At 73.3% G+C, this 56,025-nt stretch carries 46 protein-coding genes (1 of these 46 running past the window's edge); 20 read left to right on the top strand and 26 right to left on the bottom strand.

Translation table 11 applies throughout. The annotated features are described in order from the left end of the window. Nucleotides 1-449 (top strand): phosphopantetheine-binding protein (locus tag IEZ10_RS38525; RefSeq protein WP_229811865.1); only part of this gene is annotated, 449 nt, incomplete at its 5' end. 250 nt (nucleotides 450-699) lie between these two features. Here IEZ10_RS38525 and IEZ10_RS32205 read toward each other — a convergent pair. Next, complete coding sequence (locus tag IEZ10_RS32205) at nucleotides 700-1,215, bottom strand: YbhB/YbcL family Raf kinase inhibitor-like protein (RefSeq protein WP_229811864.1); 516 nt, start codon at nucleotides 1,213-1,215, stop codon at nucleotides 700-702. 272 nt (nucleotides 1,216-1,487) lie between these two features. Here IEZ10_RS32205 and IEZ10_RS32200 point away from each other — a divergent pair, with 272 nt between their 5' ends. From IEZ10_RS32200 to IEZ10_RS32185, 4 genes are all read left to right on the top strand, one after another. After that, complete coding sequence (locus tag IEZ10_RS32200) at nucleotides 1,488-1,688, top strand: MbtH family protein (RefSeq protein ID WP_189250287.1); 201 nt, start codon at nucleotides 1,488-1,490, stop codon at nucleotides 1,686-1,688. A 212-nt stretch (nucleotides 1,689-1,900) separates the two neighbouring features. Beyond that, nucleotides 1,901-6,877 (top strand): non-ribosomal peptide synthetase, encoded by a 4,977-nt coding sequence (locus IEZ10_RS32195; RefSeq protein ID WP_189250286.1) that lies wholly within the window; start codon nucleotides 1,901-1,903, stop codon nucleotides 6,875-6,877. A gap of 32 nt (nucleotides 6,878-6,909) precedes the next feature. Then, nucleotides 6,910-12,336, top strand: coding sequence for a non-ribosomal peptide synthetase/MFS transporter (locus IEZ10_RS32190; RefSeq protein ID WP_189250285.1), 5,427 nt, complete (start codon nucleotides 6,910-6,912; stop codon nucleotides 12,334-12,336). Next, nucleotides 12,333-13,421 (top strand): TauD/TfdA family dioxygenase, encoded by a 1,089-nt coding sequence (locus IEZ10_RS32185; protein ID WP_189250284.1) that lies wholly within the window; start codon nucleotides 12,333-12,335, stop codon nucleotides 13,419-13,421. Before IEZ10_RS32190 ends, IEZ10_RS32185 begins: the two co-directional genes overlap by 4 nt. Before the next feature lie 190 nt (nucleotides 13,422-13,611). On the opposite strand, the gene IEZ10_RS32180 is transcribed toward IEZ10_RS32185, so the two are convergent. After that, nucleotides 13,612-14,025: a pyridoxamine 5'-phosphate oxidase family protein gene (locus tag IEZ10_RS32180; protein WP_189250283.1), complete on the bottom strand. Its 414-nt coding sequence runs from the start codon at nucleotides 14,023-14,025 to the stop codon at nucleotides 13,612-13,614. A 97-nt stretch (nucleotides 14,026-14,122) separates the two neighbouring features. Between IEZ10_RS32180 and IEZ10_RS32175 the strand changes: the two genes are divergently transcribed. Then, entirely contained in the window at nucleotides 14,123-14,476 is a 354-nt protein-coding gene (locus IEZ10_RS32175) for a VOC family protein (RefSeq protein ID WP_229811863.1), read from the top strand. A gap of 40 nt (nucleotides 14,477-14,516) precedes the next feature. Then, the gene (locus tag IEZ10_RS32170) at nucleotides 14,517-15,479 is read left to right on the top strand and encodes a helix-turn-helix transcriptional regulator (protein ID WP_189250281.1); all 963 of its coding nucleotides are present in this window, start codon (nucleotides 14,517-14,519) and stop codon (nucleotides 15,477-15,479) included. 67 nt (nucleotides 15,480-15,546) lie between these two features. On the opposite strand, the gene IEZ10_RS32165 is transcribed toward IEZ10_RS32170, so the two are convergent. Next, complete coding sequence (locus IEZ10_RS32165) at nucleotides 15,547-15,945, bottom strand: PPOX class F420-dependent oxidoreductase (protein ID WP_189250280.1); 399 nt, start codon at nucleotides 15,943-15,945, stop codon at nucleotides 15,547-15,549. A 273-nt stretch (nucleotides 15,946-16,218) separates the two neighbouring features. Between IEZ10_RS32165 and hypF the strand changes: the two genes are divergently transcribed. Next, nucleotides 16,219-18,627 (top strand): carbamoyltransferase HypF, encoded by a 2,409-nt coding sequence (gene hypF, locus IEZ10_RS32160; protein ID WP_189250279.1) that lies wholly within the window; start codon nucleotides 16,219-16,221, stop codon nucleotides 18,625-18,627. Nucleotides 18,628-18,920: 293 nt separating this feature from the next. Here hypF and IEZ10_RS32155 read toward each other — a convergent pair whose 3' ends face one another. After that, nucleotides 18,921-19,877, bottom strand: a complete 957-nt coding sequence (locus tag IEZ10_RS32155; RefSeq protein WP_189250298.1) for an oxidoreductase — start codon at nucleotides 19,875-19,877, stop codon at nucleotides 18,921-18,923. Between the two features lie 103 nt (nucleotides 19,878-19,980). On the opposite strand from IEZ10_RS32155, the gene IEZ10_RS32150 reads away from it, so the two are divergent. Beyond that, nucleotides 19,981-20,595, top strand: a complete 615-nt coding sequence (locus IEZ10_RS32150) for a TetR/AcrR family transcriptional regulator (protein ID WP_189250278.1) — start codon at nucleotides 19,981-19,983, stop codon at nucleotides 20,593-20,595. A 1-nt stretch (nucleotide 20,596) separates the two neighbouring features. Here IEZ10_RS32150 and IEZ10_RS32145 read toward each other — a convergent pair whose 3' ends face one another. From IEZ10_RS32145 to IEZ10_RS32135, 3 genes are all read right to left on the bottom strand, one after another. Then, a complete protein-coding gene (locus IEZ10_RS32145; RefSeq protein WP_189250277.1) occupies nucleotides 20,597-21,781 on the bottom strand; it encodes an acyl-CoA dehydrogenase family protein in 1,185 nt (394 codons plus the stop codon). A 30-nt stretch (nucleotides 21,782-21,811) separates the two neighbouring features. Beyond that, a complete protein-coding gene (locus IEZ10_RS32140; RefSeq protein WP_189250276.1) occupies nucleotides 21,812-23,224 on the bottom strand; it encodes a CaiB/BaiF CoA transferase family protein in 1,413 nt (470 codons plus the stop codon). A 133-nt stretch (nucleotides 23,225-23,357) separates the two neighbouring features. Then, on the bottom strand, nucleotides 23,358-24,323 hold the full coding sequence (locus IEZ10_RS32135; RefSeq protein ID WP_189250275.1) for a LysR family transcriptional regulator: 966 nt from the start codon (nucleotides 24,321-24,323) through the stop codon (nucleotides 23,358-23,360). Between the two features lie 217 nt (nucleotides 24,324-24,540). On the opposite strand from IEZ10_RS32135, the gene IEZ10_RS32130 reads away from it, so the two are divergent. Then, entirely contained in the window at nucleotides 24,541-25,791 is a 1,251-nt protein-coding gene (locus IEZ10_RS32130; RefSeq protein WP_189250274.1) for a serine hydrolase domain-containing protein, read from the top strand. Nucleotides 25,792-25,862: 71 nt separating this feature from the next. Here the strand turns inward: IEZ10_RS32130 and IEZ10_RS32125 are convergent, their stop codons facing one another. Beyond that, nucleotides 25,863-26,768: a Sco1979 family transcriptional regulator gene (locus IEZ10_RS32125; RefSeq protein WP_189250273.1), complete on the bottom strand. Its 906-nt coding sequence runs from the start codon at nucleotides 26,766-26,768 to the stop codon at nucleotides 25,863-25,865. 108 nt (nucleotides 26,769-26,876) lie between these two features. Continuing rightward, nucleotides 26,877-27,122 carry a DUF397 domain-containing protein gene (locus IEZ10_RS32120; protein WP_179828352.1) on the bottom strand — a complete coding sequence of 82 codons (246 nt, stop codon included), beginning with the start codon at nucleotides 27,120-27,122 and terminating at the stop codon, nucleotides 26,877-26,879. A 158-nt stretch (nucleotides 27,123-27,280) separates the two neighbouring features. Here IEZ10_RS32120 and IEZ10_RS32115 point away from each other — a divergent pair, with 158 nt between their 5' ends. After that, nucleotides 27,281-27,856, top strand: coding sequence for an ATP-binding protein (locus IEZ10_RS32115; RefSeq protein ID WP_189250272.1), 576 nt, complete (start codon nucleotides 27,281-27,283; stop codon nucleotides 27,854-27,856). A 104-nt stretch (nucleotides 27,857-27,960) separates the two neighbouring features. Then, nucleotides 27,961-28,779 (top strand): SAM-dependent methyltransferase, encoded by an 819-nt coding sequence (locus IEZ10_RS32110; protein ID WP_189250271.1) that lies wholly within the window; start codon nucleotides 27,961-27,963, stop codon nucleotides 28,777-28,779. A gap of 150 nt (nucleotides 28,780-28,929) precedes the next feature. On the opposite strand, the gene IEZ10_RS32105 is transcribed toward IEZ10_RS32110, so the two are convergent. The 3 genes from IEZ10_RS32105 to IEZ10_RS32095 all read right to left on the bottom strand — a co-directional run bounded on the left by IEZ10_RS32105 (nucleotide 28,930) and on the right by IEZ10_RS32095 (nucleotide 32,461). Further along, nucleotides 28,930-30,564 (bottom strand): RecQ family ATP-dependent DNA helicase, encoded by a 1,635-nt coding sequence (locus IEZ10_RS32105; RefSeq protein ID WP_189250270.1) that lies wholly within the window; start codon nucleotides 30,562-30,564, stop codon nucleotides 28,930-28,932. A gap of 175 nt (nucleotides 30,565-30,739) precedes the next feature. Then, nucleotides 30,740-31,423: a fasciclin domain-containing protein gene (locus IEZ10_RS32100; protein WP_189250269.1), complete on the bottom strand. Its 684-nt coding sequence runs from the start codon at nucleotides 31,421-31,423 to the stop codon at nucleotides 30,740-30,742. A 402-nt stretch (nucleotides 31,424-31,825) separates the two neighbouring features. Next, nucleotides 31,826-32,461: a hypothetical protein gene (locus IEZ10_RS32095; protein WP_229811862.1), complete on the bottom strand. Its 636-nt coding sequence runs from the start codon at nucleotides 32,459-32,461 to the stop codon at nucleotides 31,826-31,828. A gap of 18 nt (nucleotides 32,462-32,479) precedes the next feature. Between IEZ10_RS32095 and IEZ10_RS32090 the strand changes: the two genes are divergently transcribed. Further along, a complete protein-coding gene (locus tag IEZ10_RS32090) occupies nucleotides 32,480-32,683 on the top strand; it encodes a hypothetical protein (RefSeq protein WP_189250268.1) in 204 nt (67 codons plus the stop codon). Here IEZ10_RS32090 and IEZ10_RS32085 read toward each other — a convergent pair. Continuing rightward, nucleotides 32,659-33,318, bottom strand: a complete 660-nt coding sequence (locus IEZ10_RS32085; protein WP_189250267.1) for a VC0807 family protein — start codon at nucleotides 33,316-33,318, stop codon at nucleotides 32,659-32,661. The genes IEZ10_RS32090 and IEZ10_RS32085 overlap by 25 nt on opposite strands. 181 nt (nucleotides 33,319-33,499) lie before the next feature. On the opposite strand from IEZ10_RS32085, the gene pgm reads away from it, so the two are divergent. Beyond that, complete coding sequence (pgm, locus tag IEZ10_RS32080) at nucleotides 33,500-35,137, top strand: phosphoglucomutase (alpha-D-glucose-1,6-bisphosphate-dependent) (protein WP_189250266.1); 1,638 nt, start codon at nucleotides 33,500-33,502, stop codon at nucleotides 35,135-35,137. Nucleotides 35,138-35,298: 161 nt separating this feature from the next. On the opposite strand, the gene IEZ10_RS32075 is transcribed toward pgm, so the two are convergent. The 5 genes from IEZ10_RS32075 to IEZ10_RS32055 form a co-directional block, all read right to left on the bottom strand. Further along, on the bottom strand, nucleotides 35,299-35,955 hold the full coding sequence (locus IEZ10_RS32075) for an HNH endonuclease family protein (protein ID WP_189250265.1): 657 nt from the start codon (nucleotides 35,953-35,955) through the stop codon (nucleotides 35,299-35,301). A gap of 75 nt (nucleotides 35,956-36,030) precedes the next feature. Continuing rightward, nucleotides 36,031-36,906, bottom strand: coding sequence for a diacylglycerol/lipid kinase family protein (locus IEZ10_RS32070; RefSeq protein ID WP_189250264.1), 876 nt, complete (start codon nucleotides 36,904-36,906; stop codon nucleotides 36,031-36,033). A 74-nt stretch (nucleotides 36,907-36,980) separates the two neighbouring features. Beyond that, nucleotides 36,981-37,484 (bottom strand): hypothetical protein, encoded by a 504-nt coding sequence (locus IEZ10_RS32065; RefSeq protein WP_189250263.1) that lies wholly within the window; start codon nucleotides 37,482-37,484, stop codon nucleotides 36,981-36,983. A gap of 106 nt (nucleotides 37,485-37,590) precedes the next feature. Next, nucleotides 37,591-38,484 (bottom strand): TIGR03620 family F420-dependent LLM class oxidoreductase, encoded by an 894-nt coding sequence (locus IEZ10_RS32060; RefSeq protein WP_189250262.1) that lies wholly within the window; start codon nucleotides 38,482-38,484, stop codon nucleotides 37,591-37,593. Between the two features lie 89 nt (nucleotides 38,485-38,573). Beyond that, nucleotides 38,574-39,284, bottom strand: coding sequence for an NADPH-dependent FMN reductase (locus tag IEZ10_RS32055; protein ID WP_189250261.1), 711 nt, complete (start codon nucleotides 39,282-39,284; stop codon nucleotides 38,574-38,576). 430 nt (nucleotides 39,285-39,714) lie between these two features. On the opposite strand from IEZ10_RS32055, the gene IEZ10_RS32050 reads away from it, so the two are divergent. Beyond that, nucleotides 39,715-40,935, top strand: a complete 1,221-nt coding sequence (locus tag IEZ10_RS32050; RefSeq protein ID WP_189250260.1) for a collagen-binding domain-containing protein — start codon at nucleotides 39,715-39,717, stop codon at nucleotides 40,933-40,935. Here the strand turns inward: IEZ10_RS32050 and IEZ10_RS32045 are convergent. Then, nucleotides 40,850-41,992 (bottom strand): anhydro-N-acetylmuramic acid kinase, encoded by a 1,143-nt coding sequence (locus IEZ10_RS32045; protein WP_189250259.1) that lies wholly within the window; start codon nucleotides 41,990-41,992, stop codon nucleotides 40,850-40,852. The two genes, IEZ10_RS32050 and IEZ10_RS32045, sit on opposite strands and share 86 nt — an antisense overlap. A 68-nt stretch (nucleotides 41,993-42,060) precedes the next feature. Here IEZ10_RS32045 and IEZ10_RS32040 point away from each other — a divergent pair, with 68 nt between their 5' ends. From IEZ10_RS32040 to IEZ10_RS32030, 3 genes are all read left to right on the top strand, one after another. After that, on the top strand, nucleotides 42,061-43,083 hold the full coding sequence (locus tag IEZ10_RS32040) for an N-acetylglucosamine kinase (RefSeq protein WP_189250258.1): 1,023 nt from the start codon (nucleotides 42,061-42,063) through the stop codon (nucleotides 43,081-43,083). An 83-nt stretch (nucleotides 43,084-43,166) separates the two neighbouring features. Continuing rightward, a complete protein-coding gene (locus IEZ10_RS32035; protein ID WP_189250257.1) occupies nucleotides 43,167-44,342 on the top strand; it encodes a UDP-N-acetylglucosamine--N-acetylmuramyl-(pentapeptide) pyrophosphoryl-undecaprenol N-acetylglucosamine transferase in 1,176 nt (391 codons plus the stop codon). Between the two features lie 215 nt (nucleotides 44,343-44,557). After that, nucleotides 44,558-45,289 (top strand): hypothetical protein, encoded by a 732-nt coding sequence (locus tag IEZ10_RS32030; protein WP_189250256.1) that lies wholly within the window; start codon nucleotides 44,558-44,560, stop codon nucleotides 45,287-45,289. A 207-nt stretch (nucleotides 45,290-45,496) separates the two neighbouring features. Here the strand turns inward: IEZ10_RS32030 and IEZ10_RS32025 are convergent, their stop codons facing one another. Then, nucleotides 45,497-47,053, bottom strand: a complete 1,557-nt coding sequence (locus tag IEZ10_RS32025; RefSeq protein ID WP_189250255.1) for a glycoside hydrolase family 10-like protein — start codon at nucleotides 47,051-47,053, stop codon at nucleotides 45,497-45,499. Between the two features lie 246 nt (nucleotides 47,054-47,299). Between IEZ10_RS32025 and IEZ10_RS32020 the strand changes: the two genes are divergently transcribed. Together IEZ10_RS32020 and IEZ10_RS32015 are read left to right on the top strand one after the other, a co-directional pair. Further along, nucleotides 47,300-48,886 carry a glycoside hydrolase family 3 protein gene (locus IEZ10_RS32020; protein WP_229811861.1) on the top strand — a complete coding sequence of 529 codons (1,587 nt, stop codon included), beginning with the start codon at nucleotides 47,300-47,302 and terminating at the stop codon, nucleotides 48,884-48,886. A 77-nt stretch (nucleotides 48,887-48,963) separates the two neighbouring features. Beyond that, a complete protein-coding gene (locus IEZ10_RS32015) occupies nucleotides 48,964-49,857 on the top strand; it encodes a MurR/RpiR family transcriptional regulator (protein ID WP_179828319.1) in 894 nt (297 codons plus the stop codon). Between the two features lie 70 nt (nucleotides 49,858-49,927). On the opposite strand, the gene IEZ10_RS32010 is transcribed toward IEZ10_RS32015, so the two are convergent. The 6 genes in view from IEZ10_RS32010 to IEZ10_RS31985 are tightly spaced (each overlapping or abutting the next) and all read right to left on the bottom strand, a layout consistent with a single transcriptional unit that may run on beyond the window. Further along, a complete protein-coding gene (locus IEZ10_RS32010; RefSeq protein WP_189250254.1) occupies nucleotides 49,928-50,917 on the bottom strand; it encodes an ABC transporter ATP-binding protein in 990 nt (329 codons plus the stop codon). Then, a complete protein-coding gene (locus IEZ10_RS32005) occupies nucleotides 50,914-51,897 on the bottom strand; it encodes an ABC transporter ATP-binding protein (RefSeq protein ID WP_189250253.1) in 984 nt (327 codons plus the stop codon). The genes IEZ10_RS32010 and IEZ10_RS32005 overlap by 4 nt, the downstream gene beginning before the upstream one ends. Beyond that, nucleotides 51,894-52,724, bottom strand: a complete 831-nt coding sequence (locus IEZ10_RS32000) for an ABC transporter permease (protein WP_189250252.1) — start codon at nucleotides 52,722-52,724, stop codon at nucleotides 51,894-51,896. The genes IEZ10_RS32005 and IEZ10_RS32000 overlap by 4 nt, the downstream gene beginning before the upstream one ends. Beyond that, complete coding sequence (locus tag IEZ10_RS31995; RefSeq protein WP_189250251.1) at nucleotides 52,721-53,701, bottom strand: ABC transporter permease; 981 nt, start codon at nucleotides 53,699-53,701, stop codon at nucleotides 52,721-52,723. Before IEZ10_RS31995 ends, IEZ10_RS32000 begins: the two co-directional genes overlap by 4 nt. After that, nucleotides 53,698-55,338: an ABC transporter substrate-binding protein gene (locus IEZ10_RS31990; protein WP_229811860.1), complete on the bottom strand. Its 1,641-nt coding sequence runs from the start codon at nucleotides 55,336-55,338 to the stop codon at nucleotides 53,698-53,700. Before IEZ10_RS31990 ends, IEZ10_RS31995 begins: the two co-directional genes overlap by 4 nt. Further along, nucleotides 55,335-56,025, bottom strand: partial view of a PIG-L deacetylase family protein gene (locus IEZ10_RS31985; RefSeq protein WP_189250249.1) — the 3' portion only. 20 nt of this gene lie beyond the right edge of the window; the window shows 691 of its 711 coding nt (coding positions 21-711); its start codon lies off the right edge, out of view; the stop codon is at nucleotides 55,335-55,337. Before IEZ10_RS31985 ends, IEZ10_RS31990 begins: the two co-directional genes overlap by 4 nt.

Below are 56,025 nucleotides of genomic sequence, written 5' to 3'. Positions count from 1 at the left end.
CCGCGGGATCCGACCGCGAGGGCAAGCTCGCCGACCTGGTGCGGCGCTTCGCCGAGGACAACCTGCCCGCCTACATGGTCCCGGCGGCCTTCACCGTCATGGACGCCCTGCCGCTCAACCACAGCGGCAAGGTCGACCGCCGCGCCCTGCCCGCCCCCATATGGCAGGACACCACCGCCACCGCCTTCGTCCCGCCCCGCACCGACGCCGAACACCTCGTCGCCGACGTCTGGACCGACGTCCTGGGCACCGCCCGCGTCGGCGTCCACGACGACTTCTTCGCCCTCGGCGGCAACTCCCTGCTCGCCATCAGGGTCCGGTCGCGCATCAGGTCCGCGGTGGATCTGGAGATCCCGATCAACGTGATCTTCGCCAACCCCACCGTCGAGAAGCTGGCCGACGCCGTGGAGGCACTGCTGATCGCCGACATCGAGGCCGGAGGACACTAGGACCTGTTTCGTGGATCCTCGCCACGGCGAGGGTCCACGGGGCAGAATCCCGAACCCGCCGCCCGGCCGCCGCGCCATGCCGATTCGGTATGCCGCGGCGGCCGGGCGGGCCGTACCGGGTGCCCGAAGGACATCGGATGGCCGGAGAGGAGCGGTGTCCGGAGGAGACGGGGGTGCCGGAAAAGCGTTCGGGCCCCTCACCCGCCGGTGAACCGGGACGGGTGAGGGGCCCGAGGCGCCGAACGGCCGGTCAGGCCTCGGAGTCCGGCACGCCGTACTCCGCGATGAGCACCGCGCGGGCCAGGGCGTAGTGGTTGATCGTGCCGCTGAAGACGGCGGCCGTCTGGTCGGGGGTGACCTCGATGCTCTCCACCCCGAGGGCGTGCACGGCGAAGACGTAGCGGTGGGCCGGGCCGGGGGGCGGAGCGGCTCCGCCGAAGTCGAAGGTGCCGTAGTCGTTGCGGCCGTGCAGGGCGCCCTTGGGCAGCCCTTCCATGTCGCCGCTGCCCGCGCCGCGCGGCAGCTCGGTCACGTCGGCCGGGATGTCGGCGAGCACCCAGTGCCACCAGCCGCTGCCGGTGGGGGCGTCCGGGTCGAAGCAGGTGACCGCGTAGCTCTTCGTCCCGGCCGGCGCGCCGGACCAGCGCAGGTGCGGGGAGACGTTGCCGGCTTCGTAGACGTGCGCGTCGGGCAGGACCCCGTCGTGCACCAGGTCGTCGCTGACGACCGTGAAAGCCGGCACCTGCCGCAGATAGTCGTATGGCATGGGCGCGCGACCGGCCATCATTCCCCCGTCTCCACTCCGTACTCCTGGCTGACGGGATACTTGTCACTTTCCTCTGCAGTGTCAAGGGTTGACATCACTTTCCCATTCGGAGTCAAGGGTTGACATTACTCCGCATACATAGGGGATACTCCCCCTTCGGGGTGTTAGTGACTTAGACGGTGGGATCGGTCGCTTTCCGGTGATATGCGGTAACCCTGCGTTCCGGTTGACAAAGACGTCCACGAGACCGTTTCCGAAAGCACGGAGTTTCCATGAGCAATCCGTTCGACGATGAGAACGGCAGTTACCTCGTCCTGGTGAACGGCGAGGGACAGTACTCCCTCTGGCCGACCTCCGCCGAAGTTCCCGGCGGATGGGACATCGCGCACGAAACGGACAGCCGGCAGGGCTGCCTGGACTTCATCAACGCGAACTGGGCCGACATGCGGCCGCGCAGCCTGAAGGCGTCCTAGAAAGGGCACCAAAACCCCCAAAAAGGGCATCAGTGCCCTTTTTGGGGTGCCGAGTTCCTTCTCTCCGGGCGACCACCACCGCGAGCCGCGTTCGGAAGCGGATATTCCGCGCGGCTGAGCCGTGGCTGAACAGCGCCTGTGTCATCGGTTCGGCTTTTCGCCTCATCGTGCCCTGGGGCCCCTGTGCCCCGTGCCCTGAACCTGGAGATTCCGTGAACCCGATTTCTTTGCGGCGGAACCTTGCCGTGCTGTTCGAGGCGCGGGTGGCGGCGGCTCCGCATGCCGAGGCGGTGGTCTGCGGCGAGGTCCGCCTGACCGCGGCCGAGCTCAACGGCCGGGCCAACGCCCTGGCCCGCCGCCTGACCGCCGCCGGCGTCGGGCCGGAGTCGCCGGTCGCGGTGCTCATGGAGCGCTCGGCCGACGTGGCGGTGGCGCTGCTGGCCGTCGTCAAGGCCGGCGGCGCCTACGTCCCGCTGCACCCGGCCTATCCGGTCGCCCGCATGCGGGCGATCCTTGACCAGGCGGGCGCGCGGATCGTGCTGACCGACGCGGCGCACGCCGGCCACGAGCCGGCCGGGAACGTCACCTCCCTGGTCGTGGGCGACGACACCGACCCGAAGAACCCGGGCCTGGACATCGCCGCCGACCGGCTGGCGTACGTGATGTTCACCTCCGGCTCCACCGGCGTCCCCAAGGGCGTGGGCGTCACCCACCGCAACATCGCCGCCCTCGCCGCCGACCACCGCTGGCGGGAGCACGACCGCGTGCTGTCGCACTCCTCGTTCGCCTTCGACGCCTCCACCTACGAGCTGTGGGTGCCGCTGCTGAACGGCGGCACCGTGGTCATGGCGCCGCCCGGCGCCGTCGACGCCGCGACGGTGGCCCGGATACTGGACGGCGAGCGGGTCACCGCGGCGTTCCTGACGACCGGCCTGTTCAACGTGCTCGCCGAGGAGGCGCCGGAGCTGCTGGCGCGGATCCCCTCGCTGTGGACCGGGGGCGAGGCCGCCCACCCCGCCGCGATGGAGCGGATCGTCCTCGCCGGCGGCGCCGCGCACAACGTCTACGGACCCACCGAGAACACGACGTTCTCGGTCTCCCACCGGGTGGAGAAGCCGCCGTCGGGCGCCGTCCCCATCGGCCGCCCGCTGGACGCCGTCGGCGTCCATGTCCTGGACGAGAACCTGCGGCCCGCCGACGAGGGCGAGCTGTACCTCACCGGGGAGCAGCTGGCGCGCGGCTACCTGGGCCGGCCGGACCTGACCGCCGAACGCTTCGTCGCCTGCCCGTACGGAGAGCCGGGCACGCGGATGTACCGCACCGGGGACCTGGTGCGCCGCCTGCCCGGCGGCGACCTCGAGTTCGTCGGGCGCGCCGACGGCCAAGTGAAGATCCGCGGCTTCCGCATCGAGCTGGGCGAGATCGAGGCGACCCTCGCGCGGCACCCCGAGGTGGCCCAGGTCGCCGTCCTGGCCCGGGAGGACCGTCCCGGCGACAAGCGATTGGTCGCCTACCTCGTCCCGCGTGCCGCGGACGCCGGACCGGGCGGGGACGCCGATGAGCTCGCCGACCGGGTACGGCGGGCGGCCGGGGAGACGCTGCCCGCCTACATGGTGCCGTCGGCCTTCGTCGTGCTGGCGGCGCTGCCGCTCAACCACAACGGCAAGGTCGACCGCCGCGCCCTGCCCGCCCCGGAGACCACGACCTCCGGCGCGGCCCCGCGCACCCCCGTCGAGGAACGGCTCTGCGCGCTGTTCGCCGAACTCCTCGCCGTACCCGGCGTCGGCGTCGACGACGACTTCTTCGCCCTCGGCGGCCACTCCCTGCTCGCCATGCGCGCCGTCACCGCCATCCGCGCCGCCTTCTCCACCGAACTCCAGGTCCGCGAGATCTTCGAGGCGCCGACCGTCGCCGCGCTCGCCGACCGGATCGAGCGGGCCGGCGGTGAGGACGGCGGCCGGCCCAGGCCGGTCCTGGCCCGAGGCGGGGAGTCCGGACGCCCGGAGCCGTCGTTCGCCCAGTCGCGTCTGTGGATCTCCGACCGGCTCGCCGAGAGCGCGAGCCTCTACACGATCCCGCTGGTGCTGCGGCTGTCGGGCCGGCTGGACCGGGAGGCGCTGCGCGCCGCGGTCGCCGACGTGGCCCTGCGCCACGAGACGCTGCGCACCGTCTTTCCCGCTCGGGACGGCCGTCCCGAGCCTCGGGTGCTGGAGAGCGTGCCGGACCTGACCGTCACCGGGATCATCGACGGCTCGGAGCTGGACACCGCGATCCGGCGGACGGCGCTGCGGCCGTTCGACCTGGCGTCGGAGCCGCCGATGCGGGCGGAGCTGTTCGCGCTGCCGCCGGTCGACGGGCGGGACGAGCACGTACTGGCCCTGCTGTTCCACCACATCGCGATCGACGGGTGGTCCCTCGGCCCGCTGGAGCGTGATCTGGCGACGGCCTACGCCGCCCGGGTGCGCGGCGAGGAACCCGGCTGGCAGCCGCTGCCGGTCCGCTACAGCGACTACGCCCGCTGGCAGCGCGAGCTGCTCGGCGACCCCGCCGACCCCGGCAGCCTGATGGGCGAGCAGACCGCCCACTGGCGCGCCGCGCTGGCCGGGCTGCCGGACGAGATCGCGCTGCCCGCCGACCGGCCCCGGCCGACGGTGCCCGGGCACCTGGGCGAGTCGGTGTCCTTCTCGCTCCCGGCCGGCCTGCGCCGGCGGCTGCTGGCGGTGGCCCAGGCCGATCAGGCGACGCTGTTCATGACGTTGCAGGCCGGGCTGGCGGCGCTGCTGACCCGGCTGGGCGCCGGCGCCGACGTGCCGATCGGCGCCCCCGTGGCCGGCCGCACCGACGAGGCGCTGACCGACCTGGTCGGCTTCTTCGCCAACACGCTGGTGCTGCGCACCGACACCTCGGGGAACCCCACCTTCCGCGAGCTGCTGGCCCGGGTCCGCGAGACCGACCTGGCCGCCTTCGCCAACCAGGACGTGCCGTTCGAGAACCTGGTCGAGGCGATCAACCCGCCGCGGGTGCCGGGCCGTACTCCGCTGTTCCAGGTGATGCTCGGCCTGGTGAACACCTCCCCCGCCGAGAGCGGGGTCGCGGGGCTGACGATGGCGCTGGACCCGGCGTACTCGCTGTACGGGTTCGGCGGCGCCAAGTGCGACCTGCTGTTCGGTTTCACCGACGGCCACTCCGCCGACGGCACCGCTGCCGGGCTGGAGGGTGTGCTGCAGTACGCCACCGACCTGTTCGACCGGGAAACGGCCGAGACGATCGCGGCGCGGCTGGTGCGGCTGCTGGAGGCCGTCGCCGCCGACCCCGACACCCCGATCGGCGCGGTGGACCTCCTCGACCCCGCCGAACGCCGCACCCTCCTCAGGGAGTGGAACGACACCGCCGCCCCCACCCCGCCCGGCAACCTGGCCGAGCTGTTCGAGGCGCGGGTGGCGGCCGATCCGCACGCCGAGGCGGTGGTCTGCGGCGAGGTCCGCCTGACCGCGGCCGAGCTCAACGGCCGGGCCAACGCCCTGGCCCGCCGCCTGACCGCCGCCGGCGTCGGGCCGGAGTCGCCGGTCGCGGTGCTCATGGAGCGCTCGGCCGACGTGGTGGTGGCGCTGCTGGCCGTGACCAAGGCCGGCGGCGCCTACGTGCCGCTGCACCCCGGCCTGCCGGTGAGCCGGATGCGCTGGATCGTCGAGCGGACCGGCGCGCGGGTGGTGCTGACCGACGCCGCCTACGCCAAGCACGAGCTGGCCGAGCATGCCCGGGCCGTGGAGGGCGTCCAGGCGATGACGGCCACCGAGGAGAGCGATCCGGAGAACCTCGGGCTGGAGATCGCCGCGGACCGGCTGGTCTACGCGATGTTCACCTCCGGCTCCACCGGCACCCCCAAGGGCGTCGCCGTCACCCACCGCAACATCCGCTCCTTCGCCACCGACCGGCTCTGGCACGGCCCCGCCCACCGGCGGGTCCTGTTCCACACCGCCTCCTCCTTCGACGTGTCCATGTACGAACTCTGGGTCCCCCTCCTGAACGGCGGCACCATCGTCGTGGCACCCCCCGGCGTCGTCGACGCCGCCACCCTCACCTGGGCCCTCGACACCGAACACGTCACCGCGATCTTCCTGTCCACCGGCCTGTTCAACGTCCTGGCACCCGACCACCCCGCCCTGCTCGCCCGCATCCCCGAACTGTGGATCGCCGGCGAAGCCGCCTCCCCCACCGCCGTCGAACACGTCCTGACCGCCGGCGCCACCACCGTGCACAACGGCTACGGCCCCACCGAGACCACCGTCTACGCCACCGCCCACCCCATCACCACCCCCGGCCCCGTCATCCCCATCGGCCGCCCCCTGGACAACACCCGCGCCTACGTCCTGGACGACCACCTGGCCCCCGTACCACCCGGCGTCCCCGGCGAGCTCTACCTCACCGGCGACCACCTCGCCCGCGGCTACCTGCACCGCCCCGACCTCACCGCCGAACGCTTCGTCGCCTGCCCCCACGGCCGGCCCGGCGAACGGATGTACCGCACCGGCGACCTCGTCCGATGGCTGCCCGACGGAACCCTCGACTACCTCGGCCGCGTCGACGACCAGGTCAAGATCCGCGGCATCCGCATCGAACTCGGGGAGATCAACGCCGTGCTGGGCCGGCATCCCGAGCTCAGGCAGGCGGTGACCGTGGTGCGCGAGGACCAGCCCGGTGACCGGCGGCTGGCCGCCTACCTCGTCCCGCGCGCCGCGGGATCCGACCGCGAGGGCAAGCTCGCCGACCTGGTGCGGCGCTTCGCCGAGGACAACCTGCCCGCCTACATGGTCCCGGCGGCCTTCACCGTCATGGACACCCTGCCGCTCAACCACAGCGGCAAGGTCGACCGCCGCGCCCTGCCCACCCCCATATGGCAGGACACCACCGCCACCGCCACCGCCTTCGTCCCACCCCGCACCGACGCCGAACACCTCGTCGCCGACGTCTGGACCGACGTCCTCGGCACCACCCGCGTCGGCGTCCACGACGACTTCTTCGCCCTCGGCGGCAACTCCCTGCTCGCCATCAGGGTGGCCGCCAGGATCCGGGCCGCCGTGGACCTGGAGATCCCGATCAACGTGATCTTCGCCAACCCCACCGTCGAGAAGCTGGCCGACGCCGTGGAGGCACTGCTGATCGCCGATATCGAAGGACAGGGCGCCTGAGCGCCGCTGTCCCGCAAGGAAGGAAACCGTAGATGACCGACCAGCTGTCGGAACGCGCCGTCACGCTCTCGGCCGACAAGCGCGCCCTGCTGGCGCAGCGATTACGAGGACGGGCGGCGACCGTCACGGTCCGGCCCCGGTCCCCCGAGACCGAGCCGCCGCCGTCCAGCGGGCAGGAACGCCTGTGGTTCATGGAGCAGCTCGCCCCGGGCAACACCGCGTACACGATGCCGCTGACGCTGCGGCTGACCGGTGAACTGGACACCGCGCTGCTGGAGGCCGCGCTGACCGCGCTGGTCGCCCGGCACGAGGCGCTGCGGATGCGCTTCCCCAGCCAGGACGGGCGGCCCAGGGTCGTCATCGACGAGCCCGGCCCCGCCACGCTGAAGGTCGTGGCGGCGGACGACGCCGCCCGCGCGGCCGAGATCGTCGGTGAGGAGGTCAGGCGGCCGTTCGACCTGGCCGCCGACGCGCTGCTGCGGGCGACGCTGGTCCGCATCGCGCCGGACGACCACGTGCTGCTGCTCGCCGTGCACCACGTCGTCAGCGACGGCCGGTCGCTGGAGATCATGGCCGACGAGCTGTTCGCCCTGTACGCCGGGCTGCGCGACGGCACCCCGGTGGAGCTGCCGCAGCCGCAGGCGCAGTTCGGCGACTTCGCCGTGTGGGAGCGGGAGCGGCTGGGCGGGCCCGAGGTCGAGCCCGACGTCGCGTTCTGGCGCGAGCAGCTCACCGGGATGCCCGACCTGGAACTGCCCACCGACCACCCGCGCCCGGCCGAACAGCGCTTCGAGGGCGCGCTGTCCGCCTTCACCTGGGACGCGGAGCTGACCGAGGCGGTCCGGGAGCTCGGCAGGGCGCACGGCGCCACGCTCTACATGACGCTGCTCGCCGCCTACCAGGCGGTCCTCGCCCGGCTCGCCGGCCAGGACGACTTCGGCGTCGGCTCGCCGGTGGCCGGACGGCCCTACCGGGAGCTGGAGGGCGTCGTCGGCTCCTTCGTCAACATGGTGACGCTGCGCGGCCGTACCGGGGACGACCCGACGGTCGCCGAGCACCTGCTGCGCACCCGGGAGACCGTGCTGGGCGCGCTCGGCCACCAGGACTACCCCTTCCACCAGCTGGTCAACGACCTGCGGGTGGAGCGCGACCCCAGCCGGTCGGCGATCTTCCAGGTGACCTTCGCGCTGAACAACCGGGCGGAGCCGGCCCGCGGCGTCACCGGGCTGGAGATCGCGCCGTTCGAGTTCCCGCTCACCATCACCCAGTTCGACCTCGCGCTGTACGTCACCGAGGCCGACGAGGGGCTGGAGGGGTTCTTCACCTACCGCACCGACCTGTTCGAGGCCGCGTCCGTCGAGCGCGTCGAGCGCGCGATGCGGCGCTTCCTGGAGCAGGCCGTCGCCGACCACGGGCGCCGCCTGTCGGAGGTGTCGCTGCTCGGCGACGCCGAGCGTGAGGCGCTGCTCGGCGAGTGGGCCGGCACCCGAACCTGGGAGCCGTCGTACCGCACGCTCGGCGAGATGGCCGAGGCCCAGGCGGAGCGGACCCCGGACGTCCGCGCCCTGGTGGCCGGAGACCGGTCGCTCACCTTCGCCGAGCTGCACGGCCGGGCGAACCGGCTGGCCAGGCGGCTGCGCGGGATGGGCGTCGGCCCCGACGCCCGCGTCGCGATCTGCCTGGAGGGCAACGTGGACGCCGCCGTGGCGATCCTCGCGGTGCTCAAGGCGGGCGGCGCCTACCTGCCGCTGGACCCCGAGCAGCCGACCGACCGGCTGGAGTTCCTGCTCTCCGACTCCTCGGCGGTCCTGCTGGTCACCAGCTCGTCGCTGCGGGACAGGGCGCCCGGCTTCACCGGTCCCGTCGTGGAGCTGGACCGGCTCGGCGACGCCTCCGACGAGGACGACGGCCCGCTGGAGCCGCTGGCCGGCCCCGGCGACCTCGCCTACGTGATCTACACCTCCGGCACCACCGGCCGCCCCAAGGGCGTCGGCGTCCAGCACCGCCACATCGTGGCCTACCTGGAGTACATCCGCGCCGAGTACGGCATCGTGCCGGACGCCCACTTCGGCCTGCTGCAGTCGCTCGCCTTCGACTTCAGCATGCTGATGTTCTACCTGCCGCTCACCGGCGGCGGCACCCTGCACCAGCTGCCGCGCCGCGGCTCCGGGCACGAGCTGGCCGAGGCCATCGCGGACCTGGACTACCTGAAGATGACGCCCTCGCACCTGGCCGCCCTGGGGGCCGAGGTGGAGCCGGAGCGGCTGCTGCCGCGCCGCGCGCTCATCCTGGCGGGTGAGGCGTCGCCCACCGCGTGGGTCCGCGACCTCGCCGGCCGCACCGGCTGCGCGATCTTCAACAGCTACGGTCCCACCGAGACGGTCGTCGCGGTGACCACCGAGCGGGTGGACCCCGAGGCGGCGGCGCCCGGCACGGCCTGGCCCATCGGCCGCCCGCTGCCCGGCGCCCGCGTCTACGTGCTGGACCGGGCGCTGCGCCTGGTCCCGCCGGGCGTCGCCGGTGAGCTGTACATCGGCGGCGACACCCTGGCGCGCGGCTACCTCGGCCGTCCCGGGCTGACCGCCGAGCGCTTCGTCGCCGACCCCTACGGCGAGCCCGGCGCGCGGATGTACCGCACCGGCGACCTGGTGCGCCGGCTCGACGACGGGCGGCTGGAGTTCCTCGGCCGCACCGACCACCAGGTGAAGATCCGCGGCTACCGGGTGGAGCTCGGCGAGATCGAGGCCGCGCTCGCCACCCTGCCCGGCGTCGTCCAGGGCGTGGTGGACCTGCGCGGCGACCACCTGGTGGCCTGGCTGGAGAAGGAGCCGGACGCCACGGAGGCGCCGGTGGCCGAGCTGCGGGCGCACCTGCTGGACCGGTTGCCCGAGTACATGGTCCCCGGCCGGTTCGCCTGGCTCGACCGGTTCCCGCTGCAGGCGCACGGCAAGGTGGACCGCCGGGCCCTGCCGGACCCCGAGCCCGAGCGCGCCGACCAGCGGGCCGGCTACACCGCCCCGGAGGGGCCCGTCGAGGAGGCCGTCGCCGCCATCTGGGCGAACGTGCTGGACCTGGAACAGGTCGGCGCGAACGACGACTTCTTCGACCTCGGCGGCCACTCGCTGCTGGCCACCCAGGTCGTGGCGAGGATGCGCAAGGCGTTCCCCGACAGCAAGCCGCCGATCGGCGTGCTGGAGATGTTCAAGAACCCGACCGTCGCCCAGCTCGCGAAGCTGATCGTCGAGCGGCGCGGGGAGACGGCCGGGCCGCGCCGGATGCTCGCCGAGCTGACCCGCCCGATCGCCCCGAAGGACCGCCGCGGCACCGTCATCTGCGTGCCGTACGGCGGCGCCAACGCGGTCGTCTACCAGACGCTCGCCGACGCGATGCCCGCCGGCTACTCCCTCTACGCGGTCGCCGCCCCCGGCCGTGAGCCGGGTGAGGAGTCGCAGCTTCCCTTCCAGGAGGTCGCCGCGCAGTGCGTCAAGGAGATCGCCGAACACATCCAGGGCCCGCTGGTCATCTACGGGCACTGCGCGCCGGGCAGCGCCCTGGCCATCGAGCTGTCCAAGCAGGTCGAGGCGTCCGGACGTGAGCTGGACGCCCTCTACCTGGGCGGCATCTTCCCGTTCGCCAAGCCCAGGGGCCGCTTCCTCGGCCCGCTCAGCACGCTGATCAACGACCGCCTGCACGGCACCCGCAGCATCGCGGCCGAGCTGCGCGCGCTCGGCGGCGACATGACCGGCCTCGACGAGGAACAGGTGACGTTCACCGTCGAACTGATGCGCCAGGACGGCCGGATGGCCGAGGAGTACTTCACCGACCTGTTCGCCACCGAACAGCCGCGGCTGAAGGCGCCGATCGTCTCGGTCGTCGGCGAGCGCGACCCCAGCACCGAGTTCTACCAGGAGCGCTTCAAGGAGTGGTGCTTCCTGTCGGAGACGGCGTCGCTGGTCGTCATCGACGAGGCCGGGCACTTCTTCCCCAAGTACCGCGCCGACGAGCTGGCCCTGATCGTCACCGGGACGCACCGCGCCGACGACGCCTGGCGGCGGGAGCACTCCCGCGAGGCGGGCGGCACCTGGTGGCTGCAGGAGACCGTGCACCGGAAGGCCGCGCGCACCGAGCGTGAGCCGAGCATGCGCCGCTTCCTGCCCATCGCGCTGGGCCAGCTGGTGTCGCTGGTCGGGTCGGCGCTCACCGAGTTCGCGGTGCCGATCTGGATCTTCCAGAAGACCGGATCGATGGCCCACTTCGGGCTCATCGCGCTGCTCGCCCTGGTGCCGGGCATCATCGTGGCGCCGCTGGCGGGCGCGGTGGTCGACCGCTACGACCGGCGGCGCGTGATGATCGCCGGTGACGCCGCGTCGGGCCTCACCCAGGCGGTGATGCTCGCGCTGCTGCTGACCGACCGGCTCACCGTCGGCCCGCTGTACGGGCTGATAGCGATCGTCTCCGTCTCGGTGACGTTCCAGCGGCTCGCCTACCAGGCGTCGATACCGCAGCTGGTGCCCAAGCGCTACCTGGGCCACGCCAACGGCATCGTGCAGCTCGCCATCGGCAGCGGGCAGTTCCTGGCCCCGCTCATCGCGGTCGGCATGCTCGCCGCGATCGGGCTGGAGGGCATCCTGACCGTCCAGGTCGCCGCCTACGCGTTCGCCGTCCTGGTGGTCCTGCTGGTGAAGTTCCCCACCGCGCTGGGTCTGCGCCGCCGCGAGCCGATCTCCGCGGAGATCGTCAACGGCTTCCGGTACTCGCTGGGACACCGCGGTTTCCGCGCGATGCTGTTCTTCTTCGCCGGGGTGAACCTGTTCCTGGCGCCCATGTTCGTCATGGTCTCGCCGCTGGTGCTGTCGTTCTCCACCCTGGCCGCCGCCGGCACGGTGGCGGTCGCGGGCGGCGCCGGCGCGATCGTGGGCGGCCTGGTGATGAGCCTGTGGGGCGGCCCGACCCACCGCAAGCTGCGCGGCGCGATCGCCTCGGCCGGGCTGATGGCGCTCGCGGGCCTGGTCACCGGCCTGCAGCCCAACCTGTGGCTGATCGGCGCCGGCGCGTTCGGCATGTCCTTCTCGCTGTCGCTGATCAACGGCATCATCGCCACGATCATCCAGGTGAAGGTGCCGCACCGCTTCCAGGGCCGGATCATCGCGGTCAACACCATGATCGCCGCGGCGACCGTGCCCATCGGCTTCGGCGTCGTCGCGCCGCTCGCCGCTCCCCTGCTCGACCCGCTGATGGCCGCCGGCGGCCCGCTCGCCGGAACCGTCGGCGCGCTCATCGGCACCGGCCCGGGACGCGGGCTGGGGCTGTTCTACCTGATCTGCGGGCTCGCCCTGGGCCTGCTGACCCTCGCCGGGATGCGTGTCAGGACGCTGGCACGCTTCGACGACGAGGTGCCCGACGCCAAGCCCGACGACCTCATCGGCATCGAAGAGCTGGAAAGGACCCACGCCGCATGAACACCACCATCGACTGGGAGGTCAGGGACAAAAGGCCCGCCGCGGCCGACGCCCAGGGCGCGGACCTGGGCGAGACCTGCGAGTGGCTGCGGGAGAGCCGCGAGGCCATCCGCGCGGGGCTGGACGAGCACGGCTCCGTCTACCTGCGCGGGCTGCCGGTCAAGACCATCGAGGACTTCGCCGAGGTCCGGGACGCGCTGGTCTCCAAGCTCGCCGGGTACGTCGAGAAGGCCACCCCGCGCAGCCACTTCGGCAAGGACGTCTACTCCTCCACCGACCTGCCGCCGTCACACGCGATCCGCCCGCACAACGAGAACAGCTACGCGCTCAACTTCCCCGGGATCCTGATGTTCGGCTGCCTCGTCGCCCCCGACGAGGGCGGCGCGACGCCGACCACCGACGTGCGCAAGGTCCTGCGGGACATCCCCGCGCCGCTCGCCGACCGCTTCCGCGAGCACGGCTGGTCGCTGGTGCGCAACTACGGCGAGCACATCAGCCTGGGCTGGCGCACCGCCTTCGCCACCGAGGACAGGGACGAGGTGGCCGCCTACTGCGCGGAGAACCACATCGCCCACGAGTGGGTCGGCGACGACCAGCTCCGCACGAGGCAGCGCCGCTCGGCCACCATCCGCCACCCCGGAACCGGTGAGGAGGTCTGGTTCAACCACACGGTCTTCTGGAACGAGTGGGCGCTCGACCCGGACGTCCGCGAGGTGTTCATCGACGACCTGGGCCACGAGAACCTGCCCTTCAACACCGCCTACGGCGACGGCCAGCCGATCTCCAAGGAGGACATCGAGACGATCGACGAAGCCTACCGCCGGGCCACGACCAGGGAGACCTGGCGGGTGGGCGACATCCTGATCGTCGACAACATCCTGGCCGCGCACGCCCGTGAGGCGTTCAAGGGCCAGCGGAAGATCGTGGTCGCCATGGGCGACCCGATCGCGCTGGCGGACTGCTCCCCCACCGTCCAGCCGCTGGCCGGCTTCGCCGAGCCGCTCGCCGCGGCGGCCGCCGCCCCGGCCGCGGCCCCGCAGGACGCCAAGCCCGCCAAGCGCCGCTGGTTCGGCCGCCGCTCCTGACCCGCCGGGCGGTCACCGGCGATCCGGTGACCGCCCGCGACCGTCTCCACCGGCCGGTCCCCGCGCCGCCCTCCGCGGCGCGGGGACCGGCCGGTCCGGTTCTCCCGGGTCCTCCGCCGGCGCCCGTCCCGGCGACCCGGACACCTCCCCGGACCGCCGGCCCCTCCCACCGGCCGCGTGACCGGCGGCGTCAGACGTTGCCCAGCACCCGGGTGACGCTGATCTCGATCACCACCCGGGCCGGGTTCTCCCGCGGCATCCGGTAGCGCATCTCATACCGGCGCTCGGCGTCCTCGACCGCCTCGCGGTCGCGGCGGACCACCGCCCGCCCCTCCAGGGTGGACCAGCGGCGCCCGTCCACCTGGCAGACCGCCACCGGCGCCCCCTCCTCACCGACCTCCGGCAGGTTGCGGGCCTTCCTCGACGTGCCCGAGGTGATCACCCGGGCGATCCCGGAGTCGACGTCCAGCGTCACCCCGACCGGGACGACGTGCGGCGTGCCGTCGGCCCGGATCGTGGTCAGCGTGCACAGGTGGCGCTCCCGCCAGAACTCGCGGAACTCCTCCCCCTGCCCCTTCAGCACGCGGTCCTTTCCGATGTCCATATCTCTTCCTTCGATTCCCTTCCGCGACCGGATGCCCCGTCCCACCACCGAGCCGGAATCCTCCCATACGACGCGAACCGGGCCGTACGATCGGGGGGTGATCATCCGTCAGAGCCAGCTCGTCGTCGACTGCGCGGACCCGGCGCGGCTCGCCGCGTTCTGGGGGGCGCTCATGGGCGCCGCGCCCGTGGACCGCGACCCCGGCTGGTCCCACATCGACCCGCCGGAAGGGCTGCGCCTGGCCTTCCAGCGAGTCCCGGAGCCGCGTTCCGGCAAGAACCGCCTCCACCTCGACCTCGAGGTGGAGGATCTCACCGCCGCGGCCGACGCGGCCGTCGCGCTGGGCGGACGGCGGTCGGGCGCGCCGCAGCGCGACGCGGTCGGCGCCTTCCAGGTCATGCACGACCCCGAGGGCAACGAGTTCTGCCTCACGGCCGAGGCCGGACCATGAGCGCTGACCGCTCCGCCTGCTTTGCGGAAGAATCCGGACCATGCGCGCCGATCGCCTTGTGGCCGTCCTGTTGCTGATGCAGGCCCGCGGCCGGGTGACCGCCGCCGAGCTGGCCACCGAGCTGGAGGTGTCCGTCGCCACCGCCCGCCGTGACCTTGAGGCGCTGTCGGCCGCGGGTGTCCCCGTCTACCCCCAGCCCGGCCGCGGCGGCGGCTGGTCCCTGGTCGGCGGCGCCCGTACCGATCTCAGCGGCCTGACGGCGCCCGAGGCGCGGGCGCTCTTCCTGCTCGTCGGCCCCGCCGCGTCCGTCTCCGCCGAGGCCAGGGCGGCGCTCCGCAAGCTCGTGCGGGCCCTGCCCGGGACCTTCCGCGCCGAGGCCGAGGCCGCCGCCGAGGCCACGGTCACCGACCCCGTCCGGTGGGGCGAACAGGACAGGCCCCGGCCCCCGATGGTCGATCTGCTGCAGAGCGCCGTGATCCGGAGGCACAGGGTCCGCCTCACCTATGTCGGTCACGCCGGGGAGCGGACGGAACGGCTGGCCGACCCGTGGGGACTGATCGACAAGGACGACGTCTGGTATCTCCTCGCCGGGACCGACCGGGGGCGGCGCACCTTCCGCGTCGACCGGGTCGCCCGTGTGGAGGAGACCGGCGAGCCCGTCGAACGCCCGGACGACTTCGTCCTCGCCACCGCCTGGCAGGAGGTCGTCGACGAGGTCGAGCGGCGCCGCTCCCGCACCTGGGCGACCGTGCTCGTCGAGGAGCGGTTCGCGCCGATCCTGTGCCACCGGTTCGGACGGCACTGCCACATCGACGGCGAACCCGACCGGGGACGCGTCCGGGTCCGCCTCGCCGCCCCGACCCCGCTGGACATCGCCCGCGACCTCGCCGGCTGGGGCGCGCTGGTCGAGGTCGTCGAACCACGCTCGGTCCGCGACGAGCTCGCCCGCATCGGCGCCGAACTCGTCGGCCGCCACGGCGGGAGCGACCCCGGCGAGCGCTGACCCCTGCGACGGCTGCGGGCGCACCGGGCCCTGGGGCGGGAAGGCGCGCCGACCGGCGCCCCGCCGGTCAGCGGCCGGGGCTGTAGACCACCTGCTCGGGCGTCACCCGCACCGTGACGCGCTCCTCACCCGGCTGCCGGTAGGGGTAGGTGTCCACACCGAGGTACTTCTTCGCCAGGCGATCGATGACCTCGTCGGCGCCCTCCTCCTCCAGCCTCGCGGTGCCGGACACGCTGACCAGGTGGAAGGCGTTCTCGGGGTCCAGCACGCTCACCGACACCCGGGGGTCGGCGCGCAGGTTGCGGTCCTTGACCCGGCCCAGGGCCGTGTTGAAGACCACGTCGTCGCCGTCGACGTCGACCCAGACGACGGTGTTGTGCAGCGAGCCGTCGGACCGGACCGTGGTGGCCCACCCGTGGATCGGCCGCCGGAGCAACTCCTTGGCGTCCTCATTCAGCTTTCCCATCGCCAACTCCTGTCTCGATCGCCTTCTTCTCGCCCTCGAACATCATCTTCCCCCGGTCTGTTCCCTCTTCCCGGTTCATTTTCCGGCCGTCGCCCTTTACGAAGTAAGACAAGGACCGGATCGGGGACGGGCAAGATCGGGGAAAGACTTCCGGTCCGGCGGGGCCGCCGTCCCGGACGCGGGAATCGATCATGCGGCGGGGCCGTGCTCCGCGGGATGACGGGTACGGCGGGCGCCGGAGGCGGCGGACGCGCCGCGGGGTGCTGGAGGGCGATGGACGGCGGGCGGGCGGGCGAGCGGGTCCGGGCGGCGATCCGGGTGGAGGGCACCGTACAGGGGGTGGGTTTCCGGCCCTTCGTGTACGGCCTGGCCACCCGGCTCGGCCTGGACGGGCTGGTCGGCAACGACGAACGCGGGGTGTTCATCGAGGTCGAGGGGGCGTCGGCGCTGGTCGGGGAGTTCACCGCGGCGCTGCGGGACGGCGCGCCGCCGCTGGCGGCGGTGGAGCGCGTCGCGGCCGTGCCCGTCCCGGTCACCGGCCGGTCCGGGTTCGCCGTCGTGCCCAGCCCTCCGGGCGGGCGGCGCCGGGCGCTCGTCGCCCCGGACGCGGCGACCTGCGCCGACTGCCTGCGCGAGATGGACGACCCGGCCGACCGGCGGTACGGCTACCCGTTCGTCAACTGCACGAACTGCGGGCCCCGGTTCACCATCGTCACGGACCTGCCGTACGACAGGCCGAACACCACGATGGCGGGGTTCGCCATGTGCGGCGACTGCGAGCGGGAGTACCGCGACCCGGCCGACCGGCGCTTCCACGCCCAGCCGGTGTGCTGCCCGGCGTGCGGGCCCCGGCTGCGGCTGCTCGGCCCGGACGGCCGCGAGCCCGCCCCTCCCCCGGCCGGCCTCCCCGGACCTCCCGGGCGGGACTGCTCCCCTCCCCCGCCGTCCACCACCGCCCCCGGCGGAGCCGTCCCGGGCCGGTCTTTCCCAGGCCGGGCGACCTCGGACGGGGCCGTCCTGGACGCGGCCGCCGCGCTGCTCCGGGCCGGGGCGGTGGTCGCGGTCAAGGGCCTGGGCGGCTACCACCTGGCCGCGGTGGCCGCGTGCGGGCCGGCGGTGGCGGCGCTGCGGGCCCGTAAGCGCCGCGAGGACAAGCCGTTCGCCGTCATGGCGGCGGACCCGGAGGCGGCGCGGCGGCTGTGCGAGGTGGACGAGGCCGCCGAACGGCTGCTCACCGGCGCCGCGCGCCCGATCGTGCTGCTGCGGCGGCGGCCCGGTGCGCGGCTCGCGCCGCGGGTGGCGCCGGGAGACCGGTGGCTGGGCGTGATGCTGCCCTACACCCCCCTGCACCACCTGCTGCTGCGGCGGGTCGGCGAGCCGATCGTGCTGACCAGCGGCAACCTCGGTGACGAGCCGATCGCCCGCGACGACGGCGAGGCCGTGGCGCGGCTGGGCGGGGTCGCGGACGCCTTCCTGGCCCATGACCGGCCGATCCGGGCGCGCGCCGACGACTCGGTGGTCCGTGTCCTCCGCGGCGGGCCGCTGCCGATCCGGCGTTCCCGGGGGTACGCGCCGCGCCCGCTGCCGCTCCCCCGTCCGGCTCCCCGGCCCGTGCTGGCCTGCGGCGCGGAGCTGAAGCACACCTTCTGCCTGGCCAGGGGCGGGCAGGCGTTCGTCTCCCCGCACGTCGGCGACCTGGAGAACCACGAGACGTTCCGGTCCTTCACCGAGGGGGTCGCGCACCTGCGGCGGCTGCTCGGCATCACGCCGCGCCTCGTCGCCCATGACCTGCACCCGGAGTACCTGTCCACCAAGTACGCGCTCGCCCTGGAGGGCGTCGACCGGACGGGGGTGCAGCACCACCACGCGCACGTCGCGTCCTGCCTGGCCGACAACGGGGTGGCCGGACCCGTCATCGGGGTGGCCTTCGACGGCCTCGGCTACGGCGCCGACGGGACGCTGTGGGGCGGGGAGTTCCTCGTCGCCGGCCTGGCCGGGTTCGAGCGGGCCGGGCACCTGGCCGCCGTGCCGATGCCGGGGGGCGCGGCGGCGGTCCGGCAGCCGTGGCGGATGGCCGCCGCCCATCTCGACGCCGCCTACGCCGGGGACGTCCCCGGCGACCTGGCGGTGGTGCGGCGCAACACCGGGCGCTGGGAGGCGGTGGTCGCGCTGGCCCGGCGCGGCGTGAACGCCCCGCTCACCTCCAGCGCGGGCCGGCTGTTCGACGCGGTCGCGGCGCTCGCCGGCGTCCGCGACGTGATCACCTACGAGGGGCAGGCCGCGGCGGGGCTGGAACGGCTGGCCGACGAGGACGAGATGGACGGGTACGGCTGCCGCCTGGCCGGCGGGGTGCCGTTCACCGTACCGGGGGCCGAGCTGGTCCGGGCCGCGGCCGAGGACCTGCGGGCGGGCGCGGCGCCGGGGACGGTGGCCGCCCGGTTCCACAACGGGCTGGCCGCGGCGGTCGCGGCGGGCTGCGAGCGCCTGCGGGAGGCGCGGGGCCTGGGCACGGTGGCGCTGTCGGGGGGCGTCTTCCAGAACGTCCTGCTGCTGGAGCGGACGGTCGCCCTGCTGGAGGAGCGCGGCTTCGCCGTCCTGACGCACCGGCGGGTGCCGCCCGGCGACGGCGGGATCAGCCTCGGCCAGGCGGCGGTGGCCGCCGCCCGCGACCGGCTCGGCTGACCGCCCGCCCGGCCCGCCGTACGGCACGCGACGGTACGGCGAGGCGGCGGGACATGACGAGCATCCGAACGAAAAGTCCCGTCAGCGGGTGGCCACAGCCAACCATTTGACCTTCCGCTCGTCCTGCTTGCCGGGCCTGCCCTACCTTCGGCGTCTATGCCGGGTGAGTTCTTGAGTGATGGTGAGGCGGCCGCGTACGGCCGCTTCCGGTGTCCGCCCGCTCCGCAACCCCGATGAGCCGGACCGGGAGGAGGACATCCTGTGGAGGGGGCGGCGTCGTACCCCGATGAACGCTATGGCAGGGGTGTCGCCCTGGCGGCGGACAGGGCGTAGGTGACGCCGGTGAGCCGTTCGGACATCCGCCAGAGGCGAGCGGCTGTGGCGGTGTCGCGGATGGCGTGCTCGCGAGTTCGACGAGTGGGCTCGCCGCGCAGTTGCAGTACGCCGTTGGGAACGATGTAGCCGCCGCCGGGCAGGTCCGGCACGGTCGCCGCGTACAGGGAGGTCTTCGCCCCTTCCGGGGTGGGACGGAAGGCCACGCGCACCATCAGGCGCGTGAGGGTCGCATACAGCCGTCCCCTGCCGCTGTTGGCACCGCCGGTGAGCACGTTCGTGCGGGTGAGTCCAGGTGCGACGGCCATGCTGCGGAGCTTGTGCCCGGCGGCGTCGGCCCGGCGCTGCAGTTCCATCGCGAAGTAGAGGTTGGCCCGCTTGGACTGCACGTAGGCGAACGCCGTGCGGTAGCGGCGTTCGGCGTTGAGGTTCTCCAGGTCGAAGCGGGCGAAGCGCTGACCTTCGCTGCTGACGGTGACCACCCGTGGATCGGGCGCGGCGAGCAGGTGCGGCAGGAGCAGGCCGGTCAGGGCGAAGGTGCCCAGGTGGTTGATGCCGAACTGCGATTCGAACCCGTCGGTGGTCCGGGCGTAGGGCACCATCGCCACCCCGGCGTTGTTGACCAGCAGATCGAGCCGGCCGTAGTCCCAGCCGGCGGCGAAGTCCCGGATGGAGGCCAGACTGCCCAGGTCCAGACGCCGCAGTTCCAGGTGAGCGCCGGACAGTTCGTCCCGCATGCGGGCGAGGGCGGCCTGGCCGCGTCCGGGGTCACGACAGGCCAGCACGACATGCGCGCCATGGCGGGCCAGCTCACGGGCGGTGACGTAGCCGATGCCGCTGTTGGCTCCGGTCACCACCGCGACCCGTCCTGTCTGGTCGGGGATGGCCTGGAAGGTCCAGGGGCGAGAGTTGCGCATCATGTGCCACCTCAAGGGGGACGCGGACGAATGTATCGCAACTCCGAGTTGCGATACATTCATCGTGCCACCCGCCCCGCGGATATCGCAACTTGGAGTTGCAATGCAGTCTGGTCAACCCTCTGCCCGGCCGATCGGCCGCGGCGCCAAAGTACGCGCCGCCGTCCACGCCGCCACGCTCGCCGAACTCGTGGACAAGGGCTATGCAGCGTTGAGCGTCGAGAACGTCGCGCAACGCGCCGGGGTCCACAAGACGACGGTCTACCGGCGCTGGAAGGATCGCGAGAGCCTGCTCACCGATGCCCTGGCCGAGCACATGGCGATGGACATTCCCGTTCCCGACACCGGAGCGATCGAGACCGACCTGCGAGCGCTGGCGCGCTCGATCGTCCAGACGTTCACCAGCCCGACCGGGCAGGCCATCCTCGCCGCGATGTTCACCGGAGCGGCCCATCTCCCGGAGATCGCCGCGGCACGGCGCCATGTTTTCGCCGACCGCCTCGCCAGAGCCGAACCCGTGGTCACACGCGCCATCCAGCGCGGTGAGCTTCCCGGAGACACCGATCCCGCCGAGCTGTTGAAGACCTTGGCCGCGCCGATCTACCTGCGCCTGCTCATCACCGCCGATCCGGTCGACGAGACGACCGCCGACCAGGCGGTGCACGTCGCGCTGACCGCCGCGCGCGGCGGCGCCCTGCGAACAGAGCGCGGCCGCTAGGTCAGACGAAGGCGCTGTGGCCGGTGATCGCCTTGCCGACGATGAGGGTGTTCATCTCCCGGCTGCCCTCGAAGGAGTAGATCGCCTCGGCGTCGGCGAAGAGCTTGGCGATCTCGTGGTCCAGCACGATGCCGTTCCCGCCGAACAGTTCGCGGGCCCGGGAGACCACCTCGCGCATCCGCGTCGTGGTGAACGCCTTGGCCAGCGCGGCCTGCGCGGCGCCGACCCGGTCCTCGTCCGCGAGCTGCGCCAGCCGGACCATCATGCCGAACGACGCGGTGATGTCGGCGAGCATCCGGACCAGCAGGTCCTGGATCATCTGGAAGCCCGCGATGGGGCGGCCGAACTGCACCCGCTCGACGGCGTAGGCGCGGGCCAGCTCGTAGGCGCGCACCGACACGCCCAGTGCCTGCCAGGCGACGTTGCCGCGGGTCCTGCGCAGCACCTCGGCGACGTCGCGGAAGCCGTTGACGCGCTGGAGCCGGTCGGCCTCGGGCACCTCGACGCCGGTGAGGGTGATGTCGGCGTTCTGCACCGCGCGCAGGGCGATCTTCCCCTCGATCTTGGAGGTGGTGAGGCCGGGGGCGCCCTTCTCCACGACGAAGCCCTTGACCTGGTCGTCGGCCACGTCACGGGCCCACACGACGATCAGGTCGGCGAAGGTGCCGTTGCCGATCCACCGCTTGGCGCCGTCGAGGACCCAGCGGTCGCCCTCGCGGCGGGCGGTGGTCCGCATGCCGCCGGCGACGTCGGAGCCGCCCTCGGGCTCGGTGAGCGCGAACGCGCCGATCTTGTTCCACTTGACCATGTCGGGCAGCCAGCGGTGGCGCTGCTCGTCGCTGCCGCCGCCGTCGATGCTGCCCATGGCGAGGCCGGTATGCACGCCGTGGGCGACGGCGAGGGAGGGGTCGACGCGGTTCATCTCCAGCGAGACGAACCCGTTGAACAGCGCCCGCTGCGGGGCGTGGCCGCCGAACTCGGGGTAGGCGTGCCCGGCGAGGTCGAGCTCGGCGAACTTGCCGATGACCTCGAAGGGGAACTCCGACGACTCCCACGCCGTCTGGGCGAGGGGCCGGACCTCGCGTTCCAGATAGTCGCGGATCTCGGCGAGCCTCGCCCGCTCGGCGTCGGTGAGCAGTTCGGCGAAACCGAAGAAGTCCGGATCGGGGTTGGCGTGCTTCGCCATGAGAATCACCTTGCTCTTTCAGTTCGGGGGTCAGTGCCCGGATACTTCCGATGCCCCCGGTTCCGCGGGGCAGGCCTCCGCCGGGCGGATCTCCGTACGGCGGGCCTCCGTGAGGCGGGTCTCCATGAGGCGGGTCTCCGTGGGACCGGTCCCCTCGGGGCGGGCCCGCGCGACGGCGCGACGGTCCAGCTCGGCCAGCACCTCCTCGGTGTCCTGGCCGGGACGCGGCGCGTGGCGCCGGACGGAGGCCGGGGTGGCGGAGAAGGCCACCGGCACCCCGATCACCCGGTAGGGGCCCTCGGTGGGGTGCTCGGCGACGTCCATCAGGTGGCCCTCTCGCACGTAGGGGTCGCCGGACGCCTCCTCCAGCCGCAGCACCGGGCCGAACGGGATGCTGTGCTTGGCGCAGACCTCGGCCCACTCGGCGGTGGTCAGCGCCGGGGTGACCGACTCCACCATCTCCGACAGGGCGACGCCGTCCCGGACGACGTTGATCTTCTCGCCGTTGACCCGGGGGTCGTCGGCGAGGTCGGGCCGGCCGGCGGCGGCGAAGAGGTCGCGGTGGTTCTGCGGGCTGTAGGGGATGATCATCGCCAGGCCGTCCCTGGTCGGCCGGGCCCGGTGGCCCCGGTTGAGGGCGGGGGCGTACCCGGTCGGCGCGAGGGGCGGCTCGAAGGTGTGCCCCTGCAGGTGCTCGACGAGGTTGAAGGCGATCATGGTGTCGGCCATCGGGACCTGCACGAGCTGGCCCTGCCCGGTGGCGCGCTGGTGGACCAGCGCCGCCAGCGTGCTGTAGACGATGGTCAGCGCGCTGACCTTGTCGGCGAGGATGGTCGGCAGCACCACCGGCCGCGCGATGTCGGCGGCGCGCTCGGCGACGTCGATCAGGCCGGAGGCGGCCTGGATGGTCTCGTCGTAGGCGGCCAGCCCGGCGCGGGCGGAGTCGGGGCGGAACCCCTGGGCGTGGGCGTAGATCAGCCGGGGGAAGCGCCCGCGCAGGCTCTCGTGGTCCATGCCCAGCCGGCGCAGCGCGCCGATGCGCATGTTCGTGATCAGGACGTCGGCCGTGGCGAGCAGGTCCATGGCCCGCTCGCGGTCGGCGTCGTCCTTGAGGTCGAGGCGGACGCTGCGCTTGTTGCGGTTGACGTTGAGGTACAGCGACGTCATGCCCGGGGTGCGGTGGACGGTGCCGTTGCGGGCGGTGTCCCGCGGCGGCTCGATCCTGATGACGTCCGCCCCGAGGTCGCCGAGGATCTGGGCGGCGTACGGGCCCATGACGACGGTGGACAGGTCGACGACCCGCACCCCCGCCAGCGGCCCGGACGGCTCCCGCGGCGGGGCGGCGGACGGCTCCCGCGGCGGCGTGGCGGTGACGGCGGGGTTCTCCGGCTCGGGCGCCCGCCGCGGCGTGGCGGCGCCGGTGTGGTTCTTCGGCTCAGGCATTGCGGCTCCCGACGGGCGCACGCACCCGTGAAGTGTTCTGCGTATTTCTCTCCTTATCCAAATTACCCGTCGATACTTAGCCGGGCAAACTATTGGCCCGACCGATACGGAAAAGGCGGCGTGACCGCTGTGGTCACGCCGCTGGAGGCGTTTTCGGGAAACGGATCACACGGCGGTTCCGAAGGGGCTCGCCGAGTCCGGTCACCTCTTTCGCCCGTGCGACGAGACGGCGCAGCGCCGGATCGGCGGCGAACCGGTCGGCACGCCAGACGAGCCCCGTGACCAGGGACGGATCGAAGTCCGAGAAGGGCAGGAGCACCGTATCCTCATGGCGGTACCTGCGCATGGCGGTCCGCTCGCCCAGTATGGAGACGGAGAACGCCGAACCCTGCGCCACGATTTCCCCGGTGCCGGTGTAGTCCCCGGTTTTCAGGCGGATTCGCTGTTTTATTCCCGCCTCGGACAGTTCTCGGTCCAGCCGGTCGAAATAGGCGGGAGCCAGGCCGGGGGCGGCCACGACGTAGGCGTGGTCCCTCAGCTCGGCGAGCGAGACCGAGGTGCGCGAGCCGAACTCCGCGGCCGGGAGCACCGCCCCCAGCGGCTCGGCGAGCACCTCCAGCACCTCGAGCGCCGCCGCCTCCGGGCCGCGCACCGGCAGCCGGACGAACGCCGCCGTCAGCTCGCCCCGGGCCACGGCCCGCGCCAGGTCCTCGCTGCCGCCCGGCCAGCGCCTGAGGTCGTACCACCCGGCGAGCCGGCGTTCCAGGGTGCGCAGCCCCTCCCGCAGGCTCTCGTGCAGCCCCGGGGGGACGCCGACGAGGACGACGTCGCGCCCGCCGGCGGACACCCGGCTCAGCCGCCACGGGATGTCGTCGGCGCGGGCCAGGATGTCCCGGGCGATGGGCAGCAGCGTCGTGCCCGCCTCGGTGAGGCGGACGTGGTGGGAGTCGCGCTCGAACAGCGCGGCGCCGAGCTCGTGTTCCAGGTCGCGCACCCGGCGGCTCAGCGGCGAGGCGGCCATGTGCAGCCGCCGCGCCGCCCCCGAGAAGCTGAGCTGCTCGGCGACGGCGACGAAGTAGCGCAGGTGGAACAGCTCCACACCAGCGATGCTACGCGCGGCCGTACGGCCGGTCCCGCCCGCCGGGCGCGCGGCCGCACGTGGCCGCCCGGCCCCCCGCGGGCGGACACGGCACACGGGCGGACACGGCACGCGCCCTTCCGGCGCCCGCCGTACCCGGGTGAACCAGAGATCACTTACAGGAAATGTCCGTAAGATGTTGATCTTTCTGGAGCGCACCGATACTGGAGGTCAGAAAGTGACGACGCTCAGCCGCCGGAACCTGCTCAGGGCGGGCGCGGGGGCGCTGCCCGCCCTCGCGCTGGGCGCCCGGCCCGCCCTGGCGGCTCCTCTCCCGCCGGAAGTCACGGTCTCCGGCACCGCCCCCTCCTCGCTGGCCGGGTTCGACAACGTGATGAAGACCTTCGTCAAGGAACGGGGCATCTCCAGCGCGCAACTCGCGATCACCAAGTACGGCAAGCTCGTGCTGGCCCGCGGATACACCTACTCGGACGGCTCGCGCTACGTGCCGCAGACGACGCCGACCTCGCTGTTCCGCATCGCGAGCCTGAGCAAGCACATCACGGCCACCGCGATCATGCGGCTGGTCCAGGACGGCAGGCTGAGCCTGTCGGCCCCGGTCACCACGCTGCTGGGGCTGTCGGCCACCGCCGACCCCAGGCTCGCCCAGGTGACCGTGCTGCGCCTGCTGCAGCACCTCGGCGGCTGGGACCGGGACGTCTCGGGCGACCAGCTCTGGCTGGACCACACGATCTCCGCCGCGCTGGACGCGCCGCTGCCGATCGGCCACGACGACATCATCCGCTACGCCACCGGGCGGCCGCTGGACTTCGACCCGGGCTCGAAGATGGTCTACAGCAACTACGGCTACCTGCTGCTCGGCCGGATCGTCGAGAAGGTCTCCGGCATGGACTACGAGTCCTACGTCCGCCAGACGCTGTTCGCCCCGGTGGGTGTCACCCGGATGCGGATCGGCCGCAGCCTGCGGTCGGAGGCGCTGCCGGGCGAGGTGTCCTACGACTCGCAGTACACCCGCAAGACGGTGCTGGACGACTCCGGCACCGTGGTGCCGTACCAGTACGGCGGGTTCAACATGCCCAACCAGGACGCCAACGGCGGCTGGGTGGCCTCGGCGGTGGACCTCGTGCGGTTCGCCCGCGTCTTCGACGCCGCCGGACCGGTGCTGAACTCCACGTCGATCTCCCGGATGGTCGCCAAGCCGGAGATCGGCGTCAGCGGCGACGGCTGGTGGTACGGCGCCGGCTGGTACGTCCGTCAGGTCACCGGCCACCTCAACACCTGGCACGCGGGCGGCATGCCGGGCACCTACACCTACCTCGCCCGGCTGCAGAACGGCTTCACCTACGCGGCCCTGTTCAACCGGCGGGAGGAGGCGGGCACACTCGACTTCGACGTGCTCAGCCCGCGGATGAACGCCGTCACGGTGACGAGCTGGCCGACGACGGACCTGTTCCCGCAGTACCTCTGAGGTCCCGGCGCGGCCCCGCCGCCCGTCCGCGCGGGCGGGCGGCGGAGCCGTCGGAGCTCGTCGCGGAGCCGTCAGAGCTCGTCGCGGATCCGCCTGAGGATCTCGGGGGTGCGCGAGGCCGGTTCGGCCTCGATGCAGAGCCGCTCCATCACCTCGATGTAGCGCTCCACCTCGTCGCGCTTCTCCAGGTAGACCGCGCTGGTGAGCTGCTCCAGGTAGACGATGTCCGGCAGGTCGGGCTGGGCGAAGCGCAGGATGCTGAAGGGCCCGCCGGCCGCGGCGTGGCCGCCGACGCTGAACGGCACGATCTGCACCGTCACGTTCGGCAGCTCCAGGGCGGCCAGGATGTGGTCGATCTGGCCGCGCATCACCTCGGCCCCGCCGAGCGGGCGGCGCAGCACCGCCTCGTCCAGCACCGCCCACAGGTGGGGCGGGTCGGTGCCGCGCAGCACCCGCTGGCGCGCCATGCGCAGCCGTACCCGGCGCTCCAGCTCCTCCTCGCCCGCGGCGGGGAAGCCGAGCAGGATCACGGCCCGCGCGTAGTCCTCGCTCTGCAGCAGGCCGGGCACGAACTGGACCTCGTAGTTGCGGATGCCGGAGGCCGACTCCTCCAGGCCGACGTAGGTCTCGAACCAGTTCGGCAGGACGTCGTTGTAGTTGTGCCACCAGCCGGTCTGGTTGGCCCGCTCGACGAGGGAGAGCAGGGACCGGCGCTCGTCGTCGTCGGTCACGCCGTACAGGGTGAGCAGGTCGGCGACGTCGCGGACCCGGAAGCTCACCCGGCCGAGCTCCATCCGGCTGATCTTCGAGTGGGAGGCGCGGATGGCGTAGCCGGCCTCCTCCAGGGTGATGCCGCGGCCCTCCCGGAGCCGGCGCAGCTGGGCGCCGAGCACGATCCGGAGAACCGTCGAGCTGCCCCTCGGCGCGGCGATGGGGATCGGAACGGCCGGTTCGCCGTCGGCGCGAGGTGTGGTCATCAGCAGTCCTTCGTGCGCGGAACGCGACCCCCCGCCCACTCTTTGTGGCCGTCGCGAGCCTTCACCGTACTCCGATCACTCGTTCCCGGCCACAGCGAATTTTATTCTTCAACCAATCGTGACAATAAGGTCGTCGAAATCCCCGCCCTTCACTCCGCGGACGAAGGCGTCGAGGTCGTTCCGGGTGTAGACCAGCGCCGGTCCGTCGGGGTCGCGGGAGTTGCGCACGGCGACCGCGCCGCCGGGCAGGGGGGCCAGTTCGACGCAGTTGCCGCTGGGGTTGCTGAACCGGCTCTTGCGCCACACCGCTCCGGCCAGCAGAGCCGCCGAGACGCCGTTGAGCTGCTCGTTCATCCTCGCCTCTCACGGGGACCGCAGGGAAGACACGCCTCGATCATAGAGCTTTGTGCATCTGCACGTGCATCTGTACTTGCTTATGCACAACACTCATGGGCAATATAGCTATTCGCATTGCCCTTGTTACGCGAACGCCACGCATCCCAAGGTCACAGATGACTGGTTACCCCACGCACCCCGCCCCCTCCCTCCGGTCCGAGACCGGTGGATGGGAGCGGTGGCTGTCCATCCTCGGCCGCATCCTTCCCCCGGGCGGCCCACCCCCCTGGTCCGGCACCGAGGTTCCGGCCGGGCAGCTCCGCCTGGCCGCGCGCGGGCTGTCCCACGATCGCTGGGCGGCCCGCACCGCGCGGGAGTTCGCCGCGGCCGCGCTGGTGTCCTGGGAGCTCGAACCCCTGGTCGACGACGCCTCCGTGGTGGTGTCGGAGCTGGTCACCAACGCGGTGCGGCACGGGCTGCGGGGGGATGGCCGCGCCCTGCCGTTCCACGACGTCCGGGTCGTCGTCTGCCACACCGAACGCGCGGTGCTGTGCGCGGTCACCGACCCCCGCGACGAGGGCCCCAGACTGCGCGAGCCGGACTTCGAGGCCGAGAGCGGCCGCGGCCTGCAGGTCGTGCAGGGGATCTGCGAGACGTGGGGATGGGCCCCGCTGGAGACCAGCGGCAAGGCCGTGTGGGCGTCGTTCGCCCTTCCCGGCAGGACCGCCCGGCGCCTGGAGGCATGCCGCTGAGCCGCAGCGGAAAAATAAGAATATTTCTCCCTTTGTCCACTCGCCGATGTCTATCCTTCGCCGCCGGTCTTCTCTACCCTCACAGGCGACGAGGGAGGTGACACATGAGCGGCACGGACCGGCGTCCGCCACCGCGGCTGGACACGAGCACACCCAACGTCGCCCGGATGCTGGACTACATCCTCGGCGGCAAGGACAACTTCGCGGCCGACCGGCAGGCCGTCGAGCAGATCCTGGCGATCGCCCCGGAGATCAAGAACATGGTCGAGGAGACCGAGGCGTTCCTCGGCCGGGTGGTGCGCCACCTGGCCCACGAGGGGATCGACCAGTTCCTCGCCCTCGGCTGGGGCCTGCCCACCCGGGAGAACGTCCACCAGGTCGCCCGCTCGGTCATCCCCGGGGCCTGCGTGGTCTACGTCGCCGACGACCCGGTCGTGCTCTCCCACGGCAGGGCGCTGCTGGCCACCGACGGCGCCACCGCCGTCGTCCGGGGCGACGTCCTCCACCAGGACGAGCTGATGGCCGACCCGGAGCTGCGGGCGCTCATCGACCCCGACCGGCCGACGGCCGTCCTGATCACCAACGCGCTCCAGTTCATCCCCGACGAGGACAATCCGCACAAGAGCGTGGCGCTGCTGCGCGACTCGCTGGCGGTCGGCAGCCACCTCGTCATCGCCCACGCCGTCTTCGACGACCATCCCGAGGTGGCCGACCCGATCACCGCGGTCTACCGCAGGCTCCTCAACCGCTACGGCGAGCGGGCCGCGCGCACGCGCCGCGAGGTGCTGCGCTTCTTCGACGGCATGGAGCTGGTGGAGCCGGGCTTCGTGTACGCCCGCCACTGGCGTCCCGACAACCCGCTCGCCGCGCAGCGCCCCGCCAGGACCTGGACGATGGCCGGGGTGGCCCGCAAGACGGGCTGACCCGCCCGGACGCCCCGCCCCTCCGCCGCCCCGCCACTTCACCGGTCCCCTCCGGCCCCGGTACGGCCACGCGGCGCCGGCGCGTTTCCCGTCGCGAGCCGGTGCCGCCGGTGGGCCCGCCGTCAGCGGACCGCCGTCATCGGACCGCCGTCAGCGGATCTCCGTCAGCAGGCCCTCGCGCTCGACCGCCTCCAGGAAGAGGGTCTTGTACCCGACCTCGTCGAACAGCACGGTGATGCGGTCGCTCTCCCTGCTCATCACCATGCCGTCGCCCCAGGAGCTGTGGCGCACCTTGGCGTGCATGGCGAAGGAGTCGCTGGGCCCGGGCCCGGCGGGCGCGCCCTCCCGGCAGGTGTCGCACGCACCGCAGGCGCGCTCGTACGGCTCGCCGAAGTACTCCAGCAGGAACCGGCGGCGGCAGCCGGCCGTCTCGGCGTAGCCGCGCATCATGTCGATGCGGGACTCGTCGATGCGGCGGCGGGTGTCGTCGATCTCGACGGCCCGCGCCGTCGCCTCCTCCGGCTCCGGCCCGCCGGGGACGACGCGCACGTCGCCCTCGGTGGTGACCTCGACCGCGCCGACCTTCTCCAGCAGGTTCACCACCCGGGTGAGCCGGGTGGGGCCGACGTCCAGCACGGCGCGCAGCTCGCCCGCCGGGACGGCGCCGCCGTGCTCGCCGAGCAGCGTGGCGGTCCGCAGCAGAAGCTCCTCGTCGGCCCGGCCTCCGGCGAAGAAGCGACGCAGGCCCAGGTCCTCCGGCCGGTAGAACAGCACGGCGGAGGCCGGGCCGCCGTCCCGCCCGGCGCGGCCGATCTCCTGGTAGTAGGAGTCGGGGGACTCCGGCGGGGCGGCGTGCAGCACGTAGCGCACGTCGGGTTTGTCGATCCCCATGCCGAACGCCGACGTCGCCACGACGACGTCGACCTCGCCGTCGCGGAACAGCTCGTGCACCCGCTGCCGTTCGGCCGCCTTCATACCCGCGTGGTAGGGCTCGACCCGGCGGCCCCGCTCGCGCAGCGCGGCGGCGTACTCCTCGGTGGCGCGGCGGGTGGCGACGTAGACCAGCCCGACGCCCTCGCGGGAGGCGGCGTCCTCCACCAGCGCCCGCCGCAGGTCCTCGGCGGTGACGAAGCGGCGCACCTCCAGGTCGATGTTGGGCCGGTCGAAGCCCCGCACGACCCGGTGGACGTCCCTCAGGCCCAGCGCCTGGACGATCTCCTCCTGGACCGACGGGGTGGCCGTGGCGGTCAGCGCCGCCACCGGCGGATGGCCGAGGGCCTCGATCACCCGTCCCAGGCCCAGGTAGTCGGGGCGGAAGTCGTGTCCCCACGCCGACACGCAGTGGGCCTCGTCGATGGCGATCAGCGAGGGGCGGGCCGCGCGGAGCCGCTCGATCGTCTCGTGCTTGGCGAGCTGCTCCGGGGACAGGAACAGGAACTCCGCCGTGCCCTTGCGGATCGCCTCGAAGGACGCCTCGCCGTCGGACTGCGCGGAGTTGACGGCGACCGCCCCGCCGGCGTCGGCCTCCCGCAGCCCGGCCACCTGGTCGCGCTGCAGGGCGATCAGCGGTGACACCACCACCGTCGGCCCGTCGATGAGCAGCGCGGGGATCTGGTAGACGGCCGACTTGCCGGCCCCGGTGGGCATGACCACCAGCGTGTCCCCGCCGTCCATCAGGTGGCGCATGGCCTCCGGCTGCCCGGGACGCAGGTCGTCCCATCCGAAGGCCTCGCGGGCGGTCTCCCGCAGCCGCCGCTCCACCTGGCCGGACCTGCCCTCGCTCATACGGCTCCCCCGTCTCCGCTCGACTACCCCGCCCGTTCCCAGGGACGGGCGGGGTAGTCCTCGACGAGGAGACGAAGGAGGAAGGCCTCGTCAGAAGCCCGGCCGGAGGCGCCGTCAGGGGCGCGCTCCGGGGCGCGGTCAGGGGCGTCCGCCGCGGGCGCCCCCTCCCGGCCGGTCAGCTCGGCGACGCCGAGGCCGACGCCGACGCCGACGCCCCGGCCTCGGGCATCAGGACCGAGTCGACGAGGTAGATGGTGGCGTTGGACGTCTGGATGTTGCCGCAGAGGATCTTGGCGTCGTTGACGGTGTACTCCTCGCCGGAGCCCGAGACGTTCAGCGTGCCGCCGCCCACGGTGGTCAGCGTCCCGCTGGCGAGGTCGGCCTGGGTCTTGCGGCCCTCGACGACGTGGTTATGGATGATCTTGGTGAGCTGTTCCTTGTCCTGCAGGACCTTGGCCATGGCCTCCTTCGGGATCTTGGAGAATGCCTCGTTGACGGGCGCGAACACCGTGATGTCCTGGGCGGACTTCAGCTGGTCGGTCAGCCCGGCGGCCTTGACGGCCTTGTCGAGCGTGGACAGCTGGGGAATGTCCTGCAGGGCCTGGTCGAGCGACTCGTTCTTCAGCTCGGCCGGGCTGCCCTTGCCCTCCGCCGGCAGCTGGGAGCAGCCGGGGCCGAACGGCTGGCCCGCCTCACCGGCCGACGGCGAGCCGGACATCTCGGAGGGTCCGGGGGAGGTCATGTCCGTAGGCCCCGGGCTGGGCGTGGTGAGGAAGGAGGCCGCGGTGACGGCCTGCGCCGCCGGGGCCGCCGCCAGGGTGAGGGCCGCCAGTGCCGAGGCGAGAAGAGACTTCTTCACGGTGATCTCCTTGTCGGACGGTTGAGCCCTCCGGGATCCGGTCGGGCGGACCCGAAGGTGCCCATCGTTCTCTTCGTTGATCGATTCCCCCACAATTTGCCGATAAATACCGCATAAGGTGACTCTTGACTACATATCTCCCTAAGTGATCAGTTGGGGGCACGGTCATGGTGTGTCGCCGTACCGGGGGGTGGACGGTCCCGACGCTCCGCGCCCGGCGCGGCGGCGCGACTCAGGTCGCGCGACTCAGGCCGAGCGACTCAGGCCGAGCGACTCAGGCCGAGCGGCTCAGGTCAGGCGGCTCAGGCCAGGCGGCCGCCCGCCCCGTCCTCCGCCTCGACGACGCGGACCGGCACCCCAGCCGCCTGCGACCGGGCCGCGTACGCCAGGCCCGCGCAGGCCCTATGCGAGCCTTACCGTGATCTCCCCGCCGAGCTGGAAGCCGCCGGTCAGCTCCAGGTCGTCACCGCTCCAGAAGCGGCCCGGGTCGTACCAGTGGGGCCGGCGACCGGCCGGGAGCAGGCCCATCTCCTCGTAGGTGACGGCGACGACCTCCGCGCAGTAGGCGCTCTCCAGGGCGTTGCCGGTCGCGGCGCGCCGGAGGGCCCGCGGCACCCGCCCGCGCAGCCAGCGCCCGGCGAGCCGGGCCGTGGAGGGGAACGGCGTGCCGTCCAGCCGGGAGATGACGCGCAGCACCGCGTCCTCCATCCCGGCGGTCACCTCGGGTTCGAGCTGGCGCAGCCAGCCGCGCTGGCCGTACCGGGTGGCCCAGACGCGGACCGCGTCGCGCAGGTCGTGCAGCTGGACGCCGCGCTGGTGGGTGCCGGACCACAGGTCGGGCAGCGACCGGCCCAGCTCGGCGTGCCACATCAGGGGAGGCATGTCCTCGATGACGACGGACATGCCGACGTGGTTGACGGGGCTGTTCGTCACCGTCTGGATGGCCCGGTCGGGCACGCTGCGGCCGCGGAACAGCCACACGTCGCCGGTGCGGGTCAGGTTGACCGCCTCGTCGAGGCTGACGCTTTTGCCGATCACGGGAAGTAGCCTAGGCACATGCGGTGGTGGAAGATAGTCGGCCTGGCCGGGGTGGCGGGTGTCGCGGCGACCGGGGCCGTGGTGGTCCGGGCCGAGCGGCGGCGGCGTTCCTACACGCCGGAGGAGATCCGGGCCCGGCTCCGGGCCCGCCTGGAGGAGATCGAGGAGACCTCCGCGACCGGGTCCGGCACGGACGGTCACTCCGGCGCGGCGGAGGCGTAGACGCGGCGGTCGAACAGGCCCGCCCGCACCTGGTAGACGTTGACGATCACCAGCATGAGCATCGAGTAGAGCGCGTACAGCCCGCCGTTCAGCCCCACGGCGAGATCGACGGGCAGGGCGAAGGCGATCACCGCGCGGACCGCCGCGTCGGCCAGCGCCCCGACGCCCCAGATGACCGTGGAGACCCGCCAGATGCGGCGGAAGAGCGGTGACTGCTCCCACAGCTCGTCCCACGGCCGCCACCGGGCGACGGCCCATCCCTCCAGCAGCGGCCGGGACAGCCGCATCGCCATCGGCCTGGGGCCGTGGACCGGGTCGCCGCCGCGCGCCGAGTACAGGAACCACCCGCCGAAGGCCGCCATCAGCAGGGCTCCCTTGAGGAGGATGAGGCGGGGGCTCCCGGTGACCAGCGTCAGGCCGGCCCCGGCCAGCGTCACACCCGTCATGAAGAGGCCCACCGGGTCGAGCCGGCGCTCCCTGACGAAGGTGACGGTCATGCCCGCGCCCGGCATCAGCGAGCAGGTGAGCAGCGCGGCGGTCTCGCCGAGGCCGGCCGCGCGCAGCAGGTAGTAGAGCCCGGCGGGCGCCACCAGGTCGACCAGCAGGAGGAGCCCCGCGCGGGCGCGGCCGCTCACCGGGGCCTCCGGGGGCGGGACCGGCCCGGCGCCCGCACCGTGATTACTTCCATGAGTAATAAATAACTCAGCCAAGTAACAACCGCAAGGGGCGAACGCCGAAGGGGGCGGTGAGCCGCCGGTTCGCGGGTAAGTACGGTTGGCCTTGGCGATGTGGCCCTGGTGAGGTGAGGAGAATCCGATGACGCACGACCGCGCGGGCAAGCCCGCACAGCCGTCCGACCTGGTTGACGTGGCCCGGCTGGTGACCGCCTACTACTCCCTGCGCCCCGACCCCGGCGAGGTGGGCCAGCGGGTGGCGTTCGGGACCTCCGGCCACCGGGGCTCGTCACTGAAGACGGCCTTCAACGAGGACCACATCCTCGCCACCAGCCAGGCCATCGTGGAGTACCGGGCGGAGCAGGGCATCGACGGCCCGCTGTTCCTCGGGGCCGACAGCCACGCGCTGTCGGAGCCGGCGCGGGTGTCGGCGCTGGAGGTCTTCGCCGCCAACGGGGTGCGGGTCCTGATCGACGACCGCGACGGCTACACCCCGACCCCGGCGGTCTCCCACGCGATCCTCACCCACAACCGGGGCCGTACGGCCGGCCTCGCCGACGGCGTGGTGGTGACGCCCTCGCACAACCCGCCCGCCGACGGCGGCTTCAAGTACAACCCGCCGAACGGCGGCCCGGCCGACACCGACGCCACCTCCTGGATCCAGGACCGCGCCAACACCCTCATCGCGGAGGGGCTGAAGGGCGTGCGGCGCGTCCCCTACGCGAAGGCGCTGGCCGCCGAGACGACCGGGCGGTACGACTTCCTCGGCTCCTACGTCGACGACCTGCCCTCGGTGCTGGACATCGACGCGATCCGGTCGGCCGGGGTGCGGATCGGCGCCGACCCGCTGGGCGGCGCGAGCGTCGCCTACTGGGGGGAGATCGCCGAGCGGCACCGGCTGGACCTGACGGTGGTCAACCCGCTGACCGACCCGACGTGGCGGTTCATGACCCTCGACTGGGACGGCAAGATCCGGATGGACTGCTCGTCGCCGTACGCGATGGCCTCGCTGATCCAGAACCGCGAGGCGTACGACGTGTCCACCGGCAACGACGCCGACGCCGACCGGCACGGTGTCGTCACCCCCGACGGCGGCCTGATGAACCCCAACCACTACCTCGCGGTGGCGATCTCCTACCTCTACTCCCACCGGCCGGACTGGCCGGCCGGCGCCGGGGTGGGCAAGACGCTGGTGAGCAGCGGCATGATCGACCGGGTGGCCGCCGACCTGGGGCGGCGCCTGGTGGAGGTGCCGGTCGGCTTCAAGTGGTTCGTGCCGGGGCTGCTGGACGGCTCCCTCGGCTTCGGCGGCGAGGAGAGCGCCGGGGCGTCGTTCCTGCGCCGCGACGGCGGGGTGTGGACCACCGACAAGGACGGGATCATCCTGGCGCTGCTGGCCTCGGAGATCATCGCGACCACCGGCCGCTCGCCGAGCGAGCACTACGCCGCGCTGACCGGGAGGTTCGGCGACCCCGCCTACGCCCGGGTGGACGCCCCCGCCTCCCGCGAGGAGAAGGCGATCCTGTCCCGGCTCTCGGCCGGCCAGGTCACCGCCGACACCCTGGCCGGTGAGCCGATCAGGGAGGTGCTCACCACCGCGCCGGGCAACGGCGCCCCGCTGGGCGGGGTCAAGGTCGCCACCGACAGCGCCTGGTTCGCCGCCCGCCCCTCCGGCACCGAGGACGTCTACAAGATCTACGCCGAGTCCTTCAAGGGGCCCGAGCACCTCGCCCAGGTGCAGGAGGCCGCCCGTGACCTGGTCTCCCAGGCACTGAAATGAGGGACCCCGCGGGTCGGTCCGGGGCGGGTCATCGCCCCGGGCCCGCGGGGCGGCGCCCGGGGCGATGACCCGGAGGGCCGGTGACGGCCCGCCCGTCGCCGGCGTGATCGACAGGCGAGAGGTCGCGGCTGGGGCGGGGTGGGCCTCGCCCGCGCCGCCGGCTAGCGTCGGCAGGTGCGGAGCATGTTGAGCAGGGCCACCTTCTCCTTGCGGGTCACGAAGAGCCGGTAGTGGTGCTTCACGGTGATCCACGAGGTCGCGTACCGGCACCAGTAGGCGCGGCGTTGCGGGCGCCAGTTCTGTGGGCCCTGCCCGCCTTTGGCGATGTTGGCGGAGTGGCTGACGGTGAGCAGTTCGGGGCGGGTGAGGTCGTTGGCGAACGCGCGCCGCTTGGCCGGGCTCCACCGTTTGGCGCCCGAGCGCCAGGCGTAGGCGAGCGGCACCACGTGATCGACGTCCACCTGCTTCTCACTCCTGAGCCGTTTGCCGTCGTACGGGCTGTACCAGAGCCCCCTGACCGGGTGGCAGGCCGCGTTACGGCGTACGCGCCGCCCGTCGCGGGCCAGCACCGTTTCCCGCGTGTCGCACCTGCCCTTGCGGTGCTCCCATTGGGGCTGGAACCGCTCGCGGCTGTAGCCGCGGATGGACAAGGGCCTGGCGACCTTGAGCCGGACCAGCATGTGCCGGGCGAGGGCCGCGCTCGCGGCCTGTGATTGCTTACGCGGTTCCGCCGCAGCCTGCGGGGCGGCGAAGGGGGTGATGGGGACGGCCACGAGAGTCAGTACGGCGACGAGGGATGCCCGCCTCAGGAAAATCATGGTTTCCCCTATACCCAACGAGAACCCGCTGCGACGGCCGACAGGAACTCGCCCCGTCCGAAGCCCGGACGGGTCCTAGGCGAACATGCGCCAGGCGGCGGGGACGACCTTCCAGTGCCGCCTGGCCGCCGGGCCGGTCAGCTCGCCGTCGGCGTTCGCCGGCACCGGCTCGCCCTCGACCGCCACGTCGCGGCCCCGGGCGGTGACGACGTCCCGCAGCTCCGGGTGGCGGCCGCCGCGCAGCCTCAGCGCGTAGACGAGCCGCCGCACCGGCCCGGTGGTCAGCGCCGCGACGACGTCCACCATGCCGTCGTCGGGCCTCGCCTCGGGGGTCAGCGGGGTGCCGCCGCCGATGGTGACGCCGTTGCCGACGCCGAGCATGAGCACCCGCCGGTCGGTGAGCGTCCGGCCGTCCACGGTCACGCGCAGCCGCCAGCCGGTGCTCCGCACGCCCGCGAGCAGCGCGCCGACGGCGTAGGCGAGCTTGCCGAGGCCGGGTTTGAGCGGCGTGGCCCGCTCGGACGCCTCCGCCCCGACGCCGAGGTGCACCGCGTTGACGACGATCCCGCCCTCGTCGTCCACCAGCAGGTCGAGGGGGCGCGGCCGGCCGGCGAGCACGACGCGGGCGGCCTCCTCCGGGTCCAGCGGGATGCCCAGCCCGCGGGCGAAGTCGTTGCCGGTGCCCATGGGGACCAGCCCCACGACGCGGGAGCCCAGCTCGCCGCGCCGGTGCAGGGCGGCGACCGTCACGTGCAGCGATCCGTCACCGCCCAGCACGACCACGTCCCGGCCGGGGTGGGCGTCGAGCGCCTCGCCGAGATCCCCCTCCCCCTCGCCCGCCGTGACCTCGACGACGTCGGCCCCGGCGCGCAGCGTCTTCAGCGCCGCGTTCCGCGCGGCGTCGTCGGCGCTTCCCGCTCCCCCGTTGCAGACCGCCAGCAGCTCCGCCATGCCGTCCCCTCCTGGTTCCCCTCCTGCGCCCCACCTTCCCGGTCACTGCCCATCACGGGCGCGGTCACGCGGGGTCAGCCCGCCCTCCACCAGCGGACCGCCGTCCAGGTCCCCGCGGCGAGGGCGAACAGCCCGCCGAGGCCGTACGCCCAGGCGACCGTCGTCTCCGACAGGTAGCCGTTGCCCACGATGAGCACCGCCATGACCACCACGCTCAGCATGCCCACGCCCAGCCCGGTGAGCAGGGCGAGCAGGAACGCCTTCAGCAGGCGGACCGGCAGCCGGTCCCGGCGGGGCGGCGCCAGGACCGCCACCAGCCGCCGGACGACGATCTCGGGGTCGTCGCCCAGCCGCCCGGCGGCGAACTCGGTGGGCATCCGGCCGCGTTCCGGCTCGCTCAGGTAGATCCATCTGCTGCCGTCCAGGAAGACCGCCGCGTCGGCGGAGCCGGGCAGGCGCAGCGACAGGAAGGGGGTGCCCTCGGGGAACTCCCTGCGGTCGTGCCGGATGACGGGCGCGGTGGCGTCGAACGCCTCACTCAGCGCCCGCAGCGCCCGCTCCTCGATCAGGTCGCCCATGGCGCTCTCCCCCCTCCCCCGTATGTCCATGGTTTCGTACGGCGAAGCGGAGCGGTTGCCGGGCCCCGGGTTCCCGGGCCCCCGGCCCCTCGGCCCCTCGGCCCCCTCAGTCCCGGGGCCGCACGGCCAGGGCGGGCGCCAGCTCGGCGAGCTGGGTGACGCCGTGGCGCAGGTCCGGGGAGAGCGGCTGGAGGGCGACGTGGTCGGCCCCGGCGGCGAGGTGGGCGTCGACGCGCCTGGCGACGGCCTCGACGTCGCCCCACGCGACGATCGCGTCCACGAGCCGGTCGCTGCCGCCACCGGCGAAGTCGTCGTCGCCGTAGCCGAGGTGGCGGAGGTTGCCGGTGTAATTCGGCAGCTTCAGGTAGGGGCCCATGTGCTCGCGGGCGATCCGCCGGGCGGTGGCCGGGTCGCGTTCCAGGAGCACGGCCTGCTCGGGGGCGAGGATCGGGGCGGGCCCGAGGATCCCGCGGGCCGTCTCGGTGTGCTCGGGCGGCACGAAGTAGGGGTGGGCGCCGTCGGCCTTGTCGCGGGCGAGTTCCAGCATGCGGGGGCGGAGCGCGGCCAGCAGCACGGGCGGGGGCGGGACGGCCTCCATCGGCAGCGCCTCCCGCGCCTGGCGCATCGCGTCGAGGTAGGCGCTCATCGCGGCGCGGGGGCGGCTGTAGTCGTGGCCCCGGGAGGTCACCAGGGGCGCGTGGCTGACGCCGATGCCGAGGACGAACCGGCCCGGGTACGCCTCGCCGTACGTCCAGGCCCCGGCCGCCATGGCGGTGGCGTCGCGGACCCAGATGTTGGCGATGCCGGTGGCGACCGTGACCTCGCGGGTGGCGGCGAGCAGGACGCCCGCGGTGCTCATCGCCTCCCGGCCGGCGGCCGCCTCGCCGTACCAGATCGTGCCGTAGCCGAGGTCCTCGATCTTCGCCGCGGCCCGTCGCGCGTCCGCGACGGGGGCGCGGGTGAGAAGGGAGTGCCACACGCCGATCTGTCCCAGGCCCATGGCCGCCCCCCGTCAGCTCGCGCGGGACCGGCCCGGCCGGTCCCGCGCCCGTTCCGCCCCGGCGGCGGAACGTCATCCCGTCACGGGGACTACCCCGCCTGGGTCCTGGCCAACACCTGCGGCACGGCCGGCGCCGGGAGCTTGACGGACGCCGGGGACGGGACGGGCGCCGAACCCGGGGCGGGAACCGTGCGCGCGGCGGACGCCGGGAGCTTGACGGGCGCCGGAGCCAGGACCGGCGCCGGGGCGGGAACCGTACGCGCGGCGGGCGGCGGGACCGTGGCGCCCTGCGGCGCGCACAGGTGGCGCAGCACCGGGCGGAGCCGGTCGCGGAGCTCCGGGTCGGCGATCCGCCCCGCCTCGTCGAACCGGCCCGCGGCCGGCGACACCGGCAGGTCCACGCCGTGCACGACGGCGCCGGCGACGCCGAGGACGCGGCGCAGCTCGATCTGCGTCCAGATCGCCTCGTACGGGCGCAGGCAGACGGTCACCACGCCGACCGGCTTGTCCACCAGGACCGCGCCGCCGCGCCGGGACGCCCAGTCGAGGGCGTGGCGGAGCTGCGGAGGCAGGACGCTGTACGCCGGGGCGGCGATCAGCACGCCGTCCGCGGCGGACAGCGCCCGGCACAGCTCCTCCACCGGTCCCGGAAGCGGGCCGTCCTCGAACGGCGGGATCTCCTCCAGCCCCTCCCAGATCCCGAATCCGGCCGAGGCCGGCAGCTCGTGCCCGGACGCCTCCAGCAGCCTCCTGACGTACGCTCCCGGGCGCAGGCTGCCCGCGATTCCAATGATCTTCATCCCCGACCCCATTCTGTCGCCACGCTGCGACGTATGAGCGAGGGAAAACTCGCCGACGCGGTCACGCGAACGCGGCCGACGGCGCGCGAGTCCCCAGGCTGTCCGGCAAACCCGCTGTACGAAGGCGGGGTGACCCACCACGGAAGATCCCTCTGCGGCCACCCGGGAGCGGTTCCGTCCCCCGTCCGGACCGGGCCGGTGGGTGCTCCTCTCCCGGGTGCCGCCACGACACACGTCACCGGGCTTCGCGCTCCATCACGTCGTTCGCCCCTGCCCCCGGAAACGGGGCCCGAACATGACGTACATCACATCTCTCACAGAGGATCGCCAGGTTCGCTCCAGGAACACCCGGCGCGCGGCGCGGCGCGGCCCGGAACGCGCCCCCGCTCTCCAGACTCGGCCGGGGAGACGGATCGGGTACGGGGGGCTCATGCGCGCGCTGAGGTACCGGCTGGGGCTGGGAGCCTGCGGCCTCGGCGCGGGGGTCTTCGCGCCGGCCCCCGCCCCGGCGCCGGAACCGGTCGACCCGGTCAGCGGGAACAACGGCTTCACCGTCATGGTGGAGCGGGACGCCATACTGGCGAGCGGCGGGAACGAGGGCACGCTGGCGATCGGCGGAGATCTCGTCATGGCCGGTGACCACCGGGTCGCCCTCGCCACGGCCGGCTCCCACGTCGTCGGCGGCGACGTCCGGCCGACGGCGCTGGTGGTGGGCGGCCGGGTGGCCTTCGACCGGAGCACCGCCACCGGCCGCGTCACGGTCCTCTCCCGCGGCCACGTCAAGATCGGTTCCCTGGCGGGCTCCGTCGTCATGGACACCGACGACAACGGGGTGCCGGCCCGTACGCGGGTCAACGCCACGGGGGGCTACGACGACCCCGGGCGGGTCGAGCTGAGCGTCCGGCAACCCGCCGCCTCGGTGGGCCCGGCCACCGTCTTCGACTTCCGGCGGCTCTTCGGCACCTACCGGGAACGGGCGGCGGCGCTGGCGGGGTGCGAGAACAACGTCGTGCTGCGCGGCGCGACCGGCCGGCCGTTCCCCGGCGGGACGGTCCCTCCGGGCTCCACCGTGCGGATCACCCTGGCCCGCGGCGTCACCAACGTCGTACGGACGACCGGCCGGAACCTGGCCGCCATCGCCCGCCTGGTCTTCGACCGCGGGCCGACGGCGGCCTCGCCCCTGCTGGTCGTCGTGGACACCGTCGCCGAGGGCGGCGTCCTCACCTGGGTCCCGCCCGCCGTCACCGGGATCGGCGGGAAACAGGCGCGCTTCGTCCTGTTCGACTTCCCGGACGCCGTCTCGATCACCATGCCCCCCGGGCGGGGCGGGACCGTCAAGGGGACGATCTACGCGCCGGACGCCACCCTGACCGACACGAACCCGGCCGGCATCGACGGCAACGTCGTCGTCGGCTCCCTCGTCCAGGGCGGGCCGGGGCGCGACGGCGGGAGGATCCGCGATCTTCCGTTCGGCGCCGTCCTGGACTGCTCCGCCGCCGCTCGTGCCGGTGCCCGGCTTCCATCGGGCGGGGCAGCCGTCAGGCTCCCATCGGGCGGAGCGGTCGTCAGGTGGAAGCGGTCCTCATCTGCAGCCGGGCGGGTGCCCGGGGCGGCGGCTCGGGCAGCCGCAGCGGCCCCCGGCCGGGGGTAATGCTGCCGAGCACCCGCGGTCCCGAGGCGCCCGTGCACCCCGGAACGGTCCCGGGCAGGCCGTGGGCGGTCAGCCAGCCGAGGAAGGAGAAGGCTATCGCCTCCTTGGCGCCGGACGGCACGCCGAGCTCGTCGCTGAGCACGATCCGCGCCTCCCCGGCGCGCTCGCGCAGCATGGCCATCATGACCGGGTTGCGCGTCCCGCCGCCGGAGGCGACGACGGTGCCGAGCCGGTGCCGCCGGATCTCCGCGGCGGCGGTCTCGGCCGTCAGCGCGGTCAGCGTCGCCACCAGGTCGGGCAGGGCCAGGCCGTACGGCCCGGCGACGGCGTCGAGGTAGCCGGGGTGGAACAGCTCCTTGCCGGTGCTCTTGGGCGGCGCCGCCCGGTAGTACGGCTCGGCCAGCAGCTCGGCGAGCAGCCCCTCGTGCACCGTGCCGGCCGCGGCGAGCCGCCCGTCCTCGTCGTACGGCAGGCCCGTGGCCGCCGCGACGGCCGCGTCGATCAGCGCGGACGCGGGGCCGGTGTCGTAGGCGAGGCCGGGCTCCCGGACGGTCAGGTTGGCGATGCCGCCGAGGTTCAGGGCGCCGCTGCGGCCGGGCAGCCCGGCCAGCAGCGGCAGGTCGAAGGAGGAGACCAGCGGGGCGCCCTGCCCGCCCGCGCTCACGTCGCGCGAGCGCAGGTCGGAGACCACGGGCACGCCGGTCCGCTCGGCGATCCAGGCGGCCTGGCCGAGCTGGAGGGTGCCGCGCACCCGCCCGTCCTCGACCCAGTGGTAGAGCGTCTGGCCGTGCGAGCAGACGAGGTCGACCGGTCCGCAGCCGGCGGCGGCGTCGGCGAACGCCTGGCCGATCAGGGTGTCGAGGCGGCAGACCTCCCCCATGTCGGCCGGGCGGGGCGGCAGCGCGGCGACGATCCGGGCGCGCAGCGCGGCGTCGTAGGGCCGCTCGCCGACGTGCTCCACCGTCCCGGTGAGCACGTCGCCGTCCAGCGACCAGTCCACCACCGCGCTGTCGATGCCGTCGTGAGATGTTCCCGAGATCAGACCGAGTACCCGCACGCCTTCTCCTTGCAGGATTTTTTCACGACAATATAGTCACAGGAAGATTGGCTACAGATGGAGCTTCCGTGACGGCACTGGTCATCGGCGTTGACGGCGGCGGAACGAGCACGCGGTGCGTGGTGGCGACCGTCTCCGGGGAGGTCGCCGGGAGGGGATACGGCGGGGGTTCCAACATCCTGTCGTCCGCCGACCCGGGCGGCAGCCTGCGCGGGGCGCTGCTGGCCGCGCTCGCGGGGCTCGACCCCGGCGAGGTGACGGCCGGCGTGTTCGGCCTGGCGGGCGGGGACTCGGCGCGCGAGCGGACCGAGGCCGTCGCCACCGAGGCGTGGCGGGCGGCCGGCCTGCCCGGACGGCCCTCGGTGGTCTCCGACGCGCTCGCCGCCTTCGCCGGGGCGACCGCGGAGGCGTCCGGCGCGGTCCTGATCGCCGGGACCGGCGCGGTGGCCGCCCGGATCGACGACCGGCGCATCACCGGCCGGGCCGACGGGTACGGCTGGCTGCTCGGCGACGAGGGCTCGGGGACGTGGATCGGGCGGCGCGCCGTACGCGCGGTGCTGGCCTCGGTCGACGGGCGGGCGGCGCCCACCGCGCTGCTGGGCCGCTTCGGCGGCGGCGCGGCGGAGCCGGAACCGTCGCGGGCGCCGGGGCAGGCGGGACCGGGGCAGGTGGCATCGGAACCGCCGGAATCGGCGGGACCGGCGGGACCGGCGCCGTCGGCGCAGGAGATCGTGCGGCTGGTCCACGCGGGGATCGCCGAGTCCGGTCCGGCGTGGCTCGCGCGGCTGGCGCCGGCCGTGGAGGCAGCCGCCCGGGACGGCGACGCCGCGGCCACGGCGATCCTGGATGAGGCCGCGCGGCGGCTGGCCGCCACCGTGGGCGCGCTGGGTCCCGTCTCGGGGCCGCTGGTGCTGGCCGGCTCGCTGCTCACCGAACCCACGCTGCTCGCCGGGAAGGTTCGCGCCGGGCTGGCCGGGACCGTGGTCACCGCCCGCGACAGCGCCGCCGGGGCCGCCGCCCTCGCGTTGCACGCGGCCGGTCCGGGCGCCGTCCCCGACCCGCTCGCCGCCCACCGCCGCCTGATCGGCTGACCCCCCGGCGGGCCGGGCTCCGTGCCTCGCCGCCGTCCCGGGGCCGTCTCTCCGCGGTGCGGGCAGCCAGTAGGGTTCATCCGGTGACCAACGCTCCTCGTCTCTCACGCCCCTTCCGGTTGATCGTCTCGGGAGGAGGTACGGGCGGCCACACGTATCCGGCCCTGACCGCGATCCGCACGCTGCGGGACCGGCTCACGGCGGGCGGCGGGTCGCTGGACGTCCTGTGGATCGGCACCGAGGAAGGTCTGGAGGCGCGGGTCGCGCCGGCCGAGGGGATCGCGTTCACGACGGTCGCCACGGGCAAGATCCGCCGGTCGAGCAATCCGCTGAAGATGCTGTCCCCGGCGAACATCCGGGACATGGCGCGCGTGCCGCTCGGGGTGCTGCAGGCCAGGAGGGTGATCGCCGGTTTCCGGCCGGACGTCGTTCTGGCGACCGGGGGGTACGTCGCCGTCCCGGCGGGTCTGGCGGCCCGCATATGCCGCCGGCCGCTGGTGCTGCACGAGCAGACCGTGCGGCTGGGGCTGGCCAACCGCAGGCTCGCGGGCCGGGCGACGCGCATCGCCCTGTCGTCGGAGTCGTCGCTGCCGCTGCTGCCGGAGGCGGTGCGCGATCGCGGGGTCGTCACGGGCAACCCGGTCCGCCCCGAGGTGCTGTGGGGACACGCGGACAAGGCGGTCGGGGCGCTGGGGCTGTGGGGCTTCGACCGGCGCCTGCCGACCGTGTACGTCACGGGCGGCGCCCAGGGCTCCCAGCAGATCAACGATGTGGTCCGTGACACGCTGCCGTGGCTGCTGCAGCGGGCGAACGTGGTCCACCAGTGCGGGCCCGCGCACGTCGACGCGCTGCGGCGGAGCGCGGCGGCCCTTCCGCCGGAGGCGGCCGCCCGGTACCACCTGGCCGGGTTCGTCGGACCGGAGCTTCCGGACGTGCTGGCCCTGGCCGACGTGGTGATCTCCCGCAGCGGCGCCGGGACACTGGCCGAACTGACCGCGCTCGGCAAGCCCGCCGTGTTCATCCCGCTCGCCACGTCGGCCGGGAACGAGCAGGCGCACAACGCCCGCCACCTGGAGAGCACCGGGGCCGCGGTGGCGCTGACCGGTGAGGTCACCGCGGCCGGTCTGTGGGAGGCGGTGGAACCGCTCCTGGCCGACCCCGCCCGGCGGGCGGCGATGGCGCATCGGGCGAGGGCGCACGGAAGGCCGGACGCGGCGGACCGGCTGGTGGACGTGATCCTGTCCGCCGCGGCCGTCTGACCCGCGCGGGAGGTCACGGCGGGCGCCGGCCGGTGTGAAGCGTCGTGCCCGCTCCGATCAGCAGGGCGCAAGGGCACGGCCGTCGAACGCGTCGCCGCCGGGCGGCGTGGAACGCCGTGCCCGCTTCGACCTGCAGGGCACAGGGGCACGGCCGTCGAACGCGTCGCCGCCGGGCCTCGCGGGAACCTCGGCGGGCCGGCGGCGGTATCGATGGCATGAAGCGAATCCTGCTCATCGCGGCGCTCCTCGCGCCCGTCCTGGCGTTCGCGGCCCCCGCCCGCGCGGGCGGCTGGGCCGTCACCTACCTGGACCCGGTCCCCGGGGAGATCCGCCCGCAGACCCCCTACGTTCTCGGGTTCTGGATGCTCCAGCACGGCACCCACCCCTACGACGGCGCGGACCTGGGCGAGGTCGGACTGAGGTTCGTCCAGGGGAGGAAGAGCGTCGAATTCCCCGGGGTGGCGCTGCGGGAGCCGGCCCACTACGCGGCGGCCGTGTTCCTGCCCCGCGGCACCTGGAGGGTGGAGGCCGTTCAGGGCTGGTTCTCCCCCTACGAGATCGGCACCGTCACCGTGCCGGGGAGTTTGAAGATCAAGCCGGTTCCCGCGGACCTCCGGCGGGCCATCGACGCCCAGCAGCCGCAGGAGGACCACTGGGGGGACATCCGCCCGCCGGGGATCCCGCCGTCCGGGATCACCCCGTCGGCCCGTTCCACCGGCGGCCCCGCCGCCCCGTCCGCCTCCGCCTCTCCCGCCACACCGCCCGGCCGGACCGCGGGGGCGTCCGGCGACGGTGACGCCGGCGCCGCGGTGACCACCGCGTCCGTCGAGTCCGGCGCGGAGACCGGGTCCGGGTGGCCGATGCCGTACGGAGCGGCCGCCGCGGCGGGGCTGGTCCTCCTCGGCGGCGCGGTGCTGGTCCGCCGCGGGCGGACGCGGCGGCGCTGATCCTCCGTGCCCGGCCACGTCGACGGGCGCGGAGGCGCCTCGCGGCGTCCCGCGCGAAGCGGCGTCCCGTACGGGTTCCGCCGGGCCGGGACGCGGGACGGAGCCCGCCACAGGAGCCGTCACCGCGTCCCGGCCGGCGCGCGGTCCGTCACCGCGCCTGCGCGCCGGTCCGCGGTGCTCAGATGCCCGCGGACCGACGCGCGGGGCTCAGTGCGCGCGCCGGACGTCGCTCGGCGCGCTCTGCCGGCTGACCCGGTCGACGGCCGTGACGTAGTAGTGGGAGTTCCCGCCGCCCTCGGGGTCCACCCAGCGCGCCTGCTTGCCGGTGGCCGGGACGAGCGCGACCAGGTTGCGGGCGTCGTCGAAGTCCCCGGGCCGGGCCGGGCCGTCGAGCCGGAAGACCGCGTACTGGAACGGCGTCTCATGGCCCCTGGCCTGGATGCGCAGCTCGACGCCGCCGGACCCCCTCTTGGCCCAGACGAGCACCGGGCGCTCCGGGGCCCGGCCGTGCGCGAGCCTGGGCAGCAGCGGGGGAAGCGCCGGGCGGGTGTAGTGGGCGGCCACGGTCCGGGTGACCGAGCCGATCCGGTCGTCGCGGACGTCGGCGGAGTTGTACCAGATGTCGCCGCCCACCTCGGGGTGGCTGCGGTTCAGGGTCAGGTGGTTGGTGAGCTCGTCGGGGCGGAACCACTCGGCGGGCTGGCCGGCGGCGCCCGCCTTGTAGGCCGCCTGGCCGATCCACAGCTCGGTGCCGGTGCCCGCGGCCACGCCGGACCACCAGGGGACCAGCTTGGCGTAGTCGGCGTTCGACTGGCCGATGTACCAGTAGATCTGCGGGGCGATGTAGTCGAGCCACCCCTTCTTGACCCAGCCGCGGGTGTCGGCGTGCAGGTTGTCGTAGGACTGGCCGCCGGCGGTGTCCGAGCCCAGCGGGTCGGTGGACTTGTTGCGCCAGATGCCCGAGGGGCTGATGCCCCAGGCGACCTCGGGCTTGGCGGCCAGCACGCGCTGCTGCATCTCCGAGACCAGCAGGTCGACGTTGTTGCGCCGCCAGGCGGCCAGGTCCGGGAAGCCCTGGCCGTACTTGGCGAAGGCGGCGGCGTCGTCGAAGGCGGTGGTGTTCACCGGGTAGAAGTAGTCGTCGAAGTGCAGGCCGTCGATGTCGTAGCGGGTGACCGCGTCCATCATGGCGTCCTGCACGAACGCGCGGACCTCCGGCAGGCCGGGGTTGTAGTAGATCTTGCCGCCGTAGGGGATGATCCAGTCGGGGTGCTTGCGGCCCGGGTGGTCGGGGTGCAGCTTGGCCGGGTCCGGCTGCATCGACACCCGGTAGGGGTTGAACCACGCGTGGAAGGTCAGGCCGCGCCGGTGGGTCTCCTCCACCAGGAACGCCAGCGGGTCGTAGCCGGGGTCCTGCCCCTGGGTCCCGGTCAGGTACTCCGACCACGGCTCGTACGGCGAGGGCCAGAAGGCGTCGGCCGTCGGCCGGATCTGCACGAACACCGAGTTGAGCTTGCGGACCTGGGCCAGGTCCAGCCAGGCGAGGTACTCGGCCTTCTGCTGCTCGACGGTCAGCCCCGGCTTGGACGGCCAGTTGATGTTGACCACCGAGGCGATCCACATGCCGCGCATCTGGCGCAGCGGCGGGACGTATCCGCCGGTGGCGGGAGAGGCTGCGGAGGCGAAGGCGGGCAGGGGCGCGGCGCTCGCCGCGGCGGCGAGCGCGAGGCCGCGCAGGACGGTACGTCGGGTGGGTGAGCTCATGCGGACTCCAAGGGGGTGTTCGCCCGTAACCCGCTTCGGCCGCGGATCGTGGCGGACGGGTCACGGAACCGCACGTCACGGGCCGCTGCCGTCGCCGACGCCCTCTGCCGAACACGAGGTTGATCGCGGGGGTCTCGACGGCGAGGATGGCAGAAATCTACTTTTGAGGCAATGAAGATGAAAGAAAGTGTCATGGATGTGTAACCTGCCCAGGACGTCCCGGTGAGTCCCGGTGAGAAGGTGGCGATGAGCGACAACATGTCCGGCAGCACGTCCCCCGGCGGTTCCGGCCGGCCCGGCGGGTCCTCCGGTGACCCCGGTCTGGCCCGGATGGCCATGACGGTGCTCCAGCCCGGCTTCGACGGCACCGAGCCGCCCGAGTGGCTGCGGCGGGCGCTCGGTGAGGGCCTCGGCGGCGCCGTGCTGTTCGCCCGCAACCTCACCGGCCCGGCGCAGACCGCGGAGCTGGTCGCCGCGCTGCGGCGGGAGAATCCGGACGTGGTCGTCGCGGTCGACGAGGAGGGCGGCGCGGTCACCCGCCTGGAGGCGGCGGCCGGCAGCTCCTGGCCGGGCAACCTCGCGCTCGGCGTGGCCGACGACGCCGGCCGTACCGAGCGGGTCGCCCGGGGCATCGGCCGCATGCTCGCCGCGGCCGGGATCACCCTGGACTACGCTCCCGACGCCGACGTCAACGCCGACCCGCGCAACCCGGTGATCGGCATCCGCTCCTTCGGAGGCGACCCCGCGCTGGTCTCCCGGCACACCGCGGCCTGGATCAGGGGCATGCAGGGCGCGGGGGTGGCCGCCTGCGCCAAGCACTTCCCCGGCCACGGCGACACCGTCACCGACTCCCACCTGGCGCTGCCCACCGTGCACGCCTCCCTCGACCTGCTGCGCGAGCGCGACCTGCCGCCGTTCCGGGCGGCCGTCGAGACCGGCGTCCGGGCCGTCATGTGCGGCCACCTGCTGGTGCCCGCCCTCGACCCCGACCGCCCCGCCACGCTGAGCCGGCCGATCCTGACCGGGCTGCTCCGCGAGGAGCTGGGCTTCGGCGGCGTGCTGGTCACCGACGCGATCGAGATGGGCGCCGTGGCGGCCCTGCACCCGCCCGGCGAGCTCGCCGTCCGCGCGCTGGCCGCCGGGGCCGACGCGATCTGCGTCGGCGCCTCCTCCCCCGGCGGGGAGAACGTCCTGGCGATGCGCGACGCGATCGTGGCGGCCGTGCGGCGCGGCGAGCTGGCCGAGGAACGGCTGGCGGAGGCCGCGGCGCGCGTGCTGGACCTGGCGGCCTGGTACACCGCGAACGCCGCCGCCCGCGCCAAGGTGACCGGGGAGCGCGAGGATGCCTCCGGCGATCTCGGGACGGGCTCCGGGGAACTCGGGATGGAGGCCGCCCGCGCCGCCCTGCGGGTCACCGTACGGGACGCCCGTCTCGCGCCCGCGCTCCCGCTCGCCCGTCCGCCGCTGGTCGTGGACATCGCCCCGCGGCTCAACCTCGCGGTGGCCCCCGGCACGCCCACCGGCATCTTCGGCGCCATGACCGAGCTGATGCCGGGCACCGCCGGGCACACCGTCACCGCCGACTCCCCCGGCCTGCCCGACCTCGGCGAAGGCGGCGAGGCGGGCCGGCCGCTCGTGCTGGTGGCGCACGACGCCCACCGCCAGCCGTGGGCGGCCGAGATCCTGGCCCGCGCCGTACGGCTGCGCCCCGACGCGATCGTGGTCGAGACCGGCGTGCCCGGCGAACCCGCCGGCGCCGTGCACATCGCGACCCACGGCATTTCCCGGGTTTCCGCCCGGATCGTCGCTCTCCACCTGACCTGCGGACAATAGGCTTGATCCTGGCAGGAGAGGCGAGCCGGGAGGCGACCTCCGGCCTGAGGACCGGGTCTCCACGCTGGAGGTAACTGATGAACGACCATGACGACCCCACGCCGGGGAACCTGGTGGCCACGGTGCGGGCCGTCCTGCCGTCGCTGACGCCGGCCGCCCAGGCCATCGCCCGCCTCATCCTCGACGACCCGGGGATGGTGGCCCGCAGCACGATCACCGAGTTCAGCGCGGTCTCCGGGACGAGCGAGGCCACGATCGTGCGCACCGCCCGCGCCCTGGGCTTCGCCGGCTACTCCCAGCTCCGCTTCGCCCTGGCCGCCGCGGTGGCCAGGGAGGAGCCCGAGCGGCTCGTCCCCGGCGACCTGGGGCCCGACGACCCGCTCACCGACGTGATCGCGAAGGTCGCCAGGGCCGAGTCGGAGGCGCTGGCCGACACCTCGGCCCAGCTGAACCCCGACCGGCTGGGCGCGGTGATCGAGGCCGTCGCCGCGGCCCGCCGGGTGGACGTCTACGGCGTGGGCGCCTCCGGGCTCGTCGCGGTCGACATGGAGCAGAAGCTGATGCGCATCGGCCTGTCCGGCCACGCGTTCACCGACTCCCACCTCGCGCTGACCAGCGCGGCCCTGCTCCGGGCGCAGGACGTGGCGGTGGGGGTGAGCACCTCCGGGGAGACGCCGGACGTGCTGGCGCCGATGCGGGTGGCGCGCAAGGCGGGCGCGGCCACGGTCGCGATCACCAACAACCCGCGCTCGTCGCTGGCGGAGCTGGCCGACCACGTCCTGGTCTCGGCGGGCCGGGAGACCGCGTTCCGGCCCGGCGCGCTGGCCAGCCGGATCAGCCAGCTGCTGATCGTCGACTGCATCTTCGTCGGCATCGCCCAGCGCACCTTCGAGACCTCGGAGGCGGCACTGCGGGCGACCCGGGACGTGGTGGACGAGTACGTCGCCGACACCCGCCGCCGCAACAGGTAGGCCGGGGCGGCACCGGCCGTTTCACCGCGATCGCCGCCACCCAGGCCGGCGCCGTACGGGAGGTCCGGCTCTAGCGGCTGAGCGCCGCGCCGGCCTGCCAGCAGTGCGTCCAGCGTCTCTCGCCCAGTTCCGTACGCCCCGGCGCCTCAGTCGAGCACACCGGCAACGCCACCGGGCAGCGCGGATGGAACCGGCAGCCGCCCGGCGGGTCGATCAGGCTGGGTGGCTCGCCGTGCCGCTCGCCCGCGGGCGGCGCCACGCGGTCGGGATCCGGCGCCGACTCCAGCAGCAGCCGCGTGTACGGGTGCCGCGGCGACTGCGTGAGCTCCTCGCCCGGCCCGCTCTCGATCAGCCGTCCCGCGTACATGACCGTGATGTCCTCGGCGAAGTAACGGGCGCTGGCGATGTCGTGCGTGATGTAGAGCAGCGCCAGCCCGTTCTCCCGCGCCAGCCCTTCCAGCAGTCGCAGCACGCCGAGCCTGATGGAGACGTCCAGCATCGACACGGGCTCGTCGGCGATCAGCGCGATGGGCCGCACCGCCAGCGCCCGCGCGATCGCCACCCGCTGCCGCTGACCGCCGGACAGCTCGTGCGGCATCTTGTCCATGAACTGCTCGACCGGGGTGAGGCTGACGCGTTCGAGCAGCTCGGCGACCTGCTCGCGCTCCTCGGCGTCGGAGCGGGCGTGCCCGTGCAGGCGCAGGGGCCTGGCCAGGTGGTAGCGGACCCGGTGGAAGGGGTTCAAGGAGGCGAAGGGGTCCTGAAAGATGAGCTGGACCTGGCGCCGGTACTCCTTGAAGGCGGCGCCGCGGTGGGCGCGTACCGGCTCGCCGCGCAGCAGCACCTCGCCGGACGTGGCCGGATAGACCTGGGCCAGCAGCCGCGCGACCGTGCTCTTGCCGCAGCCGCTCTCTCCGACCAGCGCCGTCACCGAGCCGGCCCGCAGCGCGATCGAGACGTCCTCCACCGCCCGCACCGGCGGCCGCTTGCCGAAGCGGCCTCGGGGACCGCGGGCGGCGGTGAAGTGCTTGGTGAGGTTGCGCCCCTCCAGGATGCTCATGACACTCCCCTCCCGTCGTTGAGCAGGCACGCGACCTCACCGTCCGCCTCCGTCCTGAGCACGGGCAGGCTCTCGGAGCACTCCGCCACCGCCATCGCGCACCTGGGGTGGAAGGCGCAGCCCGGTGGCGGCGAGCGCAGGTCGGGCGGGACTCCGGGAATGCCGGGCAGCTCCTCGCGCGGCCCGCGTAGGCGGGGGAACGAGCGCAGCAGCCCCAGCGTGTACGGATGCCGCGGCGCCCGGTGCAGCGCCTTGGCCGTCCCGGTCTCCACGACCCGGCCCGCGTACATGATGGCGATCCTGTCGGAGATCTCCATGAGCAGGGACAGGTCGTGGGTGATGAAGACGACCGCGAAGCCGTACTCCTCCCGTAACGCCCTGATCTCCGCGAGGATGTCGCGCTGCACCACCACGTCGAGCGCGGTCGTCGGCTCGTCCATGATGATGATCTCGGGGTTGAGCGCGAGCGCGATGGCGATGGCGGCACGCTGGCGCATGCCCCCTGACAGCTCGTGCGGGTAGGAGCGGCGGCGGTCGGCGCTGATGCCGACGCGCTGCAGCAGCTCCACCGACCGCTCGGTGCGCTCGTTGCGGGACATGCGGGGCGCGTGGACGCGCAGCACGTCGTCGATCTGGGCGCCCACGGTGATGACCGGGTTGAGGGAGTTCATGGCGCTCTGGAAGACGACCGCCAGCTCCTTCCAGCGGAAGGCGCGCAGCTCGTTCCCGCCCAGGGCGAGCACGTCCACGGCCGAGCCGTCCTGGCGGCGATAGACGACCGACCCCGACGTGATCGAGGCGGGCGGGCGCAGCAGCCGGGCCACCGCGTTCGCCAGCGTGGACTTGCCGCTCCCGCTCTCGCCCGCCAGGCCCAGGATCTCGCCGCGGCGCAGGTCGAGCGAGACGCCGGACACCGCGTGCACGGCTCCGGAGCCGGACAGGTAGTCCACGCCGAGGCCGCGGATCTCCAGGACGTTCATGCGCGTGCCTTCCGGGGAGCCTTGATCGTGCGCAGCCGCGGGTTGGCGATCTCGTCGATGCCGAAGTTCACCAGGGCCAGGCCGGTGCCGATGAGTGCGATGCACAGGCCGGGCGGGATGAACCACCACCAGGCCCCGATGAGCAGCGCCTGCCCGTTCTGCGCGAAGTACAGCATGCTGCCCCAGCTCACCGTGGACAGGTCGGCCAGGCCCAGGAACGACAGCCCGGCCTCGGCCAGGATCGCCGCGACCACGGTGGCCAGGAAGCTGGTGGCGATGACGGGCAGCAGGACCGGCAGGATCTCGTAGAAGACGATCCGCAGCGGCCCTTCGCCGCTCGCCCTGGCGGCCTGGACGTAGTCGCGCCGGCGTACCGACAGGGTCTGGGCGCGCAGCACCCGCGCGCCCCAGGCCCAGCCGGTCACCGCGATCACCACGGCGACCGAGGCCACGCCGCGCTGCGGGAGATAGCCGGCCAGCACGATGATCAGCGGGAGGGCGGGCAGCACGAGGAAGATGTTGGTCAGCACCGACAGTGCCTCGTCCACGGCGCCGCCGACGTAGCCGCCGACCAGGCCGACCGCGACCGCCAGCACCGTGGCGATGAGCGCCGACAGCACGCCGACGCCGAGCGAGACGCGGGCGCCGTACACGATCTGGACGAGGATGTCCTGCCCGGTCTGCGTGGTGCCGAGCCAGTGCTCCGCCGACGGGCCCTGCAGCCCGTCCTCGCTGGTGGCGGCGGGATCGGCGCCGATGAGCAGCGGCCCGAGGACGGCCATCAGCGCGAAGAAGACCAGGATCCCGGCCCCGATCTTGATCTTCATTCCGTCTCCTGCCTGGTCCGGGGGTCGAGCACCACGTACGCCAGGTCGGCCAGGAAGTTGGCGACGAGCACGGCCAGCGAGATGACGAGGAAGATGCCCTGCATGAGCGGGAAGTCCTCGTTCTCCACGCCCTTGAGCAGCATCGAGCCGATGCCGGGATAGGAGAAGACGATCTCCGTCAGCACCGAGCCGCCCACCACGAAGCCGAGCGAGAGCGCGAAGCTGGTGATGTTCGGCAGGATCGCGTTGCGGGCGGCGTAGGCCCACATGACCCGGCGCGAGGTCAGCCCCTTGGCCTCGGCCATCACCACGTAGTCCTCGCCGAGCGTGGTCACCATGACGTTGCGCATGCCGAGGATCCGGTCGGCCATGGAGGCCAGCACGATCGTGATCGCCGGCAGCGTCGCGTGGTAGAGCACGCTCCGCGCGAACTCACCGGTCAGCCCCGGCATCACGTCCAGCCCGTACGCCCGGCTGACCGGGAACCACCGCAACGTCACCCCGAAGACGAACACCAGCGCCAGCGCGACCCAGAAGTACGGCACCGCGTGCATGAACGTGGCCGCCGGCAGCACCCCGTCCAGCCAGGTGCCGCGCTTCCACGCCATGATCACGCCCAGGGAGGTGCCGATCAGGTAGCTGATCAGCGTGGCGACGCCGACGAGCCCGACCGTCCACGGCAGGCTGTCCGCGATCACCGTCGAGACCTCGGTGGGGAAGAACGTGATCGAGCGGCCCAGCTCGCCATGAGCGAGGTTGCCCAGATAGTCCAGATACTGCCGCCACGGGCTCGCGTCACTGATGCCGAACGCCCTGCGCATCGCGTCGATGGCGGCCGGGTCGACGTTCCCCTTCATCCGGGCCACCAGCAGCTCCACCGGGTCCCCCGGCATGAGCCGGGGGATCAGGAAGTTCAGCGTGATGGCGGCCCAGGCCGTCAGGAGGTAGAAGCCGAGCCGCCGGGCCAGGAACCTCAATTGCCGGCCGGCTTCAGGTGCAGCAGCACCACGGCCGCGTCGGGCGAGGTATAGGGCGACGGCATCGCGTACGGGTCCTGCTCGGAGGGCCAGCCCACGTACTTGTCGGTCCGGTACTGCGCCCACGACGGGCTGTAGAACAGCGGCAGCGTGGGCGCCTTCTCCACCATGATCCTGCTCAGGCCCTGGGTGGCCTTCTGCTGCTCGGTCTCGTCCTCGGTGGCGGTGTACGCGTCGATCAGCCTGTCGGTCTCGGCGTCCTTCCACCGCTCGTAGTTGCCGGTGGCGGCCTCGCCCACGGGCTTGGCCAGCCCGCCGAAGAGCATCGAGCGCATCTGGAAGTACGGGGTCGGCCCGGACGCGGTGGCCCTGATCGACAGGTCGTAGTCGCCCTTGCCGACCTTGGACACCCAGTCCTGGAACGCCACTCCCCTGGTCTCGACCGTGATCCCGATCCTGGCCAGGTCCTCGCGGATGAGCTGGGCGGCGTTCACCCAGTCGGTGAACGGCGACGGCACCAGCAGGGTGAACTTCAGCTGCGCCGGATCGACGCCCTTGAGCAGCTCCTTGGCCTTCTCGATGTCGACCTTGTAGGCGGCGTCGCGGTACTCGGGCGGCACATACGCCTCCCCGCCCGGCATCGGTACGCCGGTCGGATGCGCGACCTTGGTGTATCCCCGCTCGGCCACCCGGACGATCTTGCCCCGATCGATGGCGAGGCTCATGGCGGCGCGTACCTCGGGCTTGGCCAGCACGGGGTTGGTCAGGTTCGGCAGCAGCGTCACCACGCCCTCCGGCGGGAAGAAGAACTTGTTCTGCTCCGGCTTGCCCTGCACGTAGATCTTCTGGATGTCCGGCACGAACGCGCCCGCCCAGTCCACCTCACCCTGCCGCAGCGCCGTCTGGAGGGCGTTGGCCGTGTACGCCGGGAACCGCAGCACCGGCACCTCCGGCTTGCCCGGCTGCCAGTAGGACGGGTTCTTGACCAGCTCGTACAGCTGCGCCGAGAACTTCGACAGCGTGTACGGCCCCGTCCCGACCGGCTTGGGGTTGGTGAAGGTGGACGGGTCCTTCTCCTTCTCCCACACGTGCTTGGGCACGATGGGCGAGTTGCCGGCGATGTTGAAGAGCTTGGCGTACGAGGTGTCGCCGAAGTCGAGGCGCACCTTGTCGGGCGCGAGCGCCTCGGCCCCCTCGATCTCCAGCGCGTTCCTGTTGAGCTGCGGATGCTTCTTCAGCATTTGGAACGTGAAGGCCACGTCGTCGGCGGTGAACGGCTGCCCGTCGGACCACTTCACGCCCGGCCGCAGCGTGAACGTCACCGACCTGCCCTTGTTCGACCACTCGTGGTCGAGCGCCAGCCAGGGCGTGATCTCCCCCGGCTTGAGCTTGTTGAAGTACATGAGGGTCTCGTGGATCATCCCGCTGGTGCCGAAGTTCACGCCTTCGAGGTGGTACGGGTTGAAGTCCTCCTGGAACGTACCCGCGTCCACGGCGTGGATCACCAGCGGCGGCGCGTCCCCGCTCCTGGCGGAGCCACCGCCGCCGCCGGCACCGCCACCGGAACATCCCGCCAGCGCCAGCGCGGCCAGCACCGCCGCGATCCGGCTCGCCGGCCGGCTCATCGGCCGCCTCATGCGGAGGCCCCCTTCCCGAAGTACTTCGTGCGCAGCCGCCGCGAGCCCTTCGGGGCGGCGAAGGCCTGCGCGCGGCCGAACCCGGCCGGCGCGCCGCGCACGATCGTCAGCGCGCGGTAGTAGTCGACGTACGGGAAGCCGTAGGTCTCGCCCCTGGCGTAGGCGTAGCCGGTGATCGCCTGTGACCACAGCTCGTACGCCTCCTCGCTCAGCTCGACGAACACGTCGGGCGCGTAGCCCTCGGCGTCCTCCCAGTTGTCGGCGTAGTAGAGCTCGTTCGCCCAGTAGGCCGGATGCTCGCGCTCCAGGGTCTTCAGGCCGCCGTAGAAGCGGGCGTCCTCGACGATCCGGTGGGTGCGGGCGTGGTCCTTGTGGATGGAGGCGCTCCAGTGCGTCAGGATCACGTCCGGCCGCAGCTCCCTGATGATGTCGCCGACGCGCATCTTGGTCTCGTCGTCCTCGGGCAGCAGGCCGTCCTCGTAGTCGAGGAACCTGACGCCGGCGCCGATCCGGTCCGCGAAGGTCTCGGCCTCCTCGCGCTTCTGCTCGGCGTAGTCGGCGACGGTCATGCGCGGGTGGCCGCGCTCGCCGAGGGTCAGGTGCAGGAGCGTCGCGCGGTCGCCGCGCAGCACGTGCTGGGCGAGCACGGCGCCCGCGGTCAGGTCCAGGTCTCCCGCGTGGGCCCCG

The sequence above is a fragment of the Streptosporangium pseudovulgare genome, from assembly GCF_014648055.1.
Taxonomy (GTDB): domain Bacteria; phylum Actinomycetota; class Actinomycetes; order Streptosporangiales; family Streptosporangiaceae; genus Streptosporangium; species Streptosporangium pseudovulgare.
Note: the sequence above shows the minus strand (reverse complement) of the source record. Positions and strands in the feature narration are given on the sequence as shown.

Coding starts and splice junctions, on each gene's coding strand:
- IEZ10_RS32205 (WP_229811864.1), bottom strand. CDS start 1,215: ATGCCATACGACTATCTGCGGCAGGTGCCGGCTTTCACGGTCGTCAGC.
- IEZ10_RS32200 (WP_189250287.1), top strand. CDS start 1,488: ATGAGCAATCCGTTCGACGATGAGAACGGCAGTTACCTCGTCCTGGTG.
- IEZ10_RS32190 (WP_189250285.1), top strand. CDS start 6,910: ATGACCGACCAGCTGTCGGAACGCGCCGTCACGCTCTCGGCCGACAAG.
- IEZ10_RS32185 (WP_189250284.1), top strand. CDS start 12,333: ATGAACACCACCATCGACTGGGAGGTCAGGGACAAAAGGCCCGCCGCG.
- IEZ10_RS32180 (WP_189250283.1), bottom strand. CDS start 14,025: ATGGACATCGGAAAGGACCGCGTGCTGAAGGGGCAGGGGGAGGAGTTC.
- IEZ10_RS32170 (WP_189250281.1), top strand. CDS start 14,517: ATGCGCGCCGATCGCCTTGTGGCCGTCCTGTTGCTGATGCAGGCCCGC.
- IEZ10_RS32165 (WP_189250280.1), bottom strand. CDS start 15,945: ATGGGAAAGCTGAATGAGGACGCCAAGGAGTTGCTCCGGCGGCCGATC.
- hypF (WP_189250279.1), top strand. CDS start 16,219: ATGGACGGCGGGCGGGCGGGCGAGCGGGTCCGGGCGGCGATCCGGGTG.
- IEZ10_RS32155 (WP_189250298.1), bottom strand. CDS start 19,877: ATGCGCAACTCTCGCCCCTGGACCTTCCAGGCCATCCCCGACCAGACA.
- IEZ10_RS32150 (WP_189250278.1), top strand. CDS start 19,981: ATGCAGTCTGGTCAACCCTCTGCCCGGCCGATCGGCCGCGGCGCCAAA.
- IEZ10_RS32145 (WP_189250277.1), bottom strand. CDS start 21,781: ATGGCGAAGCACGCCAACCCCGATCCGGACTTCTTCGGTTTCGCCGAA.
- IEZ10_RS32140 (WP_189250276.1), bottom strand. CDS start 23,224: ATGCCTGAGCCGAAGAACCACACCGGCGCCGCCACGCCGCGGCGGGCG.
- IEZ10_RS32125 (WP_189250273.1), bottom strand. CDS start 26,768: ATGACCACACCTCGCGCCGACGGCGAACCGGCCGTTCCGATCCCCATC.
- IEZ10_RS32120 (WP_179828352.1), bottom strand. CDS start 27,122: ATGAACGAGCAGCTCAACGGCGTCTCGGCGGCTCTGCTGGCCGGAGCG.
- IEZ10_RS32115 (WP_189250272.1), top strand. CDS start 27,281: ATGACTGGTTACCCCACGCACCCCGCCCCCTCCCTCCGGTCCGAGACC.
- IEZ10_RS32110 (WP_189250271.1), top strand. CDS start 27,961: ATGAGCGGCACGGACCGGCGTCCGCCACCGCGGCTGGACACGAGCACA.
- IEZ10_RS32105 (WP_189250270.1), bottom strand. CDS start 30,564: ATGAGCGAGGGCAGGTCCGGCCAGGTGGAGCGGCGGCTGCGGGAGACC.
- IEZ10_RS32090 (WP_189250268.1), top strand. CDS start 32,480: ATGCGGTGGTGGAAGATAGTCGGCCTGGCCGGGGTGGCGGGTGTCGCG.
- pgm (WP_189250266.1), top strand. CDS start 33,500: ATGACGCACGACCGCGCGGGCAAGCCCGCACAGCCGTCCGACCTGGTT.
- IEZ10_RS32075 (WP_189250265.1), bottom strand. CDS start 35,955: ATGATTTTCCTGAGGCGGGCATCCCTCGTCGCCGTACTGACTCTCGTG.
- IEZ10_RS32070 (WP_189250264.1), bottom strand. CDS start 36,906: ATGGCGGAGCTGCTGGCGGTCTGCAACGGGGGAGCGGGAAGCGCCGAC.
- IEZ10_RS32065 (WP_189250263.1), bottom strand. CDS start 37,484: ATGGGCGACCTGATCGAGGAGCGGGCGCTGCGGGCGCTGAGTGAGGCG.
- IEZ10_RS32060 (WP_189250262.1), bottom strand. CDS start 38,484: ATGGGCCTGGGACAGATCGGCGTGTGGCACTCCCTTCTCACCCGCGCC.
- IEZ10_RS32055 (WP_189250261.1), bottom strand. CDS start 39,284: ATGAAGATCATTGGAATCGCGGGCAGCCTGCGCCCGGGAGCGTACGTC.
- IEZ10_RS32050 (WP_189250260.1), top strand. CDS start 39,715: ATGCGCGCGCTGAGGTACCGGCTGGGGCTGGGAGCCTGCGGCCTCGGC.
- IEZ10_RS32030 (WP_189250256.1), top strand. CDS start 44,558: ATGAAGCGAATCCTGCTCATCGCGGCGCTCCTCGCGCCCGTCCTGGCG.
- IEZ10_RS32025 (WP_189250255.1), bottom strand. CDS start 47,053: ATGAGCTCACCCACCCGACGTACCGTCCTGCGCGGCCTCGCGCTCGCC.
- IEZ10_RS32020 (WP_229811861.1), top strand. CDS start 47,300: ATGAGCGACAACATGTCCGGCAGCACGTCCCCCGGCGGTTCCGGCCGG.
- IEZ10_RS32015 (WP_179828319.1), top strand. CDS start 48,964: ATGAACGACCATGACGACCCCACGCCGGGGAACCTGGTGGCCACGGTG.
- IEZ10_RS32010 (WP_189250254.1), bottom strand. CDS start 50,917: ATGAGCATCCTGGAGGGGCGCAACCTCACCAAGCACTTCACCGCCGCC.
- IEZ10_RS32005 (WP_189250253.1), bottom strand. CDS start 51,897: ATGAACGTCCTGGAGATCCGCGGCCTCGGCGTGGACTACCTGTCCGGC.
- IEZ10_RS32000 (WP_189250252.1), bottom strand. CDS start 52,724: ATGAAGATCAAGATCGGGGCCGGGATCCTGGTCTTCTTCGCGCTGATG.
- IEZ10_RS31990 (WP_229811860.1), bottom strand. CDS start 55,338: ATGAGGCGGCCGATGAGCCGGCCGGCGAGCCGGATCGCGGCGGTGCTG.